Source organism: Streptococcus sp. HN38, from assembly GCF_028335765.1.
GTDB lineage: Bacteria > Bacillota > Bacilli > Lactobacillales > Streptococcaceae > Streptococcus > Streptococcus suis_P.
This window is the reverse complement of record NZ_CP116604.1, coordinates 1,555,430-1,613,100: the sequence shown is the minus strand read 5'-3', so window position 1 is coordinate 1,613,100 and position 57,671 is coordinate 1,555,430. Positions and strand designations below refer to the sequence as shown.

Annotated in this window: 52 protein-coding genes and 1 pseudogene (1 of these 53 cut by a window edge); 42 read left to right on the top strand and 11 right to left on the bottom strand. The window is 41.0% G+C overall.

The features are described 5' to 3' along the window. The 5 genes and pseudogenes from PHA78_RS07690 to PHA78_RS07670 form a co-directional block, all read left to right on the top strand. On the top strand, positions 1–932 hold the 3' portion of the coding sequence (locus PHA78_RS07690) for an ABC transporter ATP-binding protein (protein ID WP_024378609.1). Its footprint begins 808 nt before the window's first position; only the last 932 of its 1,740 coding nucleotides appear in the window; its start codon lies off the left edge, out of view; it ends in the stop codon at positions 930–932. Positions 933–985: 53 nt separating this feature from the next. Continuing rightward, positions 986–1,681 carry an HAD family hydrolase gene (locus tag PHA78_RS07685; protein ID WP_024378608.1) on the top strand — a complete coding sequence of 232 codons (696 nt, stop codon included), beginning with the start codon at positions 986–988 and terminating at the stop codon, positions 1,679–1,681. A 165-nt stretch (positions 1,682–1,846) separates the two neighbouring features. Beyond that, positions 1,847–2,405, top strand: a pseudogene (locus PHA78_RS07680) (carboxymuconolactone decarboxylase family protein). Positions 2,406–2,803: 398 nt separating this feature from the next. Continuing rightward, the gene (locus tag PHA78_RS07675) at positions 2,804–3,505 is read left to right on the top strand and encodes an N-acetylmannosamine-6-phosphate 2-epimerase (protein ID WP_009910312.1); all 702 of its coding nucleotides are present in this window, start codon (positions 2,804–2,806) and stop codon (positions 3,503–3,505) included. A 27-nt stretch (positions 3,506–3,532) separates the two neighbouring features. Further along, positions 3,533–5,041 carry a PTS transporter subunit EIIC gene (locus PHA78_RS07670; RefSeq protein ID WP_029177125.1) on the top strand — a complete coding sequence of 503 codons (1,509 nt, stop codon included), beginning with the start codon at positions 3,533–3,535 and terminating at the stop codon, positions 5,039–5,041. A gap of 103 nt (positions 5,042–5,144) precedes the next feature. Here the strand turns inward: PHA78_RS07670 and PHA78_RS07665 are convergent, their stop codons facing one another. Next, positions 5,145–5,957 (bottom strand): MurR/RpiR family transcriptional regulator, encoded by an 813-nt coding sequence (locus PHA78_RS07665; RefSeq protein ID WP_272157935.1) that lies wholly within the window; start codon positions 5,955–5,957, stop codon positions 5,145–5,147. Between the two features lie 99 nt (positions 5,958–6,056). On the opposite strand from PHA78_RS07665, the gene ybeY reads away from it, so the two are divergent. The 14 genes from ybeY (at position 6,057) to PHA78_RS07595 (ending at position 16,461) form a co-directional block, all read left to right on the top strand. After that, a complete protein-coding gene (ybeY, locus tag PHA78_RS07660; RefSeq protein ID WP_002935749.1) occupies positions 6,057–6,554 on the top strand; it encodes an rRNA maturation RNase YbeY in 498 nt (165 codons plus the stop codon). Next, entirely contained in the window at positions 6,535–6,936 is a 402-nt protein-coding gene (locus PHA78_RS07655) for a diacylglycerol kinase family protein (protein WP_012027339.1), read from the top strand. The genes ybeY and PHA78_RS07655 overlap by 20 nt, the downstream gene beginning before the upstream one ends. Before the next feature lie 16 nt (positions 6,937–6,952). After that, on the top strand, positions 6,953–7,852 hold the full coding sequence (gene era / locus PHA78_RS07650) for a GTPase Era (RefSeq protein ID WP_002935752.1): 900 nt from the start codon (positions 6,953–6,955) through the stop codon (positions 7,850–7,852). Between the two features lie 56 nt (positions 7,853–7,908). Further along, positions 7,909–8,736 carry a DNA-formamidopyrimidine glycosylase gene (gene mutM / locus PHA78_RS07645; protein WP_272157933.1) on the top strand — a complete coding sequence of 276 codons (828 nt, stop codon included), beginning with the start codon at positions 7,909–7,911 and terminating at the stop codon, positions 8,734–8,736. Further along, positions 8,729–9,331 carry a dephospho-CoA kinase gene (coaE, locus tag PHA78_RS07640; protein ID WP_272157932.1) on the top strand — a complete coding sequence of 201 codons (603 nt, stop codon included), beginning with the start codon at positions 8,729–8,731 and terminating at the stop codon, positions 9,329–9,331. Before mutM ends, coaE begins: the two co-directional genes overlap by 8 nt. After that, on the top strand, positions 9,318–10,523 hold the full coding sequence (locus PHA78_RS07635; protein WP_272157930.1) for a multidrug efflux MFS transporter: 1,206 nt from the start codon (positions 9,318–9,320) through the stop codon (positions 10,521–10,523). Before coaE ends, PHA78_RS07635 begins: the two co-directional genes overlap by 14 nt. Then, entirely contained in the window at positions 10,523–10,672 is a 150-nt protein-coding gene (rpmG, locus tag PHA78_RS07630) for a 50S ribosomal protein L33 (RefSeq protein ID WP_012775228.1), read from the top strand. The genes PHA78_RS07635 and rpmG overlap by 1 nt, the downstream gene beginning before the upstream one ends. 46 nt (positions 10,673–10,718) lie before the next feature. Next, on the top strand, positions 10,719–10,952 hold the full coding sequence (secG, locus tag PHA78_RS07625) for a preprotein translocase subunit SecG (RefSeq protein ID WP_002935768.1): 234 nt from the start codon (positions 10,719–10,721) through the stop codon (positions 10,950–10,952). Positions 10,953–11,442: 490 nt separating this feature from the next. Beyond that, positions 11,443–13,812, top strand: coding sequence for a ribonuclease R (gene rnr / locus PHA78_RS07620; protein WP_272157927.1), 2,370 nt, complete (start codon positions 11,443–11,445; stop codon positions 13,810–13,812). A 2-nt stretch (positions 13,813–13,814) separates the two neighbouring features. After that, on the top strand, positions 13,815–14,282 hold the full coding sequence (gene smpB, locus PHA78_RS07615; RefSeq protein WP_014637647.1) for an SsrA-binding protein SmpB: 468 nt from the start codon (positions 13,815–13,817) through the stop codon (positions 14,280–14,282). Positions 14,283–14,828: 546 nt separating this feature from the next. Next, positions 14,829–15,047: a hypothetical protein gene (locus PHA78_RS07610; protein WP_029175784.1), complete on the top strand. Its 219-nt coding sequence runs from the start codon at positions 14,829–14,831 to the stop codon at positions 15,045–15,047. A gap of 13 nt (positions 15,048–15,060) precedes the next feature. Next, positions 15,061–15,627, top strand: a complete 567-nt coding sequence (locus PHA78_RS07605) for a hypothetical protein (RefSeq protein ID WP_024378593.1) — start codon at positions 15,061–15,063, stop codon at positions 15,625–15,627. A 164-nt stretch (positions 15,628–15,791) separates the two neighbouring features. Then, on the top strand, positions 15,792–15,974 hold the full coding sequence (locus PHA78_RS07600) for a type II toxin-antitoxin system HicA family toxin (protein ID WP_014637653.1): 183 nt from the start codon (positions 15,792–15,794) through the stop codon (positions 15,972–15,974). A 37-nt stretch (positions 15,975–16,011) separates the two neighbouring features. Then, positions 16,012–16,461 (top strand): type II toxin-antitoxin system HicB family antitoxin, encoded by a 450-nt coding sequence (locus PHA78_RS07595; protein WP_024376647.1) that lies wholly within the window; start codon positions 16,012–16,014, stop codon positions 16,459–16,461. A gap of 160 nt (positions 16,462–16,621) precedes the next feature. On the opposite strand, the gene PHA78_RS07590 is transcribed toward PHA78_RS07595, so the two are convergent. Then, on the bottom strand, positions 16,622–17,665 hold the full coding sequence (locus PHA78_RS07590; protein WP_024378592.1) for a zinc-binding dehydrogenase: 1,044 nt from the start codon (positions 17,663–17,665) through the stop codon (positions 16,622–16,624). Between the two features lie 153 nt (positions 17,666–17,818). On the opposite strand from PHA78_RS07590, the gene tehB reads away from it, so the two are divergent. The 3 genes from tehB to PHA78_RS07575 all read left to right on the top strand — a co-directional run bounded on the left by tehB (position 17,819) and on the right by PHA78_RS07575 (position 23,261). Next, on the top strand, positions 17,819–18,679 hold the full coding sequence (gene tehB, locus PHA78_RS07585) for an SAM-dependent methyltransferase TehB (RefSeq protein WP_024378591.1): 861 nt from the start codon (positions 17,819–17,821) through the stop codon (positions 18,677–18,679). Positions 18,680–18,767: 88 nt separating this feature from the next. Then, entirely contained in the window at positions 18,768–20,633 is a 1,866-nt protein-coding gene (locus PHA78_RS07580; protein WP_272157926.1) for a C69 family dipeptidase, read from the top strand. A 120-nt stretch (positions 20,634–20,753) separates the two neighbouring features. Further along, on the top strand, positions 20,754–23,261 hold the full coding sequence (locus PHA78_RS07575; RefSeq protein WP_272157925.1) for a heavy metal translocating P-type ATPase: 2,508 nt from the start codon (positions 20,754–20,756) through the stop codon (positions 23,259–23,261). 584 nt (positions 23,262–23,845) lie between these two features. Here PHA78_RS07575 and PHA78_RS07570 read toward each other — a convergent pair. Next, a complete protein-coding gene (locus PHA78_RS07570; protein ID WP_024376642.1) occupies positions 23,846–24,412 on the bottom strand; it encodes a DapH/DapD/GlmU-related protein in 567 nt (188 codons plus the stop codon). 126 nt (positions 24,413–24,538) lie between these two features. On the opposite strand from PHA78_RS07570, the gene PHA78_RS07565 reads away from it, so the two are divergent. The 6 genes from PHA78_RS07565 to PHA78_RS07540 all read left to right on the top strand — a co-directional run bounded on the left by PHA78_RS07565 (position 24,539) and on the right by PHA78_RS07540 (position 29,715). Next, positions 24,539–25,420 (top strand): LysR family transcriptional regulator, encoded by an 882-nt coding sequence (locus PHA78_RS07565; RefSeq protein WP_024376641.1) that lies wholly within the window; start codon positions 24,539–24,541, stop codon positions 25,418–25,420. An 83-nt stretch (positions 25,421–25,503) separates the two neighbouring features. Continuing rightward, positions 25,504–25,989: a thiol peroxidase gene (tpx, locus tag PHA78_RS07560; RefSeq protein WP_029173931.1), complete on the top strand. Its 486-nt coding sequence runs from the start codon at positions 25,504–25,506 to the stop codon at positions 25,987–25,989. Positions 25,990–26,221: 232 nt separating this feature from the next. Continuing rightward, on the top strand, positions 26,222–27,088 hold the full coding sequence (locus tag PHA78_RS07555) for a helix-turn-helix domain-containing protein (protein ID WP_029173932.1): 867 nt from the start codon (positions 26,222–26,224) through the stop codon (positions 27,086–27,088). A gap of 444 nt (positions 27,089–27,532) precedes the next feature. Further along, a complete protein-coding gene (locus PHA78_RS07550) occupies positions 27,533–28,432 on the top strand; it encodes an ATP-binding cassette domain-containing protein (RefSeq protein ID WP_272157923.1) in 900 nt (299 codons plus the stop codon). Beyond that, a complete protein-coding gene (locus tag PHA78_RS07545) occupies positions 28,422–29,129 on the top strand; it encodes a hypothetical protein (RefSeq protein ID WP_272157922.1) in 708 nt (235 codons plus the stop codon). Before PHA78_RS07550 ends, PHA78_RS07545 begins: the two co-directional genes overlap by 11 nt. A 19-nt stretch (positions 29,130–29,148) precedes the next feature. Beyond that, on the top strand, positions 29,149–29,715 hold the full coding sequence (locus tag PHA78_RS07540; protein WP_029876118.1) for a hypothetical protein: 567 nt from the start codon (positions 29,149–29,151) through the stop codon (positions 29,713–29,715). Between the two features lie 120 nt (positions 29,716–29,835). Here the strand turns inward: PHA78_RS07540 and PHA78_RS07535 are convergent, their stop codons facing one another. The 4 genes from PHA78_RS07535 to PHA78_RS07520 are packed head-to-tail and all read right to left on the bottom strand — an operon-like array spanning position 29,836 to position 33,143. Further along, positions 29,836–30,717, bottom strand: a complete 882-nt coding sequence (locus tag PHA78_RS07535; protein WP_272157921.1) for a hypothetical protein — start codon at positions 30,715–30,717, stop codon at positions 29,836–29,838. A gap of 12 nt (positions 30,718–30,729) precedes the next feature. Then, a complete protein-coding gene (locus PHA78_RS07530) occupies positions 30,730–31,590 on the bottom strand; it encodes an ABC transporter ATP-binding protein (RefSeq protein WP_272157920.1) in 861 nt (286 codons plus the stop codon). A 2-nt stretch (positions 31,591–31,592) separates the two neighbouring features. Further along, a complete protein-coding gene (locus PHA78_RS07525; protein ID WP_272157919.1) occupies positions 31,593–32,810 on the bottom strand; it encodes a hypothetical protein in 1,218 nt (405 codons plus the stop codon). Between the two features lie 45 nt (positions 32,811–32,855). Beyond that, positions 32,856–33,143 (bottom strand): hypothetical protein, encoded by a 288-nt coding sequence (locus PHA78_RS07520; protein ID WP_029180309.1) that lies wholly within the window; start codon positions 33,141–33,143, stop codon positions 32,856–32,858. A gap of 158 nt (positions 33,144–33,301) precedes the next feature. Here PHA78_RS07520 and PHA78_RS07515 point away from each other — a divergent pair, with 158 nt between their 5' ends. The 5 genes from PHA78_RS07515 (at position 33,302) to PHA78_RS07495 (ending at position 40,777) form a co-directional block, all read left to right on the top strand. Beyond that, positions 33,302–34,177 (top strand): helix-turn-helix domain-containing protein, encoded by an 876-nt coding sequence (locus PHA78_RS07515; protein ID WP_024376632.1) that lies wholly within the window; start codon positions 33,302–33,304, stop codon positions 34,175–34,177. A 222-nt stretch (positions 34,178–34,399) separates the two neighbouring features. Further along, the gene (locus PHA78_RS07510; protein ID WP_029178158.1) at positions 34,400–34,735 is read left to right on the top strand and encodes a hypothetical protein; all 336 of its coding nucleotides are present in this window, start codon (positions 34,400–34,402) and stop codon (positions 34,733–34,735) included. 222 nt (positions 34,736–34,957) lie between these two features. Next, a complete protein-coding gene (locus PHA78_RS07505; RefSeq protein ID WP_099807252.1) occupies positions 34,958–35,659 on the top strand; it encodes an ABC transporter ATP-binding protein in 702 nt (233 codons plus the stop codon). 11 nt (positions 35,660–35,670) lie between these two features. Continuing rightward, positions 35,671–39,036, top strand: coding sequence for an FtsX-like permease family protein (locus tag PHA78_RS07500; RefSeq protein WP_099807253.1), 3,366 nt, complete (start codon positions 35,671–35,673; stop codon positions 39,034–39,036). Positions 39,037–39,469: 433 nt separating this feature from the next. Then, on the top strand, positions 39,470–40,777 hold the full coding sequence (locus PHA78_RS07495) for a hypothetical protein (RefSeq protein ID WP_032500491.1): 1,308 nt from the start codon (positions 39,470–39,472) through the stop codon (positions 40,775–40,777). 149 nt (positions 40,778–40,926) lie between these two features. Here the strand turns inward: PHA78_RS07495 and PHA78_RS07490 are convergent, their stop codons facing one another. Further along, positions 40,927–42,681, bottom strand: coding sequence for an IS1634 family transposase (locus tag PHA78_RS07490; protein WP_272157915.1), 1,755 nt, complete (start codon positions 42,679–42,681; stop codon positions 40,927–40,929). A 361-nt stretch (positions 42,682–43,042) separates the two neighbouring features. On the opposite strand from PHA78_RS07490, the gene polA reads away from it, so the two are divergent. From polA to PHA78_RS07475, 3 genes are all read left to right on the top strand, one after another. After that, entirely contained in the window at positions 43,043–45,679 is a 2,637-nt protein-coding gene (gene polA / locus PHA78_RS07485) for a DNA polymerase I (protein WP_024376623.1), read from the top strand. Between the two features lie 12 nt (positions 45,680–45,691). After that, positions 45,692–46,447 carry a hypothetical protein gene (locus tag PHA78_RS07480; RefSeq protein WP_024376622.1) on the top strand — a complete coding sequence of 252 codons (756 nt, stop codon included), beginning with the start codon at positions 45,692–45,694 and terminating at the stop codon, positions 46,445–46,447. A gap of 119 nt (positions 46,448–46,566) precedes the next feature. After that, positions 46,567–47,004 carry a CoA-binding protein gene (locus PHA78_RS07475; RefSeq protein ID WP_014636445.1) on the top strand — a complete coding sequence of 146 codons (438 nt, stop codon included), beginning with the start codon at positions 46,567–46,569 and terminating at the stop codon, positions 47,002–47,004. Between the two features lie 295 nt (positions 47,005–47,299). Here the strand turns inward: PHA78_RS07475 and PHA78_RS07470 are convergent, their stop codons facing one another. Continuing rightward, a complete protein-coding gene (locus tag PHA78_RS07470; protein WP_024376341.1) occupies positions 47,300–48,142 on the bottom strand; it encodes a DUF975 family protein in 843 nt (280 codons plus the stop codon). 319 nt (positions 48,143–48,461) lie between these two features. Here PHA78_RS07470 and tgt point away from each other — a divergent pair, with 319 nt between their 5' ends. After that, the gene (gene tgt / locus PHA78_RS07465; protein ID WP_002935810.1) at positions 48,462–49,604 is read left to right on the top strand and encodes a tRNA guanosine(34) transglycosylase Tgt; all 1,143 of its coding nucleotides are present in this window, start codon (positions 48,462–48,464) and stop codon (positions 49,602–49,604) included. 39 nt (positions 49,605–49,643) lie between these two features. Here tgt and PHA78_RS07460 read toward each other — a convergent pair whose 3' ends face one another. Continuing rightward, entirely contained in the window at positions 49,644–50,729 is a 1,086-nt protein-coding gene (locus PHA78_RS07460; protein ID WP_099807081.1) for a M24 family metallopeptidase, read from the bottom strand. A 208-nt stretch (positions 50,730–50,937) separates the two neighbouring features. Between PHA78_RS07460 and ccpA the strand changes: the two genes are divergently transcribed. Further along, on the top strand, positions 50,938–51,942 hold the full coding sequence (ccpA, locus tag PHA78_RS07455) for a catabolite control protein A (protein WP_002935813.1): 1,005 nt from the start codon (positions 50,938–50,940) through the stop codon (positions 51,940–51,942). A 430-nt stretch (positions 51,943–52,372) separates the two neighbouring features. On the opposite strand, the gene PHA78_RS07450 is transcribed toward ccpA, so the two are convergent. Continuing rightward, positions 52,373–54,022, bottom strand: a complete 1,650-nt coding sequence (locus tag PHA78_RS07450) for a Spy0128 family protein (RefSeq protein ID WP_105127740.1) — start codon at positions 54,020–54,022, stop codon at positions 52,373–52,375. Positions 54,023–54,321: 299 nt separating this feature from the next. On the opposite strand from PHA78_RS07450, the gene PHA78_RS07445 reads away from it, so the two are divergent. From PHA78_RS07445 to PHA78_RS07430, 4 genes are all read left to right on the top strand, one after another. Beyond that, positions 54,322–55,320 (top strand): glycosyltransferase family 4 protein, encoded by a 999-nt coding sequence (locus tag PHA78_RS07445; protein ID WP_105127739.1) that lies wholly within the window; start codon positions 54,322–54,324, stop codon positions 55,318–55,320. Then, a complete protein-coding gene (locus PHA78_RS07440; RefSeq protein WP_009910256.1) occupies positions 55,321–56,634 on the top strand; it encodes a glycosyltransferase family 4 protein in 1,314 nt (437 codons plus the stop codon). It abuts the gene before it with no gap. A gap of 14 nt (positions 56,635–56,648) precedes the next feature. Next, positions 56,649–57,023 (top strand): hypothetical protein, encoded by a 375-nt coding sequence (locus PHA78_RS07435; RefSeq protein WP_105127738.1) that lies wholly within the window; start codon positions 56,649–56,651, stop codon positions 57,021–57,023. Between the two features lie 259 nt (positions 57,024–57,282). After that, complete coding sequence (locus PHA78_RS07430) at positions 57,283–57,600, top strand: MazG-like protein (protein ID WP_099778799.1); 318 nt, start codon at positions 57,283–57,285, stop codon at positions 57,598–57,600. Positions 57,601–57,671: the final 71 nt, after the last annotated feature.

The window sequence follows — 57,671 nt, the reverse complement described above, 5'->3', positions numbered from 1 at the left end:
ATCAATTCTTACAAGGTCAGTCGAGTTTGTCACCGGGTAAATTATTTGTCTATATTGATTATATTGAAGGGATTTTTGTGTCCCTTGGTGCCTTGGTCAAGCAGTTTCCGAATATTCTTCGGTCGATTGAAACAGGTAAGAGGTTGATGGGCTTGTTGGAAGAAGAAACGGAGCCCGATAGTAGTGCTGAATTGACGATGACAGAAGGACAGGTGGTCTTTGATCAAGTGACCTTTGCCTACGAAGTTGGCAAGCCTATTCTCAAGGACATCTCCATTCGGGCAGAAAAAGGAGAAACAGTTGCTCTGGTTGGGCATACTGGGTCTGGTAAGTCTTCTATTATGAATCTCCTCTATCGTTTCTATGATCCACAGGAGGGATGTGTACTGATTGATGGGAAAAACATCCGTGATTATTCTCGTGAAAGCCTGCGCAGTCACATGGGGATTGTTTTGCAAGATCCTTATCTCTTTACAGGGACGATTGCCAGCAATGTTTCCATGAATGAAGAGGAAGCAGATAGAATAAGAATCATGCAGGCGTTAGAAAAAGTTGGTGCAGGGCCTATGCTATCTCGCTTAGAGAAAGGGATTGATGAACCGGTTGTTGAGAAGGGGGCGGCCTTTTCAAGTGGGGAACGTCAGTTGATTTCCTTTGCGCGGACACTCTACTCTGATCCTAAAATTCTGATATTGGATGAAGCAACTTCTCATATTGATACGGAGACGGAAGAAATTATCCAACATGCCATGGAAGTGGTGAAAGAAGGTCGGACAACCTTTATCATTGCCCACCGACTTTCTACCATTCAAAATGCAGACCAGATTCTTGTCTTAGATCAAGGTCGAATTATTGAACATGGGAAGCATGAAGAATTGGTTGCACGTGGTGGAGTATATGCTCAAATGTATGAGATTCAAGCAAAGGTGTAATAAGCAGTTAAAAATTCCAAGCTTTGGCTGGAATTTTTTGCTATAATTGACTCATGAAAGCCTTAATTTTTGATGTAGATGATACGCTTTATGATCAGATTCAACCGTTTGAACGTGCTTTGGAAAGACACATTGAAGTAGCAAGGGAGCAAATTGAACCACTTTACCTTTCCTTTCGCAGATATGCGGATGAAGTATTTGAAGCGACAGCAATTGGAAAGATGAGTCTGAAAGATAGTCATATTTATCGGATGAAACATGCTTTGGCAGATTTTGGGTATCAGGTGTCTGATGCAACAGCCTTAGCTATTCAAATAGATTATGATTATTTTCAAGGGCAGATAGAGCTCAGTCCAGTGTTTCCAGAAATATTTTCATGGTGTCAGGCGCAAGGAATTGCAATGGGGATTATTACGAATGGACCTTATAGACATCAGTTGAGAAAGATACGTACGATGGGGTTAGTTAATTGGTTTGAGCTAGAACATGTCCTAATTTCTGGACAAGTTGGTATCACAAAGCCAAATCCTGCTATTTTTCAACTAATGGAAGAACGTTTGGGGATATCAGGCGAAGATATTTGTTATCTAGGGGATTCGTTTGAGAATGATGTGGTAGGAGCGAAAGTTGCGAATTGGAAGGCAATTTGGTTTAATCATAGAAAGAGAGTAGAACCAATAGCTCCGTATCAGGCAGATAAAGTGGTGACAGATTGGGATGAACTGGTCGAAGTTATCCAGTCTTTCTAGTGGTTTCTACAAGGGATTATCAATTTTTTATAGGTGTGATAGATAAAATATATTAGCAGAATACCTGTCTTTATGATAGCATAAAATATAAGCATAGAAGTATAGGTGTGAATCCAAGCAGATTTTTATTCCTACTCTATGAAATTTTTTGAAATGGAGTTACCTATGACACAAGCTTTCTTTCCTATCCATACTCTAGAGACTTGTTAGTCCAGAATTACGAGAAAACCTTGCGACTGTCAAGAAAAATAATGGCGGTTATATTCCTAATCTCATCGGTCTTTTAGCCAATTCCCCGACAGCCCTAGAAACCTACCAAACTGTTAGTGGTATCAATCGCCGTAGTAGTCTGAATCCGACTGAGCGTGAAGTGGTACAAATTACAGCTGCTGTTGCCAATGGCTGTGGCTTCTGTGTGGCAGGTCATACTGCTATATCTATCAAGCAAATCAAGATGCCGGATGAGATTTTGCAGGCTCTACGCCAGGGAACTCCCATCGAAACGGATGCCAAATTAGGTGCTCTCGCTCGATTTACTTTGGCAGTTATCCATGAAAAAGGCAAGGTTGAACAGCTCTTGCTAGAGGAATTTTTCCAAGAGGGCTACACGGATGAAAATGCCTTGGATGTGGTGTTAGGAGTCAGTCTTGCAACTCTTTGTAATTATGCCAACAATCTCATCAACACTCCGATCAATCCAGAATTGCAGCCCTATGCTCTGTAGGAGTTCCAGCAGAATATGTATCGAAAACTAGTTAGGACGTTTACGTTATCCTAACTAGTTTTTTTGAATTAACCAAGTGTGATTTTCCTAATATACATTTGATACTCTTCGAAAATCAAAATTATCCGTTGTCAACTTGCCTTGATGAACTCTAGTTCTATCTTCGGCTTCGTTTCCTAGGCTACTTTTGATTTTCATTGAGTATGAGATGGCCTTTGTTTTTTAAAACTAGTTTTAGAAGAGGTATAAAATGTTGAAACTAGTTTCAAAAGAAGACTATTTTCTTTCAAAATAGAAATTAGATTTTAAATGAGGAACTGGTATTGAAAAAAAGTTAATGTGCTATATAATAATATTGTAAGCGCTATCCAGGATCCGGGAATAGAAAGGAGAAATTAATGGGCAAGATCAGTAAGGAAGCTCTAAAAGAACAGATAAAAGATGGTATTATCATTTCCTGTCAGGCTTTGCCAGGCGAACCTCTGTATCGGGAAGAAGGCGGTATTATGCCTTTACTAGTCAAGGCTGCCCAAGAAGCAGGTGCTGTCGGTATTCGGGCCAATAGTGTACGAGATATTAAGGAGATAAAAGAAGTAACTACTTTACCAATTATCGGAATTATCAAGCGAGACTATCCTCCACAAGAGCCTTTTATTACGGCTACGATGCGAGAAGTAGACGAGTTAGCAGCTCTAGATATTGAAGTCATTGCTCTTGATTGTACCAAGCGTGAGCGTTATGACGGACTTGATATTGTTGATTTCATTAATCAAATCAAGGAAAAATACCCCGAACAACTTTTTATGGCAGATATTTCAACCTTTGAGGAAGGATTAACTGCTTATGAAGCAGGCATCGATTTCATTGGGACAACACTTTCGGGGTATACATCCTATAGTAGGCAGGAGGAGGGACCAGATATTGAATTGGTTGACCGCTTGTGCCGAGCAGGTATCGATGTGATAGCGGAAGGAAAAATACACTATCCTGACCAAGTAAAAATTATTCATGATTTAGGTGTGGCAGGAATTGTTGTAGGCGGTGCAATCACACGTCCAAAGGAAATCGCAGAGCGGTTTATTAGTGCTTTACATAAATAATAAATAGGTTATAGAAAGGAATGGAGTATGAATTTTAAGAAGTTTTCTCAGCTAGGGCAGGCCTTTATGCTGCCAATCTCAATTTTGCCTGTTGCTGGTCTCTTACTGGGAATTGGAGGCGCCTTATCAAATAGTAATGCTGTAGCACAATTTCCTGTATTGGATCAAGCGTGGTTGCAAGCTGTATTCACTATCATGAGTACGGCAGGTAGTGCGGTATTTGCGAATTTAGCATTGATTTTTGCAATTGGTGTTGCTGTAGGTTTGGCAGATGCTGATAAGGGGACTGCTGGCCTATCTGCTGGGGTTGCATACTTGGTTTATACGGCTACTATTAGTGGATTTTTAACTCTTTTTGCAGATAAGGGAGCAAGCATTGATACTGGAGTTTTGGGCGCTTTAGCGATTGGTATCACTGTTGCAACTTTACACAATAAATATCGAAAAATTGAATTACCAGCCTTTCTTGGTTTCTTTGGAGGCTCTCGCTTTATTCCAATTATTTCATCATTTGCAGCAATTGCGATTGGCTCCATTTTTTATATAATTTGGCCACCGATTCAGAATTTATTAGTTGATTTTGGTAAGGCAATAGCAGAGATGGGAAGTTTTGGAACCTTCTTATATGGTTTTGGATTACGTTTGACAGGTGCATTTGGCTTGCACCATACCATCTATCCAATGTTTTGGTATACCTCATTAGGTGGAAGTGAAGTGGTAGCAGGTGAGACAATCCAAGGTGCGCAAAATATTTTCTTTGCTCAATTAGCAGATGCGAATCACACAGGCTTATTTACTTATGGAACTCGATTTTTTGCTGGTCGATTTGCAACGATGATTTTTGGTCTACCAGCATCTTGTTTGGCTATGTATCACGCAATTCCTAAGGAAAATCGTAAGAAGGTTGGCAGTTTTTATTCAAGTAGTGCATTAACGTCCTTATTGACAGGAATTACTGAACCAATCGAATTTTCTTTCTTGTTTGTTGCTCCATGGCTATATGTTGTTCACGCATTTTTAGATGGACTATCATTCTTAGTCGCAGATCTCCTGCAAATTCGTATTGGGAACTCATTTTCTGGTGGGCTTATTGATTACTTGATTTTTGGTGTTTTCCAAGGAAATGACAAAACCAATTGGATTTACGTGATTCCTGTTGGCTTGCTTTGGGCAGCAGTTTATTATCTAGTTTTCAAATTTTTAGTAACCAAATTTCACGTGCTAGTTCCTGGTATGGAAAGTAGTGAGCAAGCATCACATTCTGAAAAAGTTTTATCAAACGGTTCTAGTCTTCGTGATAATGCAATTGCTATCATCGATGCTCTTGGTGGAGCAGATAATATTGAGAATGTGACTGCCTGTGCAACTCGATTAAGAGTATCGCTCAGAAATAGTGGTCTTGTGGATAAGGGAGTTATTCAGTCTATAGGTGCAACGGCTGTTTTGGATGTAAAAGGAGGAATACAGGCTATTTTCGGAGGTAAGGCTATTCTGTATAGCCAAGAAATCAATCAAATTCTTGGTCTTGAAGAATAGAGTTATATTTAAGCGAATTAAAAGCATTCAAACTGTACCTATCGGGTATTTTTGAATGCTTTTTGTTTTATTAAGATTGTTGTGAAATAGAAAGACGGATGAATTATTCTCTAATGGTTTGCTTGAAAATATTCTCTTTTTTCTCCTTGTCAATAGCTAAAAAATAGGCGTAGATAATATCTAGCATGATGAGCAGGGGAATTTGGGGTGAGATACGATTGCCGTAATTGAGGTGGCGGACAGAGGCGACTGGAATGATTTGGTCAAAAGTCGGATGGGGAAAACTCTTAGTTGTTAACAGGGCGGTAGGAATCCCCTTTTGAGCAGCCAGCTGGAGATGCTCCATGACCTCTTCTGTCTGACCAGACAAAGAAAGACCGATAACCAAGCAGGTATGATCTAGGATATTGGTTGTCCAAATGAGGTTGTTTTTATCTGTAATAGCATCACAAACGACTCCCAGTCGCATAAAGCGGGATTTGATTTCCATTGCAACCAAACCAGAACTGCCGATTCCATAAAAATAGACACGCTTGCTACTGTCAATGAGCTTGGCAATTTCTTCCAATTTTTCCTCATCTACCAGATTATTAGTGGCAGTTAGGATTTCCTCATAGTCTACCAAGACTTTTTTTGTTAGGCTCCGCTGTAATTTTTCAAAATGTTTATCCAAGTATTCTTGGTTATTCTGAAAGGCAAAGACAAATTCTCGATAACCTGAGAAACCGCATTTTTTGGCAAAACGGGTAAGAGCAGATGGAGAAATGTGGAGTTGCTGTATAGTGTTTTCTTGGCTAAGATCGGTGCTAGATGGGTCTAACTGAGTAAAATAACTGGCAATCTGCTTTTCAAGTCTAGTCATCTGATCCAGATGAGATTCAATGATGGCAGTGATGTGTTTCGGTGTTTGTAACATTTTCCACTCCTCTGATAGCTTCTGAGGACATTATACCACTAAACCCCCCTCATTGATAGGTTTTATGATATAATGGAAACGTAAAAGGAATGTAAGATTATGTATATTGAAATGATTGATGAAACAGGGCAGGTTTCTGCTCAAATGCAGGAGCAGATTACGGAATTGCTCCAGTTTGCTGCCGAAAAAATTGGCAAGCAGAATAAGGAAATGGCCGTGACCTTTGTGGACAATAAGCGTGTCCATGAGGTTAACTTGGAGTACCGAGGTATCGACCGTCCGACAGATGTTGTCAGTTTAGAATATAAGCCAGAGTCGGAGATTGTCTTTGATGAGGAAGACTTACTGGACAATCCTGAATTGGCTGAAATGATGGAAGATTTCGATGCCTACATTGGTGAATTGTATATTTCTATCGATAAGGCGCGTGAGCAAGCTGAAGATTATGGTCATAGCTACGAGCGTGAAATGGGCTTTTTAGCTGTACACGGTTTTCTGCATATCAATGGCTATGATCATTATACGCCAGAAGAAGAAGCAGAAATGTTTGGTTTACAAGAAGAAATTTTGACAGCCTATGGACTTACAAGAGAATAATTCAAAAAATCGCTGGAAAAACCGAGAATTGATTGCTAGTCTAGAATTTGCAGTAACGGGTTTGTTGACGGCTTTCAAGGAAGAACGCAATATGAAGAAGCACCTGGCTTCAGCTGTCCTTGTTGTGCTTGCGGGACTTATTTTCCAAGTATCTGTGACAGAATGGCTCTTCCTCTTGCTCAGTATTAGTCTGGTTATCGCTTTTGAAATTGTGAATTCGGCTATTGAGAATGTGGTGGATTTGGCGTCAGACTATCATTTTTCTATGTTGGCAAAGAATGCAAAAGACATGGCAGCAGGGGCAGTCTTGTTTGTGTCAGGATTTGCCTTGTTGACAGGCTTGATTATCTTTGTGCCGAAAATTTGGGACTTTATTTTTTAGTATATAAGGAGAATACATGACATTTAAGTCAGGTTTTGTGGCGATTTTAGGTCGTCCAAACGTTGGGAAATCAACCTTTCTCAACTATGTAATGGGGCAAAAAATTGCTATCATGAGCGATAAAGCTCAAACAACCCGTAACAAGATTATGGGGATTTATACGACAGAAGAAGAGCAGATTGTCTTCATTGACACACCGGGAATTCACAAGCCAAAGACGGCTTTGGGAGATTTTATGGTGGAGTCTGCCTATAGCACCCTGCGTGAAGTGGATACGGTCCTCTTTATGGTGCCAGCCGATGAAAAAAGAGGCAAGGGTGACGACATGATTATGGAACGCCTCAAACAAGCCAAGGTTCCAGTCATTTTAGTGGTTAACAAGATTGACAAGGTTCATCCAGACCAGCTTTTGGAGCAGATTGATGATTTCCGTCAACAGATGGACTTCAAGGAAATTGTGCCAATTTCTGCTACCCAAGGGAACAATGTCAACCGACTCATGGAAATTCTCAAGGAAAACCTAGACGAAGGTTTCCAATATTTTCCAGCGGACCAAATCACTGACCACCCAGAACGTTTCTTGGTATCTGAGATGATTCGGGAGAAGGTTCTACACCTGACTCGTGAGGAAATTCCGCACTCTGTGGCAGTTGTCATCGAGTCCATGAAACGTGATGAGTTTACTGACAAGGTCCACATTCGTGCTACGATTATGGTAGAGCGTGATAGCCAGAAAGGCATCATCATCGGTAAGCAAGGAGCCATGCTCAAGAAAATCGGCTCCATGGCTCGTCGTGATATTGAACTCATGCTAGGTGACAAGGTCTTCCTCGAAACCTGGGTCAAGGTCAAGAAAAACTGGCGAGACAAAAAACTCGACCTCGCCGACTTTGGTTATAATGAAAAGGAATATTAAGAAGGTTAAAGTAGATTGCTGGGCTGAGCTCAGCAATTTCTGTGAGGAGGATAAGTATGCCCGAATTGCCTGAGGTTGAGACGGTTCGTCGTGGTTTAAATCGGCTAGTCAGAGGTAAGGTTATTTCCAAGGTGGAGGTAACCTATGCTCCCATGATTAAGACAGGTGTGGATGCCTTCTGCCAAGACTTGATTGGTCAGGAGATTTTAGATGTGGACCGTCGTGGCAAGTATCTCTTGATTTACCTGACAGACCATGTCCTCATTTCTCATTTGCGGATGGAAGGTAAGTACAATTTCTTTCCTGACCAGGTGCCTGCCAACAAACATTTCCATGCCTTTTTTACTTTTTCAGATGGCTCGACCTTGGTTTATCAGGATGTCCGCAAGTTTGGCACAATGGAACTGCTGGGCAAGGCAGATGTGGATGCCTATTTTATCAGTCGAAAAATCGGTCCTGAGCCGACGGAGGAAGATTTTGACTTAGAAGAATTTGCAGTCAAGTTAGCTAAGTCGAAAAAGCCCATTAAGTCGCATCTTTTGGACCAATCTTTGGTGGCTGGTTTGGGAAATATTTATGTCGATGAGGTCTTGTTCAAGGCCAAAGTTCATCCTGCACAAACGAGTAATCAGCTGTCGGCAGAGCAGGTGGCAGACCTCCGTCAAGCCACCATTGAAGTCCTGCAACTGGGTATCGAAAAAGGTGGCTCAACCATTCGGACCTATAAGAATGCCTTGGGCATGGACGGGACCATGCAGGATTATTTACAAGTTTACGGAAAGACAGGACAGGCTTGTCCCCGTTGCCAGACAGAGATTGTCAAAATCCAGTTGGGCGGACGGGGGACGCATTTCTGTCCCAAGTGTCAGGTGAAAAATGGCTAAAATTATCGGTTTAACAGGTGGTATCGCCTCTGGAAAATCAACGGTTACAGCTTTTTTGCGAGAACAAGGTTATCCAGTCATCGATGCGGATGCGGTCGTGCATGAGTTGCAGGCCAAAGGTGGCGAGCTCTATCAGGTTTTGGTGAAAGAGTTTGGTCAAGACATCTTATCAGATGATGGAAATTTAGACAGGGTCAAGCTGGGTCAGGCTGTTTTTGCGGATAGCAAATTGCGGGCTCGTTTATCAGTCTTGCAGGACCAGATTATCAGGAAAGAATTGTTGGCTAGAAGGGATACTCTCAAACAGACGGAGCAAGTTGTTTTCATGGATATTCCTCTGCTCTACGAGGCAGATTATAGTGGGGAAGTGGATGAAGTTTGGCTAGTTTATGTCGATAGAGCGCAGCAGTTGGAACGGCTTATGAAACGTAATGGTTTAGCTGTTCAAGATGCGGAAAATCGTCTGGCTGCTCAGCTTTCTTTAGAGGAAAAACGGGGCAAAGCCCAGGTGGTGATTGACAATAGCGGAGCGGTTGAGACGACCTTAGCACAGGTTGCGCAACTTTTGGAGGAATTAAAGGATGGACGACGGTAGTAGTTATTGGAAGCAGAATTTGAAGGTGGCTTGGTTGGGAAATTTCCTAACAGGGACGAGTTTTACCTTGGTTATGCCTTTTATCTCGGTTTTTGTGGAAGAGTTGGGGGTAGGTCCTGGACAGGTAGAATATTATGCGGGGCTTGCGGTATCTGTTAATGCCCTTGCGGCAGCCTTGATGGCACCTATTTGGGGGAGTTTGGCGGACCGTTACGGTCGCAAGCCCATGATGGTGCGGGCTGCTTTTGCGATGATTTTTACTATGGGTGGTATGGCCTTTGTACCAAATGTTTTTTGGTTGCTTGCCTTACGTGTCCTAAACGGGGTATTTACAGGGTACATTCCAAATGCGACTGCCTTAGTTGCCAGTCAGGTTCCAAAGGATAAGACGGGGTATGCTCTGGGGACCTTATCAACAGGTGCGGTAGCGGGGAATTTGATTGGTCCGACCCTGGGTGGTATCTTAGCAGAGATGTTTGGCGTACATATGGTATTTTTGCTGGTGGGACTTCTTTATGCTATCGTTGTGTTACTGACCGTTTTCTATATTCGAGAGGATTTTGTTCCAATCAAAAAAGGCGAAGAAATGTCGGTTAAAGAGGTATTTGAGCAAGTGAAAGATCGGCAGATGCTGGTTGGGCTTTTTGTGACATCTATGATTATTATTGCAGCTGCTCAGGCCGTCGTTCCTATATTGACCCTCTATGTGCGGCATTTGGGACAGGCAGATAATCTGTTATTTGTTGCTGGTTTTATCATTTCCTTGCCTGGTATGGCATCGCTAGTGACATCAGGTTATTTAGGGAAAATTGGTGATCGTATTGGCAATCATCGCCTCCTATTAATTGCTTTGACTTACAGTCTGTTGATTAATGTTTTCTGTGTTTTTGCAGAAAATCCTTTCCAGCTTGGTTTGTTGCGATTCATGTATGGTTTTGGGACAGGAGCACTGTTGCCTTCGGTCAATTCTCTTTTGACCAAGTTGACCCCCAAAGAAGGGATTTCAAGGATATTTTCCTACAACCAACTCTTTAATAATCTAGGTTCTGTTGTTGGTCCCATGATGGGGTCTGCGGTAGCTGCTCACATGGGTTATGACTGGGTTTTCTATCTGTCGAGCGGACTTGTCCTCTTTAACCTTATCTGGTCTTTGACCAATTTTAGAAACTATTTGAAAGTAAGGGATGTTTAGTGAGAGTTAAAATCAATTTACAATGTTCAGAATGTGGTAGTAAGAACTACTTGACTAGCAAAAACGCCAAGACTCATCCAGATAAGATTGAAGTCCTTAAATACTGCCCAAAAGAGAGAAAAGTAACCCTCCACCTTGAAACTAAGTAGGTTTTATGGTATAATGTCATAAGTTATTGTAGAAAGTGAAAAAAATATGTATCAAGCATTATTAGCAATTCTGTTGATTTTATCTGTTATTTTGATTGTAGTGATTTTTATTCAACCGGCTAAAAACCAGTCTAGCAACGTCTTTGACTCTTCTAGTGGAGCCTTATTTGAACGTACAAAGGCCCGTGGTTTTGAAGCGGTGATGCAACGCATTACAGCTATTCTTGTTTTTCTTTGGATGCTGGATGCGCTGGCACTTGTTATCATTTCAAGTAAGTAGATAAATCAGACTGGGACTTGTTCTTGGTCTATTTTTTTGGGAGTGGGCCAGAACTCGACAAATGTAAAGGAGTTCGTCTGCCTATCCCTGCACAAGTTGAATAGGTATGGTTCGGAGCGTTATACGCGAACTATTGAGATTTGCTTTGCAAATCCTATCTCCCACCTCCAACAATCATTTGATTGTTGGAGCAATCAACCACTGCGTCTGGATATAACGCAAAATACAGTCTTTTAGTTTGCTTTTAGTACTAGGCAACGAGCTGCAGGTTGCTTGTACAGTCAAGTGACTGTATAAGGTTGGAAATAAAACTTGCGGAGCAAGTTACTTTTGCAGAGTACGACAAAGCGAGTTCAAATAATGATGAAATTATTTGAAGTTGGAAATAGGGAAACGGAGTTTCCTCGTACGTCGCAGTAATAAAAGATAAACTAAAGGACTGAAAGAGAAATAGTGCTAGATTCTTAACTAGCACTCTGGTAAATACAAGATGAAAAACGAAATTATTAACTATATTAAAGAAGTTGGTCCTGTGACCATGGATCAACTAGCAGCCCAGCTTGGAGCTAGCTCTGCTAAGAGCTTTACAGACTTGGTCAAGCTGGTTTCTAGCATGGAAGGCAGTCGTCAACTTGTCTTTGACAATGCGGGTCGAATTGCTCTTCCAGCTCCAAAAGTGTCCAAAAACAAGGTGACCTTACAGGGTATTTTCCGTGCCCACAAGTCAGGTTTTGGCTTTGTGACCATTGATGAAGAGGAAGATGACCTCTTTGTCAGCCGTGACGATGTTAACTTTGCTATCGAAGGTGACAGAGTTGAAATTGCAATCAAAAAGGTTGCAGATCGGCTCAAGGGAACTGCCGCGGAAGCGGAAGTCATTGATATTTTGGAACATAGCCTGAAAACTGCGGTGGGCTTGATTGTCTTTGACGAAGACAAGCCAGAATATGCAGGCTACATCAAGTCTAAAAACCAGAAAATCGCTCAGAAGATTTACATCAAGAAGTCACCTTTGGTATTGACCGGGACGGAAATCCTAAAAGTCGACATTGAAGCCTATCCAAACAAGAAACGGGACCACTTTGTTGCGACCATTCGGGACGTGGTGGGTCACAAGGACGATGTGGGGATCGATGTCTTGGAAGTTTTGGAATCCATGGACATCGTGTCGGAGTTTCCAGATGAAGTTTTGGCGGAGGCTAATCGAGTACCAGAAAGTCCGTCTGAGAAGGACTTTGAAGGACGCTTGGATCTGCGAGATGAGATTATCTTTACTATCGATGGTGCAGATGCCAAGGACTTGGACGATGCGGTCCATATCAAGCAACTCAAGAACGGCAATCTGGAGTTGGGTGTCCATATCGCTGATGTCAGCTACTATGTGACGGAAAGCTCAGCCTTGGACCAGGAAGCTGTCAAGCGGGGAACGTCTGTCTATGTGACCGACCGAGTGGTGCCAATGTTGCCAGAACGCCTGTCAAACGGTATTTGTTCCCTTAATCCAAACGTGGATCGCCTGACCCAGTCGGCTATTATGGAAATTGACCGCAAGGGAAAGGTTGTTAAGCACTGGATTGGCCAAACGGTTATCAAAACAACCTTCCGTATGACCTATTCCGATGTCAACGACATAATTGCAGGAAATCAGGAAAAGCTGGCTAAATACAAGGCTATCGTTCCAAGTGTTGAGCTCATGGTCAAACTCCATGAAACCCTTGAAGTTATGCGGTACAAGCGTGGGGCTCTCAACTTTGACACGACTGAAGCCAAAATCATCGTCAACAAGGACGGTCTGCCAGTCGATATTCAACTGCGTCAGCGGGGCATTGCCGAGCGGATGATTGAGTCCTTCATGCTGGCTGCCAACGAGTGCGTTGCTGAGCATTTTGCCAAGCTGGACCTGCCTTTCATCTATCGGATTCACGAGGAGCCTAAGTCAGACAAGTTGCAGAAGTTCATCGACTATGCGACCAGCTTTGGTCTGACCGTCTATGGTACAGCCAGATCTATCAGCCAGGACGCCCTTCAGGACCTCATGGAGCGGGTCAAGGATGAACCCTATGCGGATGTCCTCAACATGATGTTGCTCCGTTCCATGCAGCAGGCACGCTACTCGGAGCACAACCACGGCCACTACGGACTGGGTGCCGAGTTTTACACCCACTTCACCAGTCCTATCCGCCGCTATCCTGACCTGCTGGTTCACCGTATGGTACGGGAATATGGTCACAATCCTGCGGAAAAAGCAGAGCATTTTGAGCAGGTTATTCCTGAGCTTGCCAAGTCTTCGTCCAGTTTAGAACGCCGTGCCATTGAGGCAGAGCGGGAAGTCGAAGCCATGAAGAAGGCAGAGTACATGCAAGAATTTGTTGGGCAAGAGTTTGATGGTGTCGTGTCTAGCGTGGTCAAGTTTGGTCTCTTTGTCGAGTTACCAAACACGGTTGAAGGTCTGATTCATGTCACCAACCTCAATGAGTACTACCAGTTCCACGAACGAACTCTGACCTTGCAGGGTGAGAAATCAGGTAGGGTCTTCCGTGTCGGTCAGCCAATTCGTATCAAGCTAACGCGGGCGGACAAGATGACAGGGGAGATTGATTTTGCCCACGTTCCGTCCGAGCTGGACATTGTGGAAAAAGCTTTGAAAGTCAAGCGGAGAACGGCTAGTCACTCCAACCGTGACCGTGATGATCGGTCAGGGCGAGGACGAGGTAAGCACCACAAACAAGAAGCTGCTGGTCGCGACAGCGGACGTCACAAGTCTTGGAAAGACCACAAGTCAAAAAGTGGGAAAAAAGACAAGAAAAAGAAACCATTTTACAAAGAAATGGCTAAAAAGAACAAGAAGAAAAGGAGATAGGCATGGCCAAGGGTGAGGGCAATGTGATTGCACAGAATAAAAAAGCCCGCCACGACTATACCATTGTCGATACAGTGGAGGCGGGGATGGTCCTGACGGGGACGGAGATTAAGTCCATTCGTGCGGGGCGGATTAACCTCAAGGACGGCTTTGCCCAGATCAAGCAGGGCGAGGCTTGGCTGGTCAATGTCCATATCGCTCCCTATGATGAGGGCAATATCTGGAACCAGGAGCCAACGCGAACCCGCAAGTTGCTCTTGCGGAAGAAACAAATTGAGTCTCTGGGCAATGAGGTCAAGGGAACGGGGATGACCCTGGTGCCGCTCAAGGTCTATATCAAGGACGGCTTTGCCAAGGTCTTGATTGGGCTTGCCAAAGGGAAGCACGACTACGACAAGCGAGAGTCCATCAAACGTCGTGAGCAAGACCGTGATATTAAGCGGACTATGAAGGCGATTAATGCAAGATGAGTTTGGTGTAAGAATGGATATTTATTGTCCAATCTACTGAATGGATAAGATTTATAAAAACGAATACAATAGTTCATGTCTTAGAAAAGAACTACTGTATTCGTTTTTATTATAGGAAGTCTATTCTAGGTTCATTTTATTTTTAGTGTTAAAAAGTAAAATTTTTTAAATTTTTGTCATTTAATTCCTAATTTTTTAATAGCCTTTAAACAACCAATTTAATAATGCTTTCATACTATTTCTCCTCCTTCTGTTGGGGTTACCTCACAGTTTGATTATAAAACAAAGAAAAAAGATTGTTAATAAAAATCGTATTATTTATCTATTTATTAAATGTTTGTTTTCTGTCAGCTCGTATGATCATAATCTGCTATTTTTAGAAATAAACTTATAATAACTTTACATTATAAACTTTATATGTTATATTAATAATATAAAGTATATAAATAATATGGCATCAGGCTAGGAGGTAAAATAACGTAGGAAACTATATTTCTGATGACTAGACTGTTTATTATTATATGAAAAATAAGGATGGTGGTTTATATGAATAATAAAAGAAGTTCGGATACATTATTTTTATGTGGCATAATTTTAATGTGTTTTGGATACTTAAATTTTATGATAAAACCAACTTGGATTGAGACACGTGGTGATATTTGGAATACAATCACACTTTATATATATCAATTATTTTGGAAACCTGTAGAAACCTTAAGTTTTTTAATAGGAGCTATATTATTTTGCAAAAGTTTTAAAAAATAATAAGGAGAACATCATGAGTAAAAGAAAGTTTATTATTTTATTTTTGTTCAGTATACTATGTTTGTGTTCACCTATGGTCTCTCATGCAGAAACTACTCTTTTGTCAAATTATGAGGTGATTTCTGATTTAGTAATAGTAGATAATGAAAATGGAATTCTATATGAATTTTATTCAGAGGAATATCGAGATGATTTTTTAGCTAGTAATTCTAAATACCAAACAAGGTCAAATGGTGTTGCTGATACTAAGAGAGTATTTGTAAGGTCTATTCCAAAAACTTATACTAGTGGAGCAATATCAATTAATGCTTATGGTGGTGAGGCTGGAGCAACTCTTACCCCTCCAGTTTCTTATAGTTTTGCTGACCCCAAAACTGGACATGGAGTTACTGTTAGTTTAGGAGTTTCTCATAATGTACCTCCATACACTTATGGACATATTATTGTAAAAGCTAATTATAATTTGAATGAGTACGATCTTAAGGTGAGATATCTAGGTACGAATAAGTATGTCAACGCTGGAAAGACTTATACTATTAGTAATGCGATTGGATGGACAGAATTAAGAACTTGGAAATAATGTGTCTTAAAATATGGAACAGTTCAGTTTGTTTACTGAACTGTCTTTTTTTATTTTGATTTTCATTGAGTATCAGTCACAAATTTCAGACATTTTCTGATTCTTTATGGTTGAATACGTGTAATACGTATGGTATAATAATCTTGTCAGGAGGTAAAAGCGCTATGCCTATGACACAAAAAGAAATGGTTAAGCTACTTACCGCCCATGGTTGGACAAAAACCAAAGGCGGTAAGGGGTCACACGTGAAACTTGAAAAAGCAGGCGAGCGACCTATAACCATTCCCCACGGTGAAATAAACAAATACACCGAAAGGGGTATCAAAAAGCAAGCAGGGCTGTTATAACAACAGCCTACCGCTTGTTTTCTTTTGGAGGTAAACTATGCTTGTCACTTATCCAGCTTTATTTTATTTTGATGATACAGACGGAGCTAACGCCCCTTACTTTGTAACTTTCCCTGATTTTGAGCATTCAGCAACTCAAGGCGAGGATATGGCGGACGCTATGGCAATGGCTAGCGATTGGTTAGGCATAAACTTAGCTGATTATATCGAGAATGGAAGAGACATTCCTACCCCGTCTTCTATAAACACTTTGTCATTAGTAGATAATAACCCTTTCCGTAATGAGGATTTTGAGATGGTTTACGATTCTAGCAAGTCTTTTATCTCCATGGTGATGGTGGACGTTGCAAAGTATTTGGGCAGTCAAGAGCCAGTAAAGAAAACACTCACTATCCCACGCTGGGCAGACACTCTAGGACGTGAACTAGGATTGAATTTCTCACAGACCCTCACGGATGCAATTGCAGATAAAAAACTTCATGCTTAACACTTGCTTCTGTTATTGCAAATGTTGAAACTGGACCTTTCTACTCCCGTTGAGTATTAGTAGTTCTAATGAGTGGGATGGTTCCGTTTTTATCTTTCTATAAATTATACGAAACCCCAGAAGTTTATGTGATGAACTTCTGAGGTTTTGTTCTATTTTCTTAATCCACCATAATCATTGCTTTAATCGTTTTGCGGTTGGCCATGTCTTTGTAGGCTTGGTCGATATTCTCTAGGGAGTAAGTTTGGGTGAAAACTCGACCTGGGTTGATGTCGCCTTTGAGGACAGCATCGAGCAAAATTTCCTTATCATAGGTTGTGACAGAAGCAGAGCCACCACCGATAATGATATTTTGAGCAAAGGTTGAGCCAAGGGCGTGGTTGTTGTAGTGTGGCACACCGACAAAACCGATACGACCACCATTGTGAAGCACGCCAAGGGCTTGGTCAATAGAGGCTTCTGTACCAACACATTCGAGGGCAGCATCAGCGCCGCCTCCAAGAATTTCACGGACTTTGGCAATTCCTTCCTCGCCACGTTCTGCTACGATGGCAGTAGCCCCTGATTCCAAAGCCATTTGCTGGCGGTCTGCGTGACGGCTCATCATGATAATCTGAGAAGCTCCGCGCATTTTTGCAGCAATGACGGCACATTGTCCCACTGCTCCGTCACCGATGACAACCACCTTATCACCAGGTTTGACATCTGCAATACGCGCAGCATGGTAGCCTGTTGGCATAACATCTGCCAGAGTCAAGAGAGATTTGATCATGCCTTCTGAGTAGTCACTTGGCTGACCAGGAATTTTGATCAAGGCCCAGTTGCCGTAGTGGAAACGAATGTATTGAGACTGGTAGTTGTTGCCCCAGTTGGTGTAGCCTGGATGGTTGTCACAAGTACCGTCAAAACCAGCACGACAGGCATCACAGTGTCCGCAACCATGTGTAAATGGAACAATAACGAAGTCACCAGGAACAAGTGTTGTAATGTCTTCGCCTACCTCTTCAACGATACCGAGGGCTTCATGACCAGAGTTTGTGTCACCGTGGTCATGGTGAATGTCTTCTCCGTAGCCCCAAAGGTCCGACCCACAGACACAGGCCCGAACGACCTTGATAATGACATCATCTTTGGCTTGAAGGCTTGGTTTTTCGACTTCTGCAACGGTCATCTTACCGGCTTTTTCATAAATAGCTGTTTTCATATTCATCACACATTTACTTGTCAGTAAATATCCTTTCTGATTGATATGGAATATTATACACCTTGGAGTCAACTCCAAGTCAAGTAAAAAATGTGTTTGAATTCATATTTCCTTTGTGATAGACTAAGTGTATCGGAAAGAAAAGGAGAGATAATGACGGTTTTAGTTCCTTACAAACGCATGCCCATTTGGAATCAGGAGACGGTTCCCCAGCATTTTTTAACCAAGCACAATACCAAGGTAGGTACTTGGGCTAAAATCAAGGTTTTGAAGGGGCAGCTCAAATTTGAGCCGATTTCAGATGACAATGAGATTTTAGGAGAATATGTCTATGGTCCGACAGATGATGTTCCCTTTGTAGAGCCGCAGGCTTGGCATCGAGTGACCTTGTTGACAGAGGATACGGAGTTTTTCTTGGAATTTTTCTGTCAGCCAGAGGATTATTTTGCTAAAAAGTACGACTATACTCGGACACATTCGGAAGTCTTGGAGGCCTTGAAAATCATCGAGCCTTGTAAGGTCTTGGACTTGGGCTGTGGTCATGGCAGGAACTGTCTTTACTTGGCTCAACAGGGTTTTGAGGTGACGGCGGTTGATAAGGATGTGCCAAGTATTCGGACACTCTTGCAGGTCAAGGAAGTGGAGGACTTGGACTTGCAGGCTGGGACCTATGACATCAATTCAGCCAGTCTGGAGCAGGACTACGACTGGATTATCTCAACAGTGGTCTTTATGTTCTTGGAGCGGGATTGGGTGCCAGCCATTATCCGCAATATGCAGGAGCAGACACGACCTGGTGGCTATAACTTGATTGTGGCGGCTATGGATACGGAAGATGCTCCTTGTCCTATGAATTTCTCTTTTACCTTTGGAGCAGGGGAGTTGAAGGAATACTACCGTGACTGGGAACTGGTCAAATACAATGAAGATTTTGGTCAACTCCATAAGCGGGATGAAAATGGCAATTTCCTTAAGATGCGGTTTGCGACTATGTTGGCTAGAAAAAATGTGTAAAATATATCTAGAAGCACTTGCAAGGCAGGTGCTTTTGCGATACAATATATGTGCAAATGGGTATTTTATTATATGAAAGGAGAAGTCTATGAAAAAGACTTTTGTTCGTATAGCCACATTTCTAATGTTGGTTTGCCTATTCCCTGCTCAACTTGTTCAAGCCTGTTCAGGCTTTATCATTGGGAAAGGGTTGACAACGGATGGTTCTATCCTTTATGGTAGGACGGAAGATTATCCCTATCCACCAGATAATGGAGCGCACAATAAAAATTATATTGTGGTTCCAGCAGCAAACTATGCTGAGGGAGATATGTTGGTGGATGAGACTTTTGGTTTTACAGCACCACACTTGGCAAATGAGTTCAAGTACACCTCTACGCCTGATGCGGCGCGTGGGGATGGTTCAAATGGTAATTATGGGGCGCATGGTTTTAATGAAAAAGGCGTATCCATGACTGCTACTGTAACAGCTATTCCAAATGCTAAAGTCTTGGCAGTTGATCCTCTAGTTGAAGCTGGAGGGCTGGGAGAACCAATTTTGATTGATTATGTTCTTCCTAGGGTCACTAGTGCGCGTGAAGGTGTTGAGCTGATTGCAAAGACAATCGATGAAAAAGGCTCAGCAGAAGGGAATATTGTTATTATTGCTGACAAAAATGAAGTTTGGTACATGGAAATTTTGTCAGGACACCAATACGTAGCCATCAAGTTCCCTGAAGACAAGTATGCAATTTTTGCAAATACTTACTATCTAGGTCATGTTGATTTGACAGACACAGAAAATGTGATTGCTTCTGAAAGGGTTGAAGAAGTAGCCAAACAAGCGGATAATTATGTGACAGTCGACGGGCAGTTCCATATCGCTAAATCATACGGTCCTGCAACTTATGCTGAAGCAGACCGTTCCCGTGTGTATGCAGGTATTAAATTGATGGATCCAGCATCGCCTGTAACCTATGAAGATGCTGTGTATGATTTGCTACGTCAGCCAACAGATTCAAGTCGTCACTTTAGTTTACAAGATACCTTTGCCTTACAACGTAACCGTTTTGAACATCTTCCAGAATTTCGTCCAGACGATGAAGCAGGCAAGGTAAAACAAGGGGATAATGGTGCGAATGACCAAGCGGCAGATGCGACTTATAAATACGCTCTTGGTAATGAAAACGTCATCGATGCCCATGTTTATCAGATCAATAGTAGCTTACCATCAGCCTTCGGTGGCACAGTCTGGTTGGGCTTGGCTCAGACAAGGAATACACCGTATGTTCCATTCTATGGTATTGTGACTGATACTTATGAAGCCTTTAAAAATCGCTCAGCTTCTTATGACACGAATTCATGGTACTGGACGGTACAAAATATTGATAAGATGGCCATCTCACACCCAGAGTTATTTGGTACATCGATTCAAGAAAAATGGATAGCCCTTGAAAGTGAATGGATTGCTGCACAGGCCGCTCTTGATGCTCAATATGCTGGACTTTCAGAAGATGCAGCTGTAGCCCTGGCTCCAGCTGTAACCGAGGAAACCTTGGTTCGTTCAGCAGAGATTTTTGCCCAACTAAAAGCTGTTGAAGCTGAAATGAGGGCAAAAATTGAAGCAGCAACAACTCCGTCATCCAGCAGCACCGACTCATCAAGTAGTACTGAACCATCGACCAGCACTGAGCCATCATCAAGTGGTACCGAAAACTCAACCAGTACTTCAACCAGTACATCAAGCAGTACAAGTCAGTCTACAAGTGCTTCTGACACAGGAGGAGCTACGGATACTTCCTCCTCAAGCGGAACAGTAGTGTCTTCTGATAAGAAAGTAACACCTACCAATAAAAAAGGTAAATCAAGTCTTCCTAGTACCGGAGAGCAAGTCAGCCTCTTGTTGGTGGCGCTAGGTGTTGCAGGAATTTTAACAGCAATTTTTCTTCATCGGAAAAAATCCAGTAAAGAATAAATGAATATGTAAAAGTAGGTTGGATTGATTTCAATCTACTTTTTTGAAACAATTTTGTTTACAAGTGTAGTCGTTTCGTGTATAATATGATTACAAATGTAGTCAAAAAAGGAGAATGACATGAAACATGCAACCTATCCCGTTACAGGCATGACCTGTGCCTCTTGTGCCATGACAGTTGAAAAAGCTGTCGGTAAATTAGCAGGAGTAGAAGAAGCCAGTGTCAACCTAGCAACTGAAAAATTGAGTGTTAATTACGATGAAAAGCTTTTGGGACTAGAGGATATTCGTCAGGCAGTTGAAAATGCTGGTTATCAGTTAGTCGATAACTTGGTGACCGAGTCTTATGACATTTCAGGTATGACTTGTGCTTCCTGTGCTATGACGGTTGAAAAAGCTCTGGGCAAACTAGAGGGTGTAGAAGAAGTCAGTGTTAATCTAGCAACAGAAAAGGTGACTATCCGTTATAGCCGTGATAGGCAAAATCCAGCTAGTCTTGAAAAAGTAGTTGAGCAGGCAGGCTATCAGCTAATCAGACCAGAAGATGTAGAAGAGATGGTGGATAAGGGACCAAGCAAGGAAGACAGTCTTTGGAAACGATTTGTCTGGTCAGTAGTCTTTACCCTTCCCTTGCTCTATATTGCTATGGGGCCAATGTTGCCTTGGGGCGGTCTCCCATTACCAGCCTTGCTCCATCAACCGCTAGTCTATGCGGTCAGCCAAGTCATCTTGCTCATCCCTGTCCTTTATATCGGACGCAGTTTTTTCCAAAAAGGCTTTAAAACTCTCTTGCAAGGCCATCCCAATATGGATTCCTTGATTGCTGTTGGGACTGGGGCAGCTTTGGTTCAAGGTCTTTTGATGATTGCCTTTCTTCTGATGGGGAAAGAAGTAGCCATGCACGGTCACCATCCTGAACTGTATTTTGAATCAGCCGCCGTTATCTTAACCTTGATTACCCTAGGAAAATATTTTGAAGTAAGATCCAAAGGTCAGACTTCTGAGGCCATTAAGAAATTGATGGATCTTGCTCCCAAGACGGCCCAGGTCCTACGAAATGGGCAGGAAATACAAGTACCGATTGAAGATGTGGTAGTCGGTGACCAGGTCATTGTTCGCCCAGGTCAACAGATTCCTGTTGACGGTCAAGTTCTAGAAGGCCAGACACGTGTCGATGAATCCATGCTGACGGGTGAGAGCCTGCCAGTGAAGAAGGCTCTGGGCGATAATGTTTTTGGCGGTACCCTTAACCAGCAAGGCGCCATTACCATGCAGGCTACCAAGGTTGGTCGTGATACGACTCTGGCACAGATTATTCGTTTGGTAGAAGAGGCTCAAGGGTCTAAGGCCCCCATCGCCAAAATGGCTGACCAAGTATCTGCCGTCTTTGTGCCAGTTGTCATGGGCTTGGCTTTCTTGTCTGGTCTGGCCTGGTATTTCTTGGGGCAAGAATCATGGATTTTTTCACTTAGTATTATCATCGCCGTCTTGGTCATCGCCTGCCCTTGTGCTCTGGGTCTAGCAACTCCGACGGCTATTATGGTTGGGACTGGAAAAGGGGCAGAAAACGGTCTTTTGTTCAAGTCTGGACAAGCTATTGAGACCCTACAAGGTGTGAACACCATTGTCTTTGACAAGACCGGGACCATTACAGAAGGTAAACCCCAGGTGACAGACATTCATCTCTTGTCTACGAAAAATCGTGAGCAGGTCCTCCAGCTGGCAGCAAGTAGCGAGCAATTTTCCGAGCATCCTCTGGCTCAAGCTCTTCTGCAAGCTGCTCAGACAGAAAAGATTGATCTCTTGCCTGCCACTGATTTTCAGGCTCTTTCTGGCCGTGGTCTTTCGGTGATAATAGCAGAGCAGACCATCTATCTGGGAAATGAACGGTTGATGCGGGAACAGGGAATTGATGTTTCCCAAGGGCGTGCAGTTGCGGAGGCATTTGCCCATCAAGCCAAGACGCCTGTTTTCCTAGCCAGCCAGCGAGAATTACTAGCAGTCATTGCCATTGCTGATAAAGTAAAAGAGACCAGCCGTCAGGCTGTCCAGACTCTGCAAGCTATGGGATTAGAAGTGGTCATGCTGACAGGGGACAATGAAAAAACTGCCCAGGCCATTGCCAAGGAAGTCGGCATTGAGCAGGTGGTCAGTCAGGTCCTGCCAGATGACAAGGCCAACCAAGTCAAGCTCTTACAAGAACAGGGCAAGACAGTCGCCATGGTGGGGGATGGCATCAACGATGCCCCAGCCCTAGCTCAAGCCCATGTGGGTTTGGCCATTGGTTCTGGGACTGATATTGCCATTGAGTCTGCCGATATTGTTCTCATGCATAGTGACATTTTGGATGTGGTCAAGGCTGTCAAACTCAGCCAGGCAACCATGCGAACCATCAAGCAAAATCTCTTCTGGGCCTTTGCTTACAATGTGATCGGCATTCCAATCGCCATGGGGCTGTTACATGTATTTGGTGGACCTCTGCTCAATCCTATGTTTGCAGGTGCAGCCATGGCCCTCAGCTCAGTGTCAGTCGTCTTGAACGCTCTGCGATTGAAAAGGGTGAAAATAGGGAGTGGGAAAGAACTCGACCAAGATAAAAAGAGTTCGTCAACAAGTCTTTATTTCTAGTTGTTGAGCTGAAACAGTCTATTCCCAGACATCAATTTATGTGAGCTGACTGCCGTCAGCTTATATCTCCCACTTTAAAAGGTCTCCCAGACCTTTTAAACTCCCACCCCCGTATAGCTCAAACTGTCTGGGGGACAGTTTGAGGTTGGAAATAGAGCGAACAGAGTTCGCTACACAAAGGTTCGGGGAACCTTTGGAGGTTGGAGATATAGCGAACGAAGTTCGCAACAGTCGTTAAGTCAGACTAGGGACAGTTGGAAGTTGGAAATAGAGCGAACAAAGTTCGCTACAAAACTGTCCGGGAGACAGTTTGAGGTTGGAGATGAAGCGAACTCTGTTCGCCTCAGTCGTAGAGGTCAGATTTTGAGTGTAAAACACAAACTGCTGAGATTTGCTTCGCAAATCTTATCTCCAACCTTTAACAGTCCACTGGACTGTTAAACCCAATCAACCACTGCGCTGAGATGTTGACACGAACGTTGAGAAGCGGTACGGGGCTTGAGCCCAGCCTCAGACTGACATCATTGCTAAAAATCCCTACAGACTGGAGAGGCTATCTTCTATCAGTCTACAGGGATTTTTTCTTAGGAAAGTGTTTTTATTATCTTTGCAGGAACGCCTGCTACGAGTGTGTTGTCAGGTACGTCTTTTGTGACAATCGCACCAGCAGCCACCACCGCATTCTTACCAATTGTCACTCCAGGTAAAATCGTCGCATCTGCACCTATCCAGGCATTTTCTTGGATGCGGACAGACTTGAGTTCAAGCTTGTGACGATCCTCAGCTTTCAAGGGATGGTTGACGGAAATCAGTTTAGCACGGGGACCAATTAGTACTTTATCTTCGATAAAAATCCCACCCAAGTCCACCATAAAGACATCTTTGTTGATGTAAATATCCTTTCCGAAATGAATGTGACGGCCAAAGTCTGTTTGGAATGGTGTATTGATAATCACGGATTCGTCAATCGTTTCCAATATCAGCTTTTCAACGAGTTTTCGTGTGCTATCAACGGTTTGAATGGAAGTATTCAATTCTTGAACAAGAGGCTGGTTCTCTCTTTGAATATCGGATATGAGCTGGCGTAGGCCAGCTTTTTCTGGCACCAAGCGATCTGTATCAATAAACTCCTTAAAAACTGTTTCAATCATAGTATATTCCTCCTCTTCTTGTCTCTTATCATATCAGGGAAACAAAGATATTACAAATACCTATTTTATATGTTTTATATGCCTTATAAGCATGGTATAATAAAGTAAAAAAGTTGGAGGTAGATGATGGATATTCGTGTATTGACCTATTTTATTGCCATTGTACAAACAGGATCCATATCAAATGCGGCTCAGAGCTTACACATTACTCAGCCCACCTTATCACGGCAAATAAAAGAATTGGAGCAAGAGTTAGATACCATTTTGTTTTATCGTGGGAGTAGAGAAATTCAGCTGACAGAAGCAGGGCAATATCTCTATAATCGCGCATTGGAAATTACCAGTTTGGTTAAAAAAACAGAAGATACTCTTCGCCCAACGGAGATGATTTCTGGTGACCTTTACATTGGTGCAGCAGAAAGTCAATCATTAGATTGTATCGCAAAAGCAATTGCAATTTTGACCAATCAATACCCTAATATCAAGGTTCATATTCAAAGTGGAAATGCAGATCACATTTTAGAGCAACTACAGGATGGAATCCATGATCTTGGAATCACCTTTGGCCGTTTTTCAACGAAAAAATTTGACAGTCTGCCTTTAGTAAACCGAGATAGTTGGGGGATTCTAGTCCCTCGTTTTCATCCTTTAGCTTCTAAAGAAGAGCTAGTGCTGAGCGATGTTCTAGCCTATCCCTTGATTGTTTCCTCCCAAAGCAATGTTGATAAGTCTATCTTTGCTGGATTAGGCGATTATCGAATCGTAGCGACCTACAATCTCCTCTACAATGCCTCTTTATTAGTGAAGGCTGGGGTTGGGATTGCTCTTTGTTTGGACGGAATTGTTGATACAAGCTATGGTGGAAGTGGACTGGTCTTTCGTCCTCTAGACTTGTCAAGGGATAGCTTGCAGCTTCTTTGGAAAAAAGGAGTGGTGTTGAGCCCAATAGCCAAGCGTTTTATTGAAATTCTTGAGGAAGACCTAGAGAATACAAATTTAGATAGATAACTTACTAAAATTACCAGTCAAAAAACTGGTATTTTTTTACAGAAACGCTTACAATAGTTTTATTAAGTACAAGGGAGATGTTTATGACAACCTTTATTGGAAAACCGGTGACCTTGGTAGGTCCGCAGTTGCGAGTGGGAGACACGGCTCCTGATTTTATCCTCATGGCCAATGACCTGAGTTTGAAAAGTTTGAAAGACTTTGGTAAGCAGACCAAGGTCATCAGTGTGGTGCCTTCTATTGACACAGGGATTTGCGATACCCAAACTCGTCGCTTCAATCAGGAGTTGGCTGACCGTGATAATACGGTTGTCATCACCGTTTCAGCTGACCTGCCCTTTGCCCAAAAACGCTGGTGTGGCGCTGCAGGTTTGGAAGATGCCATCACTCTGTCTGATTACTACGATCATGCCTTTGGTAAATCCTACGGTGTGCTCATGCGGGAGTGGAATTTGTTGGCGCGTGCGGTCTTTGTCCTTAATGCCGATAATGAAATCACCTATGTAGAATACTTGGATAATGTCAACGAACATCCAGATTATGATGCGGCTTTGCAGGCTGTTAAATAAAAGAATATAACGGTGTCGGAACAGGCATCGTTTTTCAACGCTTTATCCTGCTAGAAATTTATTGTGATGATACGTTGTGATAAGAGGGGATGTTCATGATTTAGTATGAAACGAAGAGACAACATACATATTCTGATACAGATTTCATAAATAATATGCAAATGGATATTTTTGTTGTCTTTAAAATTCATAAGTGCTAGAATAGTTGTATAATACGAGTGAGGTAACAATAATGAGTATACAACTAGGTTCTAGGTTAAAACAAAAAAGAAAAGAGATGAAATTATCTCAGAAAGAATTGGCAGAAGGTGTATGTAAACAAGGTCAAATTAGTAGAATTGAGAGTGGCGCCTATACTCCAGGCTCTGAATTGCTTTTTGAATTATCAAAAAAACTAAATGTTTCGATGAATTACTTTTTTGAAGACACTGTTTCTGAGCAGGAGGAGGAATTAGTAGAATTTAAAACTGTTGTCCGAAATTTCTTAGTCCATAGAGACTATCAAGGACTACGATATGTTTATGAATTGGAGTCTAATAATAAACATCGTTTATCGGTAGCAAATCAATTATACATAGAGTGGATAGGTGGATTAGTCGATTTTTATTTTTATGATAAAAAGAAGGAAGCCATATCTAAAATGGAATATTTACTAGAAAAATTGGAGAGTTCTAATTTATTTTTTTTACAAGTATCAAATACACTTCTAAATTTTTATTTTGATGTTAATGATGAAGAATTATTTGATGTACAATTTGAAAGACTGATAGAAAAAACGGATAATTTCCAACCTATCACGATTGAAGAATTGGAATTAAAAATCAAGCTTCAATATAACATTTCACGTTACCTATGGCTAAAGAAGGATTACATCCAAGCTATAGCTAGCATCACAAAGGCCATCGAATTTTGTAGGTCACACAGAAGCTATTATTCATTACCCGATTTATTTTGTTTACTAGGTAATGTCCATGAAGAACTTGGAAACACAGAGAGTGCGAAACAACATTTTCGTCAGGCATATTTTTTATATAAATTGGATGCTAACCGACAAATGGAATTGAATTTGGAGCGATATATAGAAGAAGACAAAATCTAAGAACCCCAATGACCTGAAGATTGGCAAGAGTTGATCGTAGATAAAAATATTGGGTTGTACATATTTAAACGCAGGGAATTAGCCAATTTGCTAACATGATTTCTGCGTTTTTAATTCGCAAAATTCTTTTAATTACATCGTTCAAAATATACATATTTGCATACAATATTAAAAAATATAAATTGGTTATTTTATGTATTGACAAGATAAAAGAGTTGTGATAATCTATAAATGAAAGGGGTTACAAAAGGCCTGTCATGAGAAAATTGAAAATGAGAGAAAAAACAAAAATAACAGCTGGTCAAATTTGTCTATACTATTGGTATGGAATCGGTTTCCTTTGCTGGGATTAGTTTACATGGTTCCGTTCACCAAATAATTTAATAACTTGACTGGTCGATAGTTTGTCACTTTTCTATCGACTTTTCTTTTTAGGAGGTTGCTATGGCAAATACATTATTAAATGTTACAGCAGTATCCAAAACTTACGGAAAGCAAAAAGTTCTAGATAATATTAGTTTTGATATTAACTGTGGAGAAATTTGTGGTCTAGTGGGAGAAAATGGTGCTGGAAAGACTACTTTAATTCGAATTCTTGCAGGATTGATTTCGAGTAATTCTGGTGAAATAAGCGGTTTAGAGAGTCAAGGTGTTTCCTGTATAGTAGAGTCACCTGCTCTGTATCCCCATTTATCTGCAGGCGACAATCTTCGTGTTCAAATGATTGGTTTAGGAATCGGAGCGGATAAAGACAAAGTCAAAAATCTATTACGAATGGTTGGACTTGAGGGTGTAGATTCTAAGAAAAAAGTGAAAGATTTTTCTCTTGGAATGAAGCAACGTTTGGCAATAGCCTTGGCTATCTGTGATTGGCCCAAACTACTCATATTAGATGAGCCAATAAACGGTCTGGACCCTGTGGGTATTAAGGAAATTCGTGAGATTCTTCTGCTTTTGAAAAATGAATATCGTATGACCATTCTAGTTTCAAGCCATATCTTGTCTGAATTAGACTTAGTCGTTGACAAGTATATCATCATGAGCAAAGGAAAAGTGTTGCAAATAATACAAAAAGATGCCTTGCAAAACCTACTCCAAACCAAACGGATTGTTAGAGTGGATAAGGAGCATGAAGCGCTTGAAGTGTTACTTTCCGAGGGAATTGAGGCGATAGTGACCGAAGAAGGAATTGAGCTTTCAGAAATTGGGAATTCAACTAGCTGGATTATTGATTGTTTACGGAAAAACGAGATTCAAATCGAGGAAATCATTAAATTTCAACCGAGTTTTGAATCCTATTATCTATCTTTGATTACAAGAGAGGAGGTTCCTTATGTTCCATAAAGTGAAATCAGACTTTTATAGGGTATGGAAAGAAAGGAGTTTATTTTTTCCAGTCTCTCTGGTGATTCTTTTAGGAGTACTCTTCGCTTATCTGATGAGAGAAACTGATGGACAAGGAGGCATTACGATTATTTTATCATCAGTGGCAGGGTTTATTCCTCTATTCTTCTCAAGTGCTTGTAATCTAGTCTGGGGAGAAGAATTTACCAATCGCACCATTAACCATGCAATCATAAAAAGTTCCTCTCGATTTTCAGTCTACCTTTATAAATTGCTTGAAACTTTGTCCTTGTGTTTTGCATATACGCTTTTACTATTTTTTACAGTAATTGTATGTAGAATTTTTTTGAATGGACAAGTAGATGTGAGTGAATCATTTGACCTACTTATTAAACAGCTGCCATTTCATCTCTGTTTTTCGCTACTATGTCTGTTCATTTTTCAGTATGTAGATAAGATTTATCAAGCCTACCTTATTTATACCATGATTGTCTTGATGTTTGATAATTTAGTTTCGTATGTTACAACAAGTCTTTTGGCAAATGATGTCTTTTCTCATTTCTTTCTATTTAATCAGGTAAAGTTAATCACTAATCAAACAGAATTTTTTACTCCGTCTAGTCTTATTGCATTGATATTTAGTGTTGTCTATTTATTGAGTTCGTACTTACTTTTTTCTAGTAGAGAGTTTAAATAGTTTAAGGAGGACACTTGTAATGAAAAAAATAATTCCATTTTTCATTTTAATCATTACTTTTTTAGGAGTTGCGATTTACCTAAGTTTAGAGAGTGGCAAAACAGATATAGAGGTTGCTAAGTCTTGGACAGTAACAGGCAAAGAGATGAATACAATTGAAATCTATGGTAGTGAGCAACCTTTTGAACTTGAAATTGTAGAAACAGACCAAGAAGTGACGACGATTAGTTTGACAGGGAAAATTTCTGAAGCAGCAATGTCAACACTTGAGAAGGCAGATATTAGTGAAAACGATGCTTATATACCATTGGGTAAAAAGGGTTTTAAGTTAGTTACCGTAGCAAGTGGGAAGAGTAGTTTAAAAGCAAAAATTGAATTGGCAAAGGGGGCTACTTTTAAAAAAGTTTATGTTGATACATGGAACGGTACTGTAGATATTACTCTGCCTAGAAGTTACGATGGAAGTTATGATGTCAAGTTGAATAGTGGGGCGAAGTTACTAGAAGTTCCTGAAGAAGGATCTAACAAGGCAAGTATCCTCAAAATAGATGCCTATGCTGATGTTAGCATCAGAAAGGGTGATTAGGATGATTACTCATCATAAACAGGTATCCATGTTGGATTGTGGCTTGGCTTGTATCAAGATATAACGATGCCGAACTGGCATCGTTTTTTGCATTCAAAAAGCCACCATTTTCGAGGTGGCCTATTTTCGCTTGTACGTTTGTAGGGCTTTAGCAGTTGCTAATCGGATAAAGGTCAGATAGAAACCTGTCACTCCAGCCATTTCCAGCAGGAGTTTCTGTAATTGTTCCCTGACAGATATGGTTGAGAGAGTATTTGTGCCAATCACAATGGGATACTTTTCTTGGAAGGTAAATTGGAACTGATGTGCCAATAGAAGTAGCATGAACAGGATGAGAGCATAGATAGCAACTTGGAGGAGAAGAGCAAGTAAGGTCAGGCTAGAGGCATATTGACCAGGGGATAGTCCGTTGATAAAGAGGAGACCACGATGTTTGGAAAGGTCGGTCAGCAGGAGCCAGACTAAGAGACAGCAGATGACGAGAGGAATCATATAGTTACTAGCTGGAAGAACTTGCAACAAGGTCAGATAAAAATCCTTGGGAGCAGTAGGATAGTGAAAGGTAAGAGTTTGCTCTAGAACTTTTTTATAGACTGTGATACGTTCTGCCAGTTCGCTGTTTGTAAAATGATTGATATTGTGCCCGTTTGCCTCCCAGTTTTGCATGGTCTGGTAGAGTTCTAACTCCGTTTCCAAGACCTCCTGACTTTTTCCTTGGATATGTTCCTTTTCTAAGTAGGTGGTCGTCAGTTCCAAGAGTTTTTTATAATAATCCATGCTTTCCTGGTCTAAGGCTTGAGCTTCCTTATCGTCAGCATACAAGACAATTTCAGCTTCTTTTTTGACTTGTATGATACGGGCTCGATCCTCAAATCGCAGGTTTTCGGACTCTAGGACATTCCGATAGGACAGGGCAAGTGGGATAAGGGCGATAGCGGTTATCAGGGATAGAAAAATGGCATTGCGTTTCAGTCGTAGAATGAAAAGGAGCAGTAGATTCATAGTCAGACCTCCCTATTCAAATAGTTCTTTATAGATTTCTTCGGACTGGTGCTCCTGAACGCTAATATCCAAAATTTCTACCTGACAAGCCATGAGCTGGTCTAGATAGAAATGCAGACTGTGAACACTCGTGTCTACCTGAATGCTATCATTGGCCAAAGTCAGTCCCTTCACTTGCCCAAGTTTCTGATACACTGTCTGATTGTCACTAGTCTGAATGGCATATTGTCGCCCAACCTGTTCCAGTTTCCACTCAATGATTTTTCCCTGTTTGAGAAAGAGCAGCTGGTCGGTTAGCTGGTCCACTTCGTTTAATTGGTGGGAAGACACGATAATGGTTGAACCACTTTTGGCTAGTTTCTGGAGCAGTTTTCGGGTTTGAATGTAGCTAGTCGGGTCCAAGCCGTTCAGGGGTTCATCCAAGAGCATGACCTGGGGCTTGTTCATAATACCGATTGCCAGCAGGAGATGTTGCTTCATTCCCAGGGAATAATTTTTGACAGGGATCTTCACATAATCACGGATTCCGATTTCTTGGATGACTTCCTCAATCCGCTCTTTGGGTAAACCTTGGATAGTCTGGACCAATCGCAAGTGTTCCAGCCCAGTCAATTCAGGGTAGAGGACACGGTTGTCCTGCAGGTAGGCAAAGGTTTTGTAGACATTTGGATTATCGTGCTTCTTGCCGTTTATAGAAATCTCTCCCGAATCAAAGGATTGCAGATTGGCAATGCAATCGAGGAGGGTTGTCTTTCCAGCTCCATTTGGTCCAATCAGGGCCCAGATTCCAGGTTCCACCAGTTCTAGGTTTAGCTGGTCTAGTATTTTCTTTTTCCCGTAGGATTTGCACAAATTGTGAATGGATAATCGCATGGTTAGACCTCACTTTTTCTTGTCAGGAGATAGAATTGCAGGCAATAGATGAGCAGGTTACTGATGAGAAGAACCGTAAAGACTTTTGGAATGCTGTATCCTGTTAATTGCTGGTAGATGATAGCACTTCCGTCCGCCAGATTGCCTGCATTCCATAGGCTAAATGGATTGAAGATATGGGGATAGAAGTTGGCAGAGATGACAAGTCCTAGTGTGACAACCAGTCCAGCCAGTCCATTTTTTAAGACTCTAGCCAAGGTCTGTGCCACTCCCAGCAAAAATAGCAGGTAGAGATAGTGCATGCCACAGGCCAGCAAGATGACTTGGTAAATAGGTTTAATGGTTGTGGTGATAAAACTGTAAGCCAGTCCCCTACTGCTATAGGTGGTGACAGGATAGATCCAACTACTATTTCCATTTAGCAAAAACGCGATGAGCAAATGGCTCAGATAGAGGGTGAGAAAGAGGGCAGTATAGAGTGTTAGGAAGGCTAGGTATTTATTAGTAGTAATCCGAATCCTACTCAGACCTAGAGTTTGCAAAAGTCGAATCTGTCGGCTAGTTCCCTGCTGGTCTTTGATGAAAAAATTGGTGAAAACGAGAAGAAAGAGAGGAAGGCTGATGACCAGGCCTAGCTGTTTTTGACCCTGCCAGATTTCAAGACTGGTTCCTTTTAAGGCCTGTTGGCCCAGGCTCTTGACGATTTCTCTGTCTGTTGGTGTTTTGGGATTTTCAAAGGCTGTCAGGTAAAGCTCAGTTGGAAAGGCAGAGGGTATCTCCTTTTCTAACAGATACTTGGACATCAAGAAGGTATTTTCGATGGTTTGTGGGGTAAAATCATAGCTTTGGTAGGAAAGGCTGATGTATTGACCATCCTGCTGATAGTGCTGGATATTTTTCTCATAAAAATAGGTCCAGTCCTCCTTCTTGACCGCCTCAATCTCCTTTTGGAAGTTGGCGATATAGTTTGTAAAGAATGTTTTTTCAGCCTGGTAATCCTCTTCACTGAGAGTTTGAGTCTGATACTGTGTTTCTAAATCTTGTATGATATTTTCAAAATTTTGGACAGACTGTTCATAGTGTTGGATGACCTTTAGCTTGGCCTGGCGATTGTGGTAGCCTGCTAGAAGGGAACTAGCTAGAATCGTCATCAACAAGACCAAGATAGCGACTAAGTTTTTCTTGCTACGGAAAAATAGCTTACCTTCAATTTGAAACATAGATACCTCCAAAAGAGAAGAGATTGTAGAGACAGGAATTAATTTTTATCTAGAGATAGTTCCTGCATAGTAGGCTAAGTAATAACCGTCACTAGTTTTTTGATAATCGGTTAAGCGTAAATAGCCATCGTACTTTACACCGTGTGGATATTCATCGTAGTATCTAGTTTGAGTTAGCTTTTTAACTACGAATAATTTACTGTTAATGTAATAGGAACGAGGGAGTGCTGCAACTCTTAGCGAGGTTTCAGCATTTACAGATAGAGTTGTAGTTGTTACTATTGGGCTAATGATAGATAGTAGCAAGGCTGAACGCAAAACAATCTTTTTCATGTTATATTCTGCATTTATTTATAGAAAATATCTTCTCTGTATACTATTATATCAATATTTTTAAATGTAGTCAATATAAAATGAAAATATTAATATAAAAATGATGATATTCATTTTAAAAAAGAGTATAATATTCTTAAATAAATTTGGAGTATGTTATGAATAGTATAAGTGGTAGTCGTTTTAAGCAACGAAGAAAAGAACTTGGACTGACTCAGAGTGCTTTAGCTAAGGATATTTGTGAGCAGAGTTTGATTAGTAGAATAGAAAATACCAACCTTTCTCCCTCATCGGAAATCCTTTTCCTATTGTCTAATAGGCTGGGTGTGACTATGAATTATTTTTTTGAGGAATTTGTTCAAGAAAGTAGGCATAGTATAGGAAAAATACGAACTATTTTCTCCCAACAATTGCTTCTCAGAAATTATGAAATTGTAGAGCAATTGTATGTGAAAGAGGTAGAAAGCAGGCACTTATTGAATGAGGAAGATAAGGCTTATTTAGATTATATTTTTATCTTGGTTCAATTTTACTTATACAATGAAAGGGATTTTGCGATAAAAGAGTTTGATAGACTAAATGCTATTATCGCTCCTCATTACTATTTTTATTTAGATTTTTTGAACAGTTACACTATTTTTCTAGGTGAAGTTGGTGAAGATGACAAATATATGGAGTTGGTCAGCAATGTAAAATCAGAGGTGAATAAGCTTGATTTATCAATCAATGCTGACTTTCAAGCCTATATAAAGATTGGTTACAATTATGCTAGATTTCTTCTAAAACGAAAACAGACGAACTTAGCTTTAGATGAAGTGACAGAGCTGATCAACCAATTGAATGCTTATAATAGTAGTTTTTTATTGCCAGATTTACTATGTTTGTTGGGAAATATCAGCAAAGGCTTATTGAGAGAAGATGAAGTTTTAGACTTGTATGAGCAGGCACTAGTTTTATACAAGTTACAAGGAAATACAAAGTTATATTTGTCATTGAAGAATTTTTTAGTAACAATGGGTAAGGAAATATATTGAAAAATTAGTTATATAAAAAAGGAGGTATGTATGAAACGGATAGTTACAATGATTTGTCTGCTTCTCGCAATCGTAATGGTAATTTTTCCTGTAAAACGAACCGTTACGAGAACTTCTGATGGATTTGATCCTGGGGTCATCAATATTATGAAAAAGTAAGGGACTTGAATATTTTTGTCTAATTTGATATACTAAATTTATTAAAAACAAGGAGGGTCTTTTATGGAAAAGACACAGATTATTCAAGACGTTTTGGCTCTCATTCAAGACTTGAATCGGGCCTTCCAAGCAGATAAAGTAGGAACAGCTGATGAACAGCGATTGCAACATAATCTGACAGAGACGACACGCATATTGTCGGAGGCCGAGTCTGTTACCAATTCTGAACTGATTGCGATTGAGAAATTTTATCGTTCGACCAGTTTTCTAGTTGGATTAGGTGATCTGCGATTGAGTGAAACTAGCAGGCAGGCTTGGCAGGCCTTCGATCGCTATTACTACCAAACCATCAGAGAAGAACTCAAACTCTATGGTGGCTCTGCCATTGCCCAAGTATAATAGATGTTAAGGGAGTGGGACAAAAATCGGTAACCCGCAGGGTTCGATTTTATCGTCCCACCCCCGCACAGTTGAGTAGGGCTGTAAAAGCTGATAAAATCAGCTAATTAGAGCCCACTCAACCACTGCGTCAAGTTTAACTATTGAAAAAAACTAAGGAGGCCAGGACTTTTGTCCCAGCCTCTTTATGTTATAATATTACTAAGAAAAGCGAGGTGTACCATGTCCTATATCCAAGTAATCAATTCGTCAAAATACTATCAAATGGGGGATGCGACCATTGTGGCCAATGACAGCGTGTCCTTTGAGATTGAGCAGGGTGAGTTGGTCATCATTCTTGGCTCATCTGGTGCGGGTAAATCCACTCTGCTTAATATCTTGGGAGGCATGGATAGCAATGACGAGGGGGAAGTTTGGATTGACGGTGTGGATATTGCCAAGCTTTCAAGTCATGAACTGACCAATTATCGTAGAGATGATGTAGGCTTTGTCTTTCAATTTTATAACTTGGTTGCCAATCTGACCGCTAAGGAAAATGTGGAATTAGCTGCAGAAATTGTCAAGGATGCCTTGGATGCCGAGGAAGTCTTGGAACAGGTCGGACTTGGCCATCGAATTAATAATTTCCCTGCTCAGCTTTCAGGCGGTGAGCAGCAGCGGGTTGCCATTGCCCGTGCTGTTGCCAAAAAGCCTAAAATTTTGCTTTGCGATGAACCGACAGGCGCTCTGGATTACCAAACAGGTAAGCAGGTCTTGCAAATCCTGCAAAATATGTCCCGCAAGCAAGGGGCAACGGTGATTATCGTGACCCACAATAGTTCCCTAGCCCCTATTGCAGACAGGGTCATTCGGATGCGGGATGCCCGTGTGCACTCTGTTGAGCTAAACGCAGATCCGCAGGATATTGCAAGCCTAGAATATTAGTGGGTGAAACTATGAAAAAGAAAATCTACTGGAAGGATATGAGGCAATCTCTGCTTTCTTCCAAGGGGCGTTTTTTGTCCATCTTTAGCCTGATGATGCTAGGAGCTCTAGCTTTAACAGGTCTGAAAGTAACAGCTCCAAATATGGAAAAGACGGCCCAAGCCTATATAGCCAGTTATCGAACGATGGATTTGGCGGTAATTTCAGGTCTGGGACTTAGTCAAGCTGACCTTGACGAATTAGAAACGATAGAAGGTGCTACTCTTGAAGCGGGCTACTTTAAAGATGTGGTTACTAATGAAGGCCAGACTGCAATTCGGCTGTTTTCAGCTCCCCAGAACCTATCGACCTATAAGGTAGTAGAAGGGGAAATGCCCAGTCAAAAGGGGCAAATTGCTCTGTCTCTTTCCTTGCAAGCAAGCTATCAATTGGGAGATACATTTCAAGTAAACGAGCCTGACAAGGATGGCACCATCCTGACCCAAACCACCTTTAAAGTTGTTGGTTTTGTGGCTTCGTCAGAAATTTGGGACAATGAAACCATGGGCATGGCTGCAAGTGGTGATGGGCAGTTAGGTGGCTATGGCCTTGTTAGTCAGGATACCTTCAAATCAGAAGTTTACACTATTGCCCGTATTCGCTATGATGATTTGGTTGATTTACCATATTACAGTCAGGCCTATCAAGACAGGTTGGACCAGCACCAAGAAGACTTAGAAAAGTTATTGGCTAACAATGATGAACAACGATTAGCAACTATTCAGTCAGATGGACAGACAAATATTTCAAAAGGGGAAGAGGAAATTGCTCAGGCTCAATCTCAGCTGGATCAAGCAGCAGGAGAATTGGCATCTGGGAAAGACCAGCTCGCAAGTGGTCGCAGTGAGTTTGCGCGTGGTAGAGCTAAACTAGTTCAATCGGAAATGGAATTGCGAACCGTCCTTGCTCAATTGTTGCAAACCAAGTTTCAATTGGATGAAAGTAAAAAAGAGTTGGACAGCCAGAAGGATAAACTAGACCAAAGCAAATCTTTTTTGGATGTAAGTCACGAGGGACTACTTGAAACTGCTCAACGCTTGGAAAGTGCTAAACAGCAACTGGATTCCCAAAATGCCCAACTGAGTCAGACCGCATCTCAGATTTCCACAGGGCGAGCTAGTTGGTTTCAAGCTCAGAAAGAGTTAGACCTTGAAATTGCCAATCACTTGCAAGAAGGTCAAACCCTCTCAGACTATCCTGACTTGTTGGCTAGACAGGAAGGTTTGGATGTTGAGAAAAGCCGATTAGACCAAATGGAATCTGCACATGAGCAGGCCAACCAAGCCTATTTACAAGGTTATGATTACTATCAAACCAAACAAAATGAATACAATAGCAATCTAGCCCAGTACCAAACTTGGAAACAAGAATATCAGGCAGGTTTGGCCCGTTATCAAGCAGGTTTGAGTCAGTATGAACAAGGCATTGTAGCCTACAATAAAGGAGTAGAAGACTATGAATGGGGACTGAGTCAGTTAGAGTCTTCAAATCAACTGCTCCGTCAGGAAGAACTCCGTTTGGAGGAGGCTGATAAAGAGTTAAGTCAAGCTCAATCCCAATTTTCTGAGAAGAAAGCCACGGCCGATCAAGAAATTAGCCAAGCTCAAACCGAGATTGCTCAGGCTAAATCCGACTTAAGTAAGCTGGAAAAAGCGCCCTATCAGGTCTATACTCGATCAAGCCTACCAGGTGGAGATGGCTATACTACCTATAGCAATGCGACTAGGTCTATTGCTGCAGTGGGCAATGTCTTCCCAGTTGTTCTCTACCTTGTCGCAGCTCTAGTGACTTTTACCACCATGGCCCGTTTTGTCGATGAAGAGCGAACACAGTCAGGTCTCCTCAAGGCCCTTGGCTATACGAATAGACAGATTATGGCTAAGTTCATTCTCTATGGTTTGGCGGCAGGTCTGGTAGGAACAATAGTCGGTATAATAGCAGGTAATCTCCTCTTGTCTCCACTTATTTCCGACATTATTACGCAGACAACCGTGATTGGACCAGCTAAACTTCATTTTTATCCCCTTTGGACAGGTTTAGCCTTGCTTCTGTCTTTGGCTTCCTCGGTCCTGCCAGCTTACTTGGTGGCTCGTCGGGAGCTGACAGAAAAACCTGCTCAGCTACTTTTACCTAAGCCACCGGTTACAGGCTCCAGCATTTGGCTAGAAAAATGGCCAGCTATCTGGTCCCGCCTGAGCTTCACCCACAAGGTGACAGCCCGCAATATCTTCCGCTACAAGCTTCGTATGCTTATGACCATCTTTGGAGTAGCAGGGACCGTCGCCCTTCTTTTTGGAGGATTGGGTATCCGTTCCTCCATCTCAGGAGTTGTCCAACGACAGTTTGGGGAGCTGATCCATTATGATATGTTGGTGGTGGAAAATAGCAGAGCTACTGAGGAAGAGTTGGATAAGTTAACACATTTTCTTCAGTCAGATCAGGTTCGCCAATCCTTGCCAGTGGCTTTTGAACAGCTCAATCAAACGGTGGAAGAAAACGGTCAGAGAAAGAATATTTCCATTGGACTGTATATTTCAGACCGTCAGGACTTGGGAAATCTAGTCAGTCTTGAAAATTCTTCTGGTAAAGCTATCCAGCTGAGTGACAGGGGGATTGTTCTCACAGAAAAATTGGCGCAAATCTACGGGGTCTCAGTTGGTGATAAGTTATCACTGACCTTGGAAGATAAGGAAGTTTCAGTCAGGGTAGAGGCTGTGGCTGATATGTACGCAGGACATTTTATCTATATGACAGATAGCTACTACGAACAAGTGACCGGCAAGCAGAAGACTGCCAATGCCTATTTGGTTCAGTTGAAAGACAGGCAGTTGGGGCATATTCAGACTCTTGCAAGTCAACTCCTAGTGATGCCAGCAGTCAGAAGTTTGGTTCAAAATACTTCTCTTATAGACATGCTTACCACGATTGCGGGCTCGCTTCAGACCATCATGACCATTCTAGTCATTCTATCCATCTTGCTTGGCTTGGTTATTCTTTACAACCTTACAATTATCAATATGTCCGAACGGATTCGTGAATTATCCACTATCAAGGTACTGGGCTTCCACAATAAAGAGGTGACCATGTACATCTATCGTGAAACCATTGCCCTTTCGCTGATTGGTATGTTGGTTGGACTGGTTAGCGGTATTTATCTCCACAAGCTCCTTCTTGCCATGATTGGTTCGGACAGTATCCGCTTCAATCCATCTGTCGGACTAGAAGTCTATCTCATTCCTATCTTAGCCATTAGTGGAATTTTGGCTGCTCTTGGTTGGTATGTCAATCACCATCTGAGAAAGGTGGATATGCTGGAGGCCTTGAAGTCAGTTGATTAGGGAGTGGGAAAGAACTCGAGTGGTCTAAAAAGAGTTCGTCAACAAGTCCATATTTCTAGTTGTTGAGCTGAAACAGTCTATTCCCAGACTGTTTCACTCCCACCCCCGCATAGCTCCAACAGTCAGAGTAGTGACTGTTGGAGGTTGGAAATGAAGCGAACTCTGTTCGCATCAGTCGTAATGGTCAGATTTGGAGTGTAAAACACGAACAAATCCGCCAATCAACCACTGCGCTGAGATGTTGACACGAACTCTAAGAAGTGGTGCTGGGCTTTTTGCCCAGCCTCTAACCCGAGCCTGAAAACACGGAAGCGGATAGTTTGTATTGTGAACTAATTTGAAATATGAGAAACACAGCTATAAAGCAAAAAAATCCTAGTGCATCTAGGATTTTTTTGCAAACATAAGTCTAGAAATATGCTATAATCATCTCATGAAAAAAATAAGTGATTTAGGATTAACAGGTCGAAAATTAGTTGGAGAAGGTCTAATCTTAGTCTTCATCGGTATTGGATTTTTAATTGCTGGTTGGCAATTTCCAAGACTGATTCTTCGATTTGTTCACGCAGGTCTATTCTTTTTAGCTTTATATGAATTGAGCATGATATTTTTCAGAAAGAAGAAATCGAGTGAAAGTGTCATTGCGCTAGTTGGGAAGGCTGTTCTTTTCGGGATCCTAGCCAGTCTCGATTTAGCTGTTCAAATTCCCCTCTATTTCGCGGCTATTTTTGTTGGGATTTATCAGCTTTTTACGGCAGTCATTAATTTTATCACTTTTTATCTATATCGAAAAGATGGGGTACAGCCACGGATTCGCTATTTAATAGATGGAATTTGGTTATCCTTACTAGGTTCAGCTTCCCTATTTGTGTCAGGCACACAGCTGGTTGTTCAAACCATTGTCATCGGAGGTTATCTGGTCTTGTACGGACTAACTAATCTGCGTGATGGTTTCTTGTTTGAGGAGGCTATTGAGCAACAAAATCTTAAGCGCCATGTCCGTTTGCCCCTACCTTTATTTTTAGCAGCTTTGATTCCTCGTATGACCCTGCAAAAAGTCAATGATTACTTGGCGGATAATAAGGGACAAACGGCTCAGTCTATCTACAACCGCCACAAAGAAATTGCGGAGCTTCCAGCATTAGAAGTCTTTGTACACGTTGGGGAAGAAGGGTTCGGAGCAGTTGGACATGTTGATTTGAGTTACAAAGGACAGGTTTATGGTTATGGTTCATACGATGTCCTGTCTGAGCGTTTGGGTGGTGCGATTGGTGATGGAGTCTTGTTCAAAGCAGAGCGCCAAGCCTATATTGACTTCTGTAATCAAGAAGGAATGACTATGTTGGGTTATCAGCTAAGCCTGACACCTGAACAGGAAGAAGCAGTTGAGGCTCGATTGGCTGACATTGATAATCTGCTCCTACCTTGGAATCCAAGTCCTGAAAAAGTATCGAAAACAGCCGATGGCCAGCCGATTGAAATGTATGCCTATCGAATGAAAGAGGCAATACATGCGGAATTATTCAAATTTAGAAAGTCTAAATTTAAAACCTATTTCGTCCTATCTACTAATTGCGTTCTTCTGGCTGATTCTGTGATTGGACAAGCTGGAACCGATATACTTGGTATGCGTGGATTTATCGCACCTGGAACCTACCAATCTTATCTGGATCAAGAATTTGAAAAGCCACATAGTTTAGTAGTCGCAAAGAACATTTATTATCGAAAAGAAAAATCCTAGTCGCTGACTGGGATTTTCTGTTATTCCAGCCCTCCATCACCCACAAAACTCCCCCATCCATGCTATAATCCCGTCTTTGACAGTTTTACAAGACAAAAACCTCCCTAACCCTATGCATATCAAGGGTTTAGCGAGGTTTTCTTTTTATATCAAAAATGCGTACTTTTTCTCGATTTTGACGATTGTAAAATTTTTTTCATCTTTTTTTCGCTTAGAATTTGATAATCACTTCTGAATCCAAATGTCTGATGCAGCTGGTCAGTAATAGCCGTCCGAGTGTAGTTAGGTAGATAACCAAAACCAGGCAGATACTTAAAGGTGTATGAACGTAAGGTTTCAATGAGTTCAGTACATGTGAATTGCTTCTGAACCGCCAGCTCTAAGTAACGATAGAGTATAAGAGCAAGAAAGCAAGTTGTAAAGTGAGCAGAAATACGATCTTCTCGACTTAAATAAACTGGTCTAGCTTTCAATTCATGCTTCATAATACGGAAACATTCTTCAATTTCCCATCTTCTCTGATTAATGGAAACAATGGTCTCAATCGTATCGTCTAAGTTTGATGTTACTGCATAAATCCCATCAAATCTAGCTTCAGAAACAATTCGTTCTTCATCCAACTCTAGAAAGGTCTTCTCAGCTATTTCTCCATCCCTTGTTGTCTCTGTTACTTTTAGGAAACGCTTGGGATCTGTAGATTGTTTCTTTTTGTAGTCAGCTGGTTTTCCCAGCCATTTTGAAGCACGTTGAATCTGGCGTTCGCGTATCTTTCTTTGGTAATCTCTGTATTTAGCTGAGAAGGTTACAATCAATCGTTGGTCTTCTAGACCATCTTGTGGTAAAGGACATTCTTTGTAAAAGACTTGTCTATAGAGAAGGTCTGGGTCGCGCTCGTCTAGTGTAGAAATATCATAGAATGTCCCGGACTTATCTCCCATCAACCGCCAACCTGTAGAAGCTATAGCCCAGTCTTTGTCTTCTTTCTTTAACTTTTTGATAGATTGAGTTGTGACAAAGGCTCTCCCGCTGATATTATTGTAGCGTTTGTTTCCGATAGAAGATAGTCCAGCATCTGTACAGACCACAAATTGGGCTTTTTCAAAATCCTTGATAATCTTCTTCTCCAAAGGTTTCATAGTCGTCTGTTCATTCGTATTACCAGGTGTGACGGAGAAAGCTAATGGAATTCCTTGAGAGTCCATAAACAGCCCCATTTGAACAATTGGATTCGGCCGATGTTCCTTAGAATAACCGTATTGTCTCAGTTTTCCTTCCTCATCTTCTTCCTCAATTTCGAAATAGAAATTTGTACAGTCGTAATAGAGAACATCTGTTTTACGAGAGGCAAGTGCAGTTGAACGTTTGTACAGTTGTTCCTGAATGAAATCTGTTTCTTTGGCAATAATTTCTAATCCCCGGTAGAGATGTTGGAGTTCAATAGTTGTAGGCTCTAGAAGGGTTTGTGAGAATTGAGCGGTAGAACGTTTAGAAGATGGGGATAGTATCCTACCGTACAAGAGGCGTGACAGTATGGTATCTAATTGAAAACTAAAGTGATACCTTTTCTGAATATCTTGACAGATTTTATCCAATCCTAATTGGTAATAGATATTCTGTAGAAACAAATATCCCCCATGATATTCATTTCGTTGATTTTGTTTCAACTGTTTATTCTCATGAAGTTTGACTAATATTTCTTGTTTATCTTCTTTATCAAGTTCGGTTAACTCTTTAGCCCGCAATTTTGCCCATTCCATTGGTTCCATTTCGGGATGTAGCTGTTGAAGAGTTTCATGATTGCCGAGATTTTCGACAATGGTTGATGTCCGTTTGTTTCCGACCTTGATATCTTTGATAATGGCATAGTTGATAGTATTTTTAGATACTGATTTTTTAACTCTCATGGATTCGCACCTCACTCTATTATACCACAGTACGAGAAAGTACGCAATAAAAATGTGCGAGAATTTGACAAAAAAATAGCGTCACATCAACGTTTGTGACACTTTTGGTGGTTTCAAACTGTCAAACTCCCGTGATTCTGTGATTGGACAAGCTGGAACCGATATACTTGGTATGCGTGGATTTATCGCACCTGGAACCTACCAATCTTATCTGGATCAAGAATTTGAAAAGCCACATAGTTTAGTAGTCGCAAAGAACATTTATTATCGAAAAGAAAAATCCTAGTCGCTGACTGGGATTTTCTGTTATTCCAGCCCTCCATCACCCACAAAACTCCCCCATCCATGCTATAATAGAAACATGAAAAAAAATAAATTATTATTAATCGATGGCTCTTCGGTAGCCTTCCGTGCTTTCTTTGCACTTTATAATCAAATTGATCGTTTCAAGAATGCCAACGGTCTTCACACCAATGCTATCTACGGCTTCAATCTCATGCTGGACCACATGATGAAGCGGATTGAGCCGACCCACATTCTTGTGGCTTTTGATGCTGGAAAGACCACTTTCCGTACGGAGATGTATGCAGACTATAAGGCAGGTCGTGCCAAGACTCCAGACGAATTCCGTGAGCAGTTTCCTTTTATCCGTCAGATGTTGGATGCCATGGGAGTCAAGCATTACGAACTGGATCAGTATGAGGCAGATGATATTATCGGTACCTTGGACAAAATGGCAGAGCGGACAGAGATTCCTTTCGATGTGACCATTGTCAGCGGTGACAAGGACTTGATCCAGCTGACAGACGAAAACACCGTAGTCGAGATTTCTAAGAAAGGCGTAGCCGAATTCGAAGAATTTACTCCAGCCTACCTCATGGAAAAAATGGGGATTACCCCCACTCAGTTTATTGACCTCAAGGCTCTAATGGGAGATAAGTCCGATAACATCCCAGGCGTGACCAAAATCGGTGAAAAAACAGGTCTAAAACTCCTGACAGAATTTGGTTCTTTGGATGGTATCTACGAAAACATTGACAGCATGAAGGCATCTAAGATGAAAGAAAACCTGATTGCGGATAAGGAACAAGCATTTCTTTCTCGAACCCTTGCCACCATTGACACCAATGCTCCAATCGAAATTGGTCTGGATGACATTGTTTATCAAGGCCCAAAGCTAGAAGAGCTAGGACAATTCTACGATGATATGGGCTTCAAGCAATTAAGGGCTCAGTTAGGTACGACCAGCTCGCAAGAGGAAGCGATACTCGATTTCCAAATCGTAACGGAAATCAGCCCCGCTATGCTCAAACAAGACCAGTTTTTCTATTTTGAAATCTTGGGTGAAAATTATCACCGAGAGGATTTGGTTGGTTTAGCTTGGGGAGATAAGGAGAAAATCTATGTCGGAGGGCCTGAGCTACTTGATAGTCCAGTCTTGCGTGACTTTTTAGAAAAACAAACCATAAAAACCTATGACTTCAAGCGTGGAAAAGTTCTTCTCGACCGAAAAGAGATTACGCTACCTCCAGCTACTTTCGATAGCCGTCTAGCCAAATACTTGCTTTCCACCGTTGAGGACAATTCCCTAACAACCATTGCCAATCTCTATGGTCAGACTAGTCTTGTTCCAGATGAGACAGTTTATGGCAAGGGTGCTAAGTTAGACTTGCCAGAACGCGAGATCTTTTTCCCACACTTGGCACGTAAGGTTCAGGTTTTGATTGAGACAGAAGAGCCGATGTTGACCAAATTAGAAGAAAATCAGCAATTAGATCTTTTGTTTGACATGGAGTTACCACTGGCAAATGTTTTAGCTAAGATGGAAATTGCTGGTATTAAAGTGGAAGCTGAGACTCTCAAAGCTATGCAATCTGAAAACGAAGTTTTGATTGACCAGTTGACCAAGGAAATCTATGAACTAGCTGGTCAGGAATTTAATATCAATTCGCCTAAGCAGCTTGGGACCATTCTCTTTGAAGAGATGGGATTACCGTTGGAATATACCAAGAAAACCAAGACAGGCTATTCAACAGCAGTAGATGTCTTAGAACGATTAGCGCCAATTGCACCAGTTGTTTCAAAAATCTTGGAATACCGTCAGATTACCAAGCTTCAATCAACTTATGTAGTCGGCTTGCAGGATGCCATTTTAGAAGATGGTAAGATCCATACCCGCTATGTACAGGATTTGACACAAACAGGTCGCCTATCTTCGACGGACCCTAACTTGCAAAATATTCCTGTTCGTCTAGAACAAGGGCGCTTGATTCGTAAGGCATTTGTGCCATCGCTTGAAAATAGTGTCCTTTTGGCATCGGACTATTCACAGATTGAATTGCGCGTTTTGGCTCATATTTCTCAGGACAAGCATTTGATTGAGGCCTTCCAGCAAGGTGCAGATATTCACACTTCGACAGCTATGCGGGTCTTCGGTATCGAAAAAGCTGAGGATGTGACACCAAATGACCGTCGGAATGCCAAGGCTGTAAACTTCGGTGTCGTCTATGGTATTTCAGATTTCGGTCTATCCAATAACTTGGGGATTACACGTAAGGAAGCTAAAGCCTATATCGATACCTATTTTGAACGCTTCCCAGGAATTAAGAATTACATGGAAACCATTGTTCGTGAGGCACGTGATAAGGGTTATGTAGAGACGATTTACAAACGCCGTCGTGAATTACCAGATATAAACTCTCGCAATTTCAATGTCCGTAATTTTGCGGAACGAACAGCCATCAACTCACCAATTCAAGGTTCGGCCGCAGATATTCTCAAAGTAGCCATGATTAATCTCGACAAGGCTTTGACTGAAGCAGGTCTTACGACACGTATGTTATTGCAAGTACACGATGAGATTGTTTTGGAAGTCCCAGTGGCAGAGCTAGAAACGGTAAAAGCCATGGTAAAAGAGACCATGGAATCGGCGATTAGCCTGTCTGTACCATTGATTGTGGATGAAAATGAGGGACCGACATGGTATGAAGCTAAGTAAGAAAGGAAGAGTATGAAAAAGATAGTTCTTTGTATTGGTCTATGTAGTCTTCTGCTCGCAGGTTGTGGAAAAACAGCGCAGAAGGCAGAGAAAACACCAGCTTCCTCAGGGGAAGAGTTTTCAACCACTTTACCGATTTTGCAAGAAAAGCAGGATACTACGAACGAACAGTTCAATGTTCTAGCAAATGCAGAGCTTGTAGCTGTTAATAGTACACCACCTGCTGACGAAACACAAAAAGGCCACAAGATTTATGCGGCCAATAATGGTGTTGCTGAAAAAGATGAAAATGGGAATATCAAGGAATATTTCCGTTATTATGATGTGCCATCTACTTGGACAATTAATGCAGAAAATACTCAGGATGAGACGGTCGCTGCAGTCTACGATGTTAAAGAAGGTTCCAGCAATTACATGGTCCAACTCTATAATATCAATGCTTTTAATCAGTCTCCACTGGAAGATGGTCGCAATATGACGCCGGAGGAATTAGAAGCACGGATGCTTGAAACAAATCATTCTTTCAGTGAAAAGACGGTTGTCACAATCAATGGTCAGGAATGGCAGGTTGGGCGACAGTTATTAACAGATCAAAAATTAGCTCGTCTGACTTTTTATCGGATGGAATCAACAGCTGCTTATGATGACTCCGTGGTTGTGGGTTCGATCTATTATTCCTTAGATCCAGGAACCGATAAAGATCGGACCAACCTTAAAAAGGTTATCGGGCAAGTTAAGGATGTCGTGTACCAAATTGCTAAAAAATAATCAAGGTAGACAAGCTATAATCAGTAACGAGTTGAAATTGACAAGATTGTGGTATAGCACACCTTATTCATTAAACTTTTATTGATTCTAACATTTAATATACATTAAAGGAGGTCTCTATGTCTTATTCCTTCCAAAATCCTAGTCAGGACATTATCTTTGACTATCTGAAAAATGCTAAAACCATTGCAGTGGTCGGTTTGTCTAGTCGAGAAGAGACAGCAGCCTACCGCGTTTCCAAGCTCATGCAGGAAGCGGGCTATAAAATTATTCCAGTTAATCCCAAGGCTGCTGGTGGGACTATTTTAGGCGAGTTGGTCTATAGTAGTCTAGCAGAGATTGACCAACCTATTGATATTGTAGATGTTTTCCGCAGAAGTGAATTTTTACCAGAGGTAGCACAGGAATTTATCCAGTCGAATGCCAAAGTTTTCTGGGCTCAACTCGGTTTAGAAAGTCAAGAAGCAGAAAAACTATTGCGTCAGGCAGGTCGTAACGATATTGTCATGAATAAATGTATCAAGATTGAATATCTTGAAATGAAAGAACAATACTAATAAGTCGGGTATATTTATCCGACTTTTTTCATCGAAAAAGCAGTTCAATGAACCATTGAACTGCCGGATGACTCTAAGGAGGAGCACTTAGAATTGGAACAAATTACTACACATGGCGTAAAAAATAGAAAGGAAGAAATCTGCTCCAATACCAAGCAGGCTAAAATAGTCCTTTGTTGCTCCTCAGTCATAGTATAACACAATCCAAATGTTTTTACCAATTATTACTATATTTTTTTCTTAAATATAGACATAAAAGTGTATATAAAAATAAGAGCAGATATCGCTCTTATTTTTATACGTAACTCATTTTCTTAGCCTGATCATCTAAAATTTCTTCATGGAAGTGCATTTGTGCAGCATAGTGATACGGCCATACATATAAACCAGCCAGGCCAAATGTAATAATGACAAGAAGGAACCAGCCAATGAAGGATAAATCAAGTGTAAAGCGTTTAAACTTGTAACCTTTCATCAACTTTCGACTAGACCGAATGATTGAAAAAGCGCCTGTATATTCCTTGCGTTCTAATTGCTCAAACAAGATATATTCTACCTGTGAATAAGCATAGAATTGTGGAATATAAAGAGCAATTCCTAAAACCATAAGTAGGATACCTCCCATGGCCATTAGCCCTAGTATGGCAAGGATTTCCATAGGAAGTGCATCAGGGTCTAAGGATTGACTGGATGCAGCTATGATTGTAATCATCGTTCCAGCACCGATAAGTAAAACAATACCAAGGTAAAACAGTAGTCCCCAAAGGAAGAGCAAGAAACTTTTTAAGATGTAGGTTCGAAAGATTTTCCAGAAATCTTTATGATTGAAAATCATCAGCATATCTTTAAATGATGTGGAAGTTTTTACCCCTTTGATAAGATGAAATATAGTGCATATAATGGATAAGTGCAGTAGTCCTAATAGCAATCCGTAAAATAGTGGAAACAAGGAGGTAGAAATAAAGTAGCTAGGACTAGCAAGTTCCTCAGCTGTTACTCCAGCAAGGCTATTGCGAGAGAAAGAAATTAACTGAACGATAACAGAAATAGTGACGGGGATGACAGCCAATTGATAGATACCAGGTGTCTCATTTAGTGTTTGGCGAGCCCGCTCACGTATATTATAAATTGTAAACATCTACATAACCTCCTTGCTGAATATTGTAACATAATTCTAGATGACAAGCTAGGCTTTTTTTGATAGACTGGAAGGTGCTGTGGGAATTTGTCAGTTTGCTGTGATGCGCCTGTCTATTTACTATTAAATAAGTAGAAGACAAGGTAAATATCGCTGAAATAAGCGAGAACATTAAAGACATTCTGATGGATTAGACCATGCAAGATTGAGAAACTGTATTTCCAGGTAAAGTGCTTTTATGGATGATATGAAAGAGCTGAACTGTAAATCCAGAACTAATATCCTAGGACTGTTTTTCCTAGCGGGAGGTAAATAAAACATGACAGATGTTCCAATCAAGTATCGCTTGATTAAGAAAGAAAAGCACACAGGTGCACGTTTGGGCGAAATCATTACCCCACACGGGACCTTTCCAACTCCGATGTTTATGCCAGTTGGAACTCAGGCAACGGTAAAAACCATGTCGCCTGAAGAATTAAAGGCGATGGGTTCAGGAATTATCCTATCGAATACCTATCATTTGTGGCTTCGTCCAGGTGACGAATTGGTGGCGCGTGCAGGTGGTTTGCACAAATTTATGAATTGGGATCAACCGATTCTGACTGACTCAGGTGGCTTTCAGGTTTATTCTTTGGCGGATAGCCGTAATATCTCAGAAGAAGGGGTGACCTTTAAAAACCACCTCAACGGCAGCAAGATGTTCTTGTCACCTGAAAAAGCTATTTCCATTCAGAACAATCTTGGCTCTGACATTATGATGAGCTTTGATGAGTGTCCGCAGTTCTACCAGCCTTATGACTATGTAAAAAAATCCATCGAAAGAACAAGTCGTTGGGCAGAACGTGGTCTCAAGGCTCACCGCCGTCCGCATGACCAAGGTTTATTTGGTATTGTACAAGGTGCTGGTTTTGAAGATCTTCGTCGCCAATCAGCCCATGATTTGGTTAGCATGGATTTTCCAGGATACTCCATTGGAGGATTGGCTGTTGGTGAAACACACGATGAAATGAATGCTGTACTGGACTTCACGACCCCTCTTTTACCGGAGAATAAACCACGCTATCTCATGGGTGTTGGAGCACCAGATAGCTTGATTGATGGCGTAATTCGTGGGGTTGATATGTTTGACTGTGTATTACCAACACGTATTGCGCGTAATGGAACCTGTATGACCAGTCGTGGACGTCTTGTGGTGAAAAATGCTCAGTTCGCTGAGGACTTTACACCGTTAGATCCAGAGTGCGATTGCTACACATGTAAAAACTACACACGTGCGTATCTCCGCCATTTACTTAAGGCCGACGAGACGTTTGGTATTCGTTTGACAAGTTATCACAACCTCTACTTCTTGATTAATTTGATGAAAAATGTCCGTCAAGCAATCATGGATGACAACCTTTTGGAATTCCGTCAAGACTTTATGGAAAAATACGGTTACGGTAAAAACGGTAGAAATTTCTAAACAAAATGACCTCCTACAAAATCGTAGGAGGCTTGTTTTTTACCCTTCAAAATACAGTAATTCTTTTGGTGTTTTTGTAAAGACTTCAAAGCCATTTTTGGTAACGTAACCACAATCCTCGATACGAACACCAACTTTTCCAGGGATGTAAATACCTGGCTCTACCGAGAAACACATACCTTCTTCGATGACTAAATCATTGCCTTCCATAATCGATGGGAACTCGTGGACACTCATTCCCAAACCGTGACCGAGTCGGTGGTTGAAGTACTCGCCATAACCTGCTTTTTCAATCACAGAGCGAGCGGCATAGTCAATCTCGCCAGCAGTCACACCAGGCTTAATCATATTGACCGCGGCCATGTGAGCCTCCAGAGTCAAGTTGTAAATATCTTTTTTAAACTGATCAGGTTTACCGACAGCGACAGTCCGTGTCATATCAGACGTATAACCCAAAGTTTCCACGCCTAGGTCGAACAATAGCAGAGCGTTATTCTCGATTTTGTTTGTTGAGGGAATACCGTGTGGATTTGCAGCATTGTTACCTGTCAAGACCATGGTATCAAAACTCATCTTTGAAATGCCCTGTTTTTTCATCTCAAATTCAATCTGAGCAATAATATCAGTTTCGGTTACATCAAGGGAGATATTGTCAAAGCCAACCTGCATGGCCTTGTCCGCAAACTCACCGGCAATCAGCATCTTGTCAATCTCATCACGGGACTTAATCAATTTCATGGTGTTGATTAGTGGTGTCAAATCAGAGAAAGGCTGGTCAAAAATAGACTGCAAACCATGGTATCGAGTCAAATTGAGATTGTCAAACTCAGCACCGATAGCAGAGAATGTTTTTTGTGGTAATTTGCTCTTGATAATCTGCCATGGATTTTCTGAGTCCATATAGCCGGCTACAGGAAAATCAACAGTCGAAACCGCACGCTCTACATCCAAGGCAGGGAGAAAGAGTAGTGAGTCGTGGTCAGGCATAACAAAGAGCATCATGTGGCGTTCATGAGGATCACTATGATAGCCAGTCAGATAATAGATGCTAACTGGATCAGAGAAGATGGCCAAGTCCATTTTGTTGGCTTCTAAGTAGGATTTAACATGATGTAATTTTGACATAGTGGAGCCCTTTCTAGCATGTAGTGGTAAAAAAAGTGAAAATTTCGTTTATTATATAGACTATTGTTCCAAAAAATGAAAAAAATTGCAAGTATTATCAAAAAAATAGGTTTTTTCTCTTGAAAGTGGTTTCAAAAAGTGATACACTATAATCGAGTGAAAGCGTAATTTTCATAGAAATAGAATATTGAAAGGGAGTACAAAAGTTATGTTAAACACTGATGATACGGTTACGATTTACGATGTCGCCCGTGAAGCTGGTGTATCCATGGCGACAGTATCGCGCGTGGTAAATGGGAATAAAAACGTAAAGGAAAATACTCGTAAAAAAGTATTAGAAGTCATCGACCGTTTGGATTATCGTCCAAATGCTGTTGCGCGTGGCTTGGCAAGTAAAAAAACGACAACTGTAGGGGTTGTGATTCCAAATATTGCTAACGCTTATTTTGCAACCTTGGCCAAAGGTATCGATGATATTGCCGATATGTACAAATACAATATCGTCCTAGCAAACAGTGATGAAAATGATGAGAAAGAAATCAATGTGGTAAATACCCTATTCTCAAAACAGGTGGACGGAATCATTTTCATGGGCTATCATTTGACAGACAAGATTCGTGCGGAGTTTTCACGCTCACGTACACCGATTGTTTTAGCTGGTACCGTGGACTTGGAGCACCAATTACCTAGCGTCAATATTGACTATGCTGCCGCTAGTGTTGATGCAGTCAATCTATTAGCTAAGAACAACAAGAAAATTGCCTTTGTATCAGGACCGCTTGTAGATGACATCAACGGTAAAGTTCGTTTTGCAGGCTACAAACAAGGCTTGAAGGACAACGGAATCGAGTTTAACGAAGGATTGGTTTTTGAATCCAAGTATAAATACGAGGAAGGCTACGCTCTAGCAGAACGTATTTTGAATGCTGGAGCAACTGCAGCTTATGTTGCAGAAGATGAGATTGCTGCTGGTCTATTGAATGGTGTCAGTGATATGGGTGTCAAGGTTCCAGAAGACTTTGAAATCATCACAAGTGATGATTCCCTAGTGACCAAGTTTACCCGTCCAAACCTGACCTCTATCAATCAGCCACTATATGATATTGGTGCAATTGCTATGCGCATGCTTACCAAAATCATGCACAAGGAAGAGTTGGAAAACCGTGAGGTAGTTCTTAACCACGGAATCAAAGTACGGAAATCAACTAAGTGATAAATATGGGAGTAGCCGGATAAGATATCTTATTACTCCGCCCCTCACTCTATCAAACATTATAATCATTTAGTTTATCTTTTATTACTTCGACGAGCGAGGAAATATTTCCAACCTAGAACAACCTTTAGGCTGTTCTAGCAACCTGTAGCTATTGAGGTAAACTTGCTTCGACTATCTCCAGCCTTCAAAGGTTACCTGAACCTTTGAAGCGAGTACTAAAAGCAAACGAAATGGCTATACTAACCGAAAACTAAAAGATTATAAAAAATAAATATAAAGCCCTCGCTAGATGTATAAGCTTAGCGAGGGCTTTGTGGTTGATTTTAAGTTAGTCACACTCTGGAAGTTGTGGAGATGTTGATGCGAATCTAGAGAAGCAGTACTGGGCTTTTTCTCATCCTTTAGAACTGTATCAGTTAGGTGATTATTATAATTTACGTTTACGTGTAAATAACGCAATTGCAAGCCCGATAATACCACTTGTCAATAACCGTAAACTTCCTTTCTCACCAGTTACTGGTAAGATTTGCTTAGCAGTTTCGGTTTTAAATGTTGAAGTCTCCTGCTTGTCTGTTTTTTCAGTTGTTGGTTTAGTGTTTGAATTTTCTTCGACTGTACCATTTTGGTTGTTCTCATTAACAGGTATCTGTTTTTTAGAGGTTTCGATATTTTCCTTCTCTTTATTAGCCATTTGCTTTTCAGGTGTTACGGCATTGTCCTTCTCATTAACAGGCATCTGTTTTTTAGAGGTTTCGATATTTTCCTTCTCTTTATTAGCCATTTGCTTTTCAGGTGTTACGGCATTTTCGTTCACAACACTCGGCATTTGTTTTTCAGAGATTACAATATTATCCTTCTCTTTATTAGTCATTTGCTTTTCAGGTGTTACGGCATTTTCGTTCATAACACTCGTCATTTGTTTTTCAGAGATTACAATATTATCGTTCTCTTTATTAGTCATTTGCTTTTCAGGTGTTACGGCATTTTCGTTCATAACACTTGGCATTTGTTTTTCAGAGGTTTCAACCTTATCGTTCTCTTTATTAGTCATTTGCTTTTCAGGTGTTACGACCATGTCGTTCACAATGCTTGGCATCTGTTTTTCAGAGGCTTCAATATTATCCTTCTCTTCATTAGCTATTTGCTCTTTAGGGGGTTCGATATTTCCCTTCTCTTTATCGGTCATTGCTTCCTTAGAGACTTCATTATCAGTAATAACGCTATCCGTGGTTGGCGCTATTAACTTCCCAGGATTCAAAATATTCTCGAAGATTTGATCGCTATTTTCATAAGTCACTGTTGAGACTAGTTGTCCGTGATTGTTATCTTTCACAGTGACAGTGGCCTTAATATCTGATTTGTCATAGATAATATCGCCAAGTCCACCATCAACTTCTGAAACAGTGTAGGTATAGGTTCCCTCTTTTGTAAATGTTAGGGCACTAAAGTTTACAGAACCATCTGCTTGATTGCTTACCTTTTCGATTTCATCGCCTTTTTCATTTTTTAAAACAAATTCGAATTCACCGGTGTTTAAGGTACGTCCCTCGAGGACTTTTTTTATCGAAAGACTAGCAGCAGCTGGAGCAGGTGTATAGAAATTGTTAAAGACATTGTCATCAGCAATAAATTCAATCATTGCCTGTAATTGTCCGTTGTTTCGATCTTCTACAGTTATTTTTGCTACAATATATTTTGAATCATACTCAACACCACTAAGCTCATTTTTTACTTCTGAAATTGTATACCAATATTCGCCGGGCTTATCGAATGATAGATTTTTAAATCTAACTTGACCCTCTTTTGTATTTTGAGTTGTATCAATAAGTTTCTCACTATCCACTTCTCTAAGCTCAAATTTAAATTCATTTTCTAGAAGCTCACGACCAAATAGTCGTACTACTGCTGGTATTTTGACATTAACCGTCTTTGAAGTAGCCTGTCCCCCATCAGGTTGTTTTGCGCTGATGATGGTATTTTTTACTTCTTGTGCCGATACATTATTCACTAGAGCAACAGTTCCAAATAATACTATTCCTGGTATTAGGAGCGATGTTCTCCATTTCTTAGTATTCATTATCCTTTTTCCTTTCTCAAAGCATGATTTATGTAGCTAATCTATGTCGTTATAACATGCAAATTTTACATCTAAAGTCCTCAATAAATTTTGAATGCTTAGTGCCAGAATGTGCACCATTCGTAAATTATAACATCTTCTAAAAAACATTCAAGCTGTCCTTCTGCTTTTAAAATCTGTTTTATATGTTTTTTATGTAATCATAGATTTGGGATTATATTCTTTAGTATTGGCTTTAATTGATACAAAAAATACAGTTTAAAATATGAAAAAAGGTAAAAAAGGGCTATAATGGTATTATGAAAGTACTATTGTATTTAGAAGGTAAAACTGTTTTAGAGAAATCAGGAATTGGCCGGGCGCTCCAACACCAGATGGAAGCGCTAGATATGGCAGGCATTCCTTATACGACAGACCTGTTGGGAGATTACGATGTCATTCATATCAATACCTATGGTCCACGCTCCTGGTTATTGCTACATGCAGCCAAACGGAGTGGAAAAAAGGTAATCATGCATGGACATTCCACGAAGGAAGATTTTCAAAATTCCTTTATCGGTTCGAATACCCTAGCTCCTTTTGTGGGGAAATATCTAGCAAGCATGTACCAAAAGGCAGACTTTGTCATCACTCCTTCAGAGTATTCAAAAAAACTCATCCAGTCTTATGGTGTGACAACGCCAATTATAGCCGTTTCGAATGGTATTGATTTAGATAAATATAAGAAGGATGAACGTAAGGAAGCAATCTTTCGAGAGCATTTTAAAATTGAAGAAGGTCAGCCAGTTGTTGTCTGTGCAGGACTTTACTTCCGACGTAAAGGAATTGAAGACTTTGTCAAGGTAGCCGAAAAGATGCCGCATGTCCGCTTCATTTGGCTCGGTTCAATCAATAAGTGGCTGATTCCGTCATATATTAGAAAAATTATTGAGGGAGAGCATCCAGCGAATGTCGAGTTTCCAGGTTATTTTAAAGGTGCTGTTTTTCAAGGTGCAATGAGCGGAGCGGATGCCTTTTTCTTCCCATCGTATGAGGAAACAGAAGGGATTGTTGTTCTGGAAGCTCTCGCTAGTCATCAGCATGTTGTTCTACGAGATATTCCAGTTTACGATGGTTGGATTGACGAAAACGTTGCCGAATTAGGACATACAGTGGATGATTTTGTAGATTCTATTCGGAAAATCTTAGACAAGCAGGTTGATAAACGTGAGGCGGGCTACCAGGTTGCGGTTAGTCGCTCGATTGACAATGTTTCCCACCAATTGGTGGATGCCTATCGACAAGTATTGGAGATGTAAATGCGGATTGGATTGTTTACGGATACCTATTTTCCACAGGTTTCAGGAGTCGCGACTTCGATTCGGACTCTTAAGACAGAGTTGGAGAAATTGGGACATACGGTATTTATTTTTACGACGACAGATGAGGATGTGAATCGCTACGAAGATTGGGACATTATCCGAATTCCTAGCGTACCTTTTTTTGCCTTTAAAGATCGTCGAGTGGCCTACGCAGGTTTTACAGATGCCTTAAAAATTGCAAGTCGCTATAAACTAGATATTATTCATACTCATACAGAATTTTCTTTGGGGATTTTGGGGAAAATGATTGCCAAGGAACTAGATATTCCGGTGGTACATACTTATCACACCCAGTATGAAGACTACGTACACTATATTGCTAAGGGTAGGATTATTCGTCCCGGCATGGTTAAATATTTAGTACGGGCATTTTTAAAAGATTTGGATGGGGTAATTTGTCCTAGTGAAATCGTTGAAGATCTTTTAATGAGTTACAATGTTCCGATTTCTAAACGAGTAATTCCGACAGGAATTGACTTGGCAAAGTTTGATAGACCAGAAATTGGCAAGGATGAAACAGATGAGTTGCGGGAACAACTAGGAATTGCTAGTGATGAAACGATGTTGCTAAGTCTATCTAGGATTTCTCACGAGAAGAATATCCAAGCAATCGTTCAGGCAATGCCAAAAATTTTGCTGGAAAATCCAAAGGTGAAGTTGGTCATTGTCGGAGGTGGACCTTATACAGATGATCTTCAGGAAATGATAGCGGAGCTTAATCTAGATGAACACGTCCAGTTGACGGGAATGATTGCACCAAGTGATACAGCACTTTATTATAAAGCTGCGGATTTCTTTATTTCTGCTTCGACCAGTGAAACACAGGGACTAACTTTCTTAGAAAGCTTAGCTTCGGGAACTCCTATTTTGGCACATAGCAATCCCTATTTAAAAAATGTTGTAACAGATAAGATGTTTGGGACACTCTTCGTTCGAGAACAGGAGTTGGCAGATGCCGTCGTTGAGGCGATTGTTGCTACGCCACCAATGAATCCGTATGTGCTTGATAAGAAGCTCTATGAGATTTCTTCTACGAATTTTGGGCGCAAGGTTTTTGAATATTATCTAGATTTGAAGATTTCGTATGATTTTAGAAAAGAACATACTAATCAAGATAGCGTAGCAGAAGCTTTGATAAAAGAAGCTATTTACCTACCGCAAAAAGTAGTAGTTAAATCAACAGACACGACAGCAAAAATATTGAAAAAATCAGTCGAACAAGTAAAATCAATCCGGAATTTCTTTGAATAATTTGGAGGTTTCAAATGGAAAAGCTTCGGAAAGAGAGTTGGAAGAATCTGGTTTTGGCAACTCTTATTATTCTGTCCATGTATGCAGGTATTTATCTGATTGCCTTTCATCTGATTAGTGACACCATGCTTTCTAAGGAACTGGTGGTCGGGAATATATTGCTCTATACTCCCATTGTGCTATTCTTAACTGGTCTTCTTTATGGATTTTTTCACGGTTTTTCTCCTAGCCTTCTTGCCTTGGTTTTACTGCTTTATCCTGTAACCATCTTTTTCTTTAAGGAATGGATTATTCTCTATCAGATTGTCTACACCTTATGTGCTCTGATTGGAAATGGGGTAGGAGCTCTGCTATTTTACCTAAGAAAGAAAATGATGAAAAATCCTTGATATATCGGAAAATCCTTGTTATAATAGCTTTTAGAGACTTATCAATTCTAGGAAATCTTTGAGAGAGTGTGCGGTTGGTGCAAGCACATAGAGGATAGGATTGACACTACTCGGTATGATTTTATGCAAACATAAAAGGGTGGTTCCCTTATCGCCAATCTGAGGTAGTCAGGCTTTTTTGCGTGACTGCGAATGAAGGTGGAACCACGTTACGACGTCCTTTTGCGAGGACGTCGTATTTTCTTTTGGAGGAGGAATGATGCTGCCTGATGACTTATTAAGACGGTGTCAAGATGTGCGTCGTGCTTACAGAGAGTTGGAAGTCAAGCACCATGAGAAAGAGTGGTCTATTGAGGAGGACCTCTTGGCTTTGACCAATGATATTGGCAACATGAATCGTCTGATTATGACCAAGCAGGGTCGTTACTATGATGAAACGCCTTATACCTTGGAGCATAAAATGGCTGAAAATATCTGGTGGTTGATCGAATTAGCTGACCGCCTGGATATTGATATTCAAAAAGAAATGGAAACCTTTTTAGCTCAAAAAGAAGAGTTATTGGGGATTAAAAAATAAAAATAGAAAGGACTAGGGTCTCCGTATTTGGTTGAACTGAATACGGGCTACGGACTGGGCCAAAAAGATAA

Excerpts from the sequence above, each read along its gene's own strand:
- PHA78_RS07685 (WP_024378608.1), top strand. The coding sequence starts at position 986 with ATGAAAGCCTTAATTTTTGATGTAGATGATACGCTTTATGATCAGATT.
- PHA78_RS07675 (WP_009910312.1), top strand. The coding sequence starts at position 2,804 with ATGGGCAAGATCAGTAAGGAAGCTCTAAAAGAACAGATAAAAGATGGT.
- PHA78_RS07670 (WP_029177125.1), top strand. The coding sequence starts at position 3,533 with ATGAATTTTAAGAAGTTTTCTCAGCTAGGGCAGGCCTTTATGCTGCCA.
- PHA78_RS07665 (WP_272157935.1), bottom strand. The coding sequence starts at position 5,957 with ATGTTACAAACACCGAAACACATCACTGCCATCATTGAATCTCATCTG.
- ybeY (WP_002935749.1), top strand. The coding sequence starts at position 6,057 with ATGTATATTGAAATGATTGATGAAACAGGGCAGGTTTCTGCTCAAATG.
- PHA78_RS07655 (WP_012027339.1), top strand. The coding sequence starts at position 6,535 with ATGGACTTACAAGAGAATAATTCAAAAAATCGCTGGAAAAACCGAGAA.
- era (WP_002935752.1), top strand. The coding sequence starts at position 6,953 with ATGACATTTAAGTCAGGTTTTGTGGCGATTTTAGGTCGTCCAAACGTT.
- mutM (WP_272157933.1), top strand. The coding sequence starts at position 7,909 with ATGCCCGAATTGCCTGAGGTTGAGACGGTTCGTCGTGGTTTAAATCGG.
- coaE (WP_272157932.1), top strand. The coding sequence starts at position 8,729 with ATGGCTAAAATTATCGGTTTAACAGGTGGTATCGCCTCTGGAAAATCA.
- PHA78_RS07635 (WP_272157930.1), top strand. The coding sequence starts at position 9,318 with ATGGACGACGGTAGTAGTTATTGGAAGCAGAATTTGAAGGTGGCTTGG.
- secG (WP_002935768.1), top strand. The coding sequence starts at position 10,719 with ATGTATCAAGCATTATTAGCAATTCTGTTGATTTTATCTGTTATTTTG.
- rnr (WP_272157927.1), top strand. The coding sequence starts at position 11,443 with ATGAAAAACGAAATTATTAACTATATTAAAGAAGTTGGTCCTGTGACC.
- smpB (WP_014637647.1), top strand. The coding sequence starts at position 13,815 with ATGGCCAAGGGTGAGGGCAATGTGATTGCACAGAATAAAAAAGCCCGC.
- PHA78_RS07610 (WP_029175784.1), top strand. The coding sequence starts at position 14,829 with ATGAATAATAAAAGAAGTTCGGATACATTATTTTTATGTGGCATAATT.
- PHA78_RS07605 (WP_024378593.1), top strand. The coding sequence starts at position 15,061 with ATGAGTAAAAGAAAGTTTATTATTTTATTTTTGTTCAGTATACTATGT.
- PHA78_RS07600 (WP_014637653.1), top strand. The coding sequence starts at position 15,792 with ATGCCTATGACACAAAAAGAAATGGTTAAGCTACTTACCGCCCATGGT.
- PHA78_RS07595 (WP_024376647.1), top strand. The coding sequence starts at position 16,012 with ATGCTTGTCACTTATCCAGCTTTATTTTATTTTGATGATACAGACGGA.
- PHA78_RS07590 (WP_024378592.1), bottom strand. The coding sequence starts at position 17,665 with ATGAAAACAGCTATTTATGAAAAAGCCGGTAAGATGACCGTTGCAGAA.
- tehB (WP_024378591.1), top strand. The coding sequence starts at position 17,819 with ATGACGGTTTTAGTTCCTTACAAACGCATGCCCATTTGGAATCAGGAG.
- PHA78_RS07580 (WP_272157926.1), top strand. The coding sequence starts at position 18,768 with ATGAAAAAGACTTTTGTTCGTATAGCCACATTTCTAATGTTGGTTTGC.
- PHA78_RS07575 (WP_272157925.1), top strand. The coding sequence starts at position 20,754 with ATGAAACATGCAACCTATCCCGTTACAGGCATGACCTGTGCCTCTTGT.
- PHA78_RS07570 (WP_024376642.1), bottom strand. The coding sequence starts at position 24,412 with ATGATTGAAACAGTTTTTAAGGAGTTTATTGATACAGATCGCTTGGTG.
- PHA78_RS07565 (WP_024376641.1), top strand. The coding sequence starts at position 24,539 with ATGGATATTCGTGTATTGACCTATTTTATTGCCATTGTACAAACAGGA.
- tpx (WP_029173931.1), top strand. The coding sequence starts at position 25,504 with ATGACAACCTTTATTGGAAAACCGGTGACCTTGGTAGGTCCGCAGTTG.
- PHA78_RS07555 (WP_029173932.1), top strand. The coding sequence starts at position 26,222 with ATGAGTATACAACTAGGTTCTAGGTTAAAACAAAAAAGAAAAGAGATG.
- PHA78_RS07550 (WP_272157923.1), top strand. The coding sequence starts at position 27,533 with ATGGCAAATACATTATTAAATGTTACAGCAGTATCCAAAACTTACGGA.
- PHA78_RS07545 (WP_272157922.1), top strand. The coding sequence starts at position 28,422 with ATGTTCCATAAAGTGAAATCAGACTTTTATAGGGTATGGAAAGAAAGG.
- PHA78_RS07540 (WP_029876118.1), top strand. The coding sequence starts at position 29,149 with ATGAAAAAAATAATTCCATTTTTCATTTTAATCATTACTTTTTTAGGA.
- PHA78_RS07535 (WP_272157921.1), bottom strand. The coding sequence starts at position 30,717 with ATGAATCTACTGCTCCTTTTCATTCTACGACTGAAACGCAATGCCATT.
- PHA78_RS07530 (WP_272157920.1), bottom strand. The coding sequence starts at position 31,590 with ATGCGATTATCCATTCACAATTTGTGCAAATCCTACGGGAAAAAGAAA.
- PHA78_RS07525 (WP_272157919.1), bottom strand. The coding sequence starts at position 32,810 with ATGTTTCAAATTGAAGGTAAGCTATTTTTCCGTAGCAAGAAAAACTTA.
- PHA78_RS07520 (WP_029180309.1), bottom strand. The coding sequence starts at position 33,143 with ATGAAAAAGATTGTTTTGCGTTCAGCCTTGCTACTATCTATCATTAGC.
- PHA78_RS07515 (WP_024376632.1), top strand. The coding sequence starts at position 33,302 with ATGAATAGTATAAGTGGTAGTCGTTTTAAGCAACGAAGAAAAGAACTT.
- PHA78_RS07510 (WP_029178158.1), top strand. The coding sequence starts at position 34,400 with ATGGAAAAGACACAGATTATTCAAGACGTTTTGGCTCTCATTCAAGAC.
- PHA78_RS07505 (WP_099807252.1), top strand. The coding sequence starts at position 34,958 with ATGTCCTATATCCAAGTAATCAATTCGTCAAAATACTATCAAATGGGG.
- PHA78_RS07500 (WP_099807253.1), top strand. The coding sequence starts at position 35,671 with ATGAAAAAGAAAATCTACTGGAAGGATATGAGGCAATCTCTGCTTTCT.
- PHA78_RS07495 (WP_032500491.1), top strand. The coding sequence starts at position 39,470 with ATGAAAAAAATAAGTGATTTAGGATTAACAGGTCGAAAATTAGTTGGA.
- PHA78_RS07490 (WP_272157915.1), bottom strand. The coding sequence starts at position 42,681 with ATGAGAGTTAAAAAATCAGTATCTAAAAATACTATCAACTATGCCATT.
- polA (WP_024376623.1), top strand. The coding sequence starts at position 43,043 with ATGAAAAAAAATAAATTATTATTAATCGATGGCTCTTCGGTAGCCTTC.
- PHA78_RS07480 (WP_024376622.1), top strand. The coding sequence starts at position 45,692 with ATGAAAAAGATAGTTCTTTGTATTGGTCTATGTAGTCTTCTGCTCGCA.
- PHA78_RS07475 (WP_014636445.1), top strand. The coding sequence starts at position 46,567 with ATGTCTTATTCCTTCCAAAATCCTAGTCAGGACATTATCTTTGACTAT.
- PHA78_RS07470 (WP_024376341.1), bottom strand. The coding sequence starts at position 48,142 with ATGTTTACAATTTATAATATACGTGAGCGGGCTCGCCAAACACTAAAT.
- tgt (WP_002935810.1), top strand. The coding sequence starts at position 48,462 with ATGACAGATGTTCCAATCAAGTATCGCTTGATTAAGAAAGAAAAGCAC.
- PHA78_RS07460 (WP_099807081.1), bottom strand. The coding sequence starts at position 50,729 with ATGTCAAAATTACATCATGTTAAATCCTACTTAGAAGCCAACAAAATG.
- ccpA (WP_002935813.1), top strand. The coding sequence starts at position 50,938 with ATGTTAAACACTGATGATACGGTTACGATTTACGATGTCGCCCGTGAA.
- PHA78_RS07450 (WP_105127740.1), bottom strand. The coding sequence starts at position 54,022 with ATGAATACTAAGAAATGGAGAACATCGCTCCTAATACCAGGAATAGTA.
- PHA78_RS07445 (WP_105127739.1), top strand. The coding sequence starts at position 54,322 with ATGAAAGTACTATTGTATTTAGAAGGTAAAACTGTTTTAGAGAAATCA.
- PHA78_RS07440 (WP_009910256.1), top strand. The coding sequence starts at position 55,321 with ATGCGGATTGGATTGTTTACGGATACCTATTTTCCACAGGTTTCAGGA.
- PHA78_RS07435 (WP_105127738.1), top strand. The coding sequence starts at position 56,649 with ATGGAAAAGCTTCGGAAAGAGAGTTGGAAGAATCTGGTTTTGGCAACT.
- PHA78_RS07430 (WP_099778799.1), top strand. The coding sequence starts at position 57,283 with ATGCTGCCTGATGACTTATTAAGACGGTGTCAAGATGTGCGTCGTGCT.